Raw genomic sequence first — 56,385 nt, 5'->3', positions numbered from 1 at the left:
ACTTCTCCTTGATGCCGATTACCGATCAGCGCGTGATGGCTGTAATCTTCTCCCATCAGGACCGGATAATGATAGGGCATGAACTGGCTGACACCCCGCGACTGGCGGGCAAGTTTGCCGTTATAACCAACGCTGACCGAGCAACTGTTGAAGTCTCCCGCCGTGCTTGCGCCGCAGGAAGAATGGCTCGCAACCACACCATCATCATGGCCGGGCAAGAAGCCGGATGTCACACCCAAATAATCGCTGCTGTCCCCCGCAAAGCGCAGCCGTGGCACCCGGCTGTCCGGTAAAGCGGCCAACTGACGGGCATTGGCGACCCGCAAATCATTCAACGTACCCGTGTTATGACTGTCCGGCAGCTCACCCAGCCACAGCGAGACGGCATAGCGCAAGGTGGTATTCCAGACGCCGCCGCCTTCCGCGACGTTGACCGCGACATCGGCCAGTTCAGAACCGCCACCAGCGCCTGCAAAGTCGAAGGTTGCCACAATATTTAAGGGCGCGAGTCCAGCTTGACTCAACCAGTTCGCCTGATTCTCAATGATGTAGCGAGTGACCAGATCCCCGGTTGAGTGTGTGACAAAAACACATCCAGGCTGACAAGTTCCCTGTTCAGATAATGATTTCAATGCCGGCCAGACATAATCGGTGGAAATCTTTCCGGTAATTCTTTCATGGGATGGCCAGTCGATTCGGGCATCGGCATGAGCCAGCCAGAAATCCTGCCAGTACTCTTTGCCTTCAAGCGTCACCTGTTCAGCATTCGGCCTGGATTTTAGTTGGTCCGGCTGTAAACCATGAACCAGAACTACGGCATAATCATTCATTGCAGCTTGTGCTGTACCCGCACAAAACAGTGCAGCCCACGAAAGGCAGGTAGAAAATTTCTTCATCTTCATTCTTCTATTGTCGTCCAGTACTTGTCAGAAATGCGCAAATTTGTCTCCATACGCAGCACAAAGTATTTGCGATATCAGGCATATTGCTTGCCTAGTGCGTCGGAAAATAGATCAAAATCATAAAATTTTTATGACAAAAAATTAACAAACCATACAGGCTCAGCCCCTCTAACATGATCCCGAAATGGTTTTGTTTGAAAACTGGAGGTAAATAATTGTCTTATCGAATAATTAGAACATAAGCACTGCTTAAAACAAAAAATCAGACAAAAACAAAATATAAATTCAAAATTTGAGTGATTTCATACTCATTTCATAAAGCCAGAGGGGATTGATGCAGTGAAAATGACAGCGGTTTGGCGATCAATACATCAGGCACCTACAATCAAGCTGATGAATTACTCGCGAAACGAACCGAAGACAGGTAAATTGTCTGATTCTTCTCTACTTTTTACAGGAAGCTCGACATGATGCATTCATTCATCAAGCCATTCCTTCAGATCACTTTGATTACGGCTGCACTTGCCGCATGGATTCCAGCTCAGGCTAAAGTGGAAACATGTCCTGCTTTGCTTGATCATGAATTTGGCAAACTGAATTCCACCGACAAGATGAACCTTTGTGAGCAATTCAAAGGAAAAGTCTTATTGTTTGTGAACACCGCCAGCCAGTGCGGCTTTACACCACAGTACAAAGGTCTGGAAACACTCTATCAAACCTATAAAGATCAAGGGTTTGCTGTGATTGGATTCCCGTCGAATGATTTTTTCCAGGACCGCGGCAGCGAAGAGAATACGGCAAAGATCTGCTATCTGGACTATGGCGTGACTTTTCCGATGGTGAATCGCAGTGCCGTACGCGGCAGTGATGCCAACCCAGTCTTCCATCAATTAGCAGAAGACTCCGGCGTGACGCCCAAATGGAACTTTTATAAATATCTGGTCGACCGGGAAGGCAAAGTGATGACTGTCTTTGCCAGTACCACGAAACCCGATGACAGCCAGCTGACGCAAAGCATTGAGCAACTACTGAAAAAGACAAATTAATCTGTAAAACCGGGCCAGTAACTGAAATAATTCGGCTTTCACTCAAAGCTGGCCCGGTAAATTGCCTTTCACTCATTCAGATCTGAATGCAACTGATCTGCATCATTCTTCCCCTGAAAATTTACGTTCTCCCCTTGTTCTTTAGCGAACAACCTGCGATCTTATCGGCATTCATTGTGTTCCACCAAGTTCTCCACTATGTCAGGACTCAACATCATCGGCCCATTTGCCTCAGCACAGATTTCGGCTCTGTCTGTTCTTACTTACCTGGTTGCTTTTCCTGTGATTGCTGCTGAACCCGTCGCGGAAAAACATTACGCCGACCCCAATACAGCACAACGATGCTCGCAGGCTGGCCCCGTGATGACGACGCGACTAACTCTGTCTGATCAAACAGCCTATCAAGCGGCTCTGGCAGATAATTCGCTGTATCAAATCTGGGAAGTCGCTGAACAGGTTTCAAGAAACGTGGCTTATCCGCAACAAGACAGAACACAACTCACCCTGCAAATCGCCTGTCAGGGCGGGTTCGCGCCCGCAGAAGTAAAATATGCGGTGATGGATATCTATAATCACTGGCAGCATCAGCTCGCGTTTGAATTTGATTTGTGTCAGTACATCACGAGCGGTGTGGGTGCTGCATTCTGTACCAATCGATTTGCCGGAGAACAGCAAACAGCCCGAATTCAACGCCAAACAGCTGCAATACAGCATTTGTCTTCGGAACAAAAAGCAGCGGTCAAAGACGCTGTTCAGATGGCCAATGACTTTTTTGAACACAGAGCAACCTACGAAGAACTGCACAGCGGCTCCAGCCATGCTGCATTTCGGATCGAGTCGGTCTCCATTCAAAACGACCGGTATCTCTCACAGATCATTGATACCATTGCCGGGCATCAGCCGGATGAAATACCCATGCTCGATGAAGCCGACTATATGTTGCAACAAACCTACAGCAACTTGACACAACGGCTCAAATTAGAACCCATTGAAGACTTTAATCTGGAAGTCACGGCAAAAGATGTTGAAAGTGTTCAGCGTGCCTGGAAAAAGTACCGCGAGCAAACAGCAAGCTTACTGGCATCCTTAAATCAGGACATCAGTAAAGAAGCCTGGATGGGAATCCTCACCGCCGAGCGCAGCAGGCAACTCGCTGAAATCATCGAATATATGGATCTGTCTGAGTCAGACTGACACTTTCATTCATCCAACATCGTCAGGCCCGTTCCAATGAGCCTGACGAATGGGTATCACTTCACAGCAATACAAATGCTGGTATCACAGATATCATTTTCTTCATCCACGCTGTGATACAACTCGAAGCAAGGACGCTCAACATCAAACTGATAATCTCCAGTTTCGGCGATTTCCTGCTGCAGTTGTTGCCAATACTGTGGATACTGACTGCTGTCCGTTATCATTTTTCGTAAGGTCGCGTAGTCACCACCGGGCAAGAACATCGTTTCGATGCTTCCTTCAACGTGAGTGCCTTCAGGCACACTCAGTCCCACCCGTGTTCTGCAATCCTGAGGCGGTGTAGTTTCAACATCGTCCATATACACGAAAATACATTGCCCGCCTGAAAGGCCGTGTTTACCGGCCCAGAGAAACAGCGTCTCAAGCGCAGGTTGATAATTATCGCCATACGGCCCTTTCACTTCAACATAGGCCAGCCAACATGAAGCGAGTTGTTCCTTTTGCATCATTCATCTCCATTGTGCACAGGGTCTACCCTATTAGTTCCATCGTTTTGTCAGGCGATCTATCCCAGAAGTGCATTCAGAATCATGGACACCGCCAGGCTACTGAGCAGAAGTTTCATGGCCGTCTTCCAAAGTTGCTCATGCGTCCGATAGCGGACATGCGTGCCTAACCAGGATCCCGCGATCGCAGACACGATTAAAGCCAGCAACAATGGCCATTGATCGAGATACGCAAAACCAATGACGCCAAACACCATCAATTTAAAAGCGTGGACAATCGTCATCATCAGGGCTGTTGTCGCAACCAGCTGATGCTTGCCATCGACTTTTTTCATCACCATCGGGTGAAACACCGGACCTGGCGCGCCCACCAGCAAGCCCAGCCCAGACAGCACAAACCCAGCCATCAGCATCGACTCAAACCGGCTGACCCATTGCATAAACCCTTGATGCCAGACGTTCAGTAAAATATAGCTGCCGATAAACAAAGGTAAATAGGCCATCGCAACTTGGACAACCGTCAGGCCAACCAGCAGCGTGCCCAATACCGCACCAGTGACAAAAGCAGGCATCAGGTGCCAGGCAATATCCCGCCTTGAGAAAAATGCCCGGCTGACATTGCTGACCATTTGTGTCACACCATGGACAGGAATCACTGCCGCAGCAGGCAGAAAGACTGGCATGGATGCAATCAGCAACATCCCCCCACCAAAACCCAGCACAGCCGCAACAACAGAAGCCAGCATCGCAATCCCGCTGAGCCCCAGAATCGTCCCTAGAGATACCGAAAAATCAACCAAGGGAGCACCTCAAGCAAATTTATGTATGCCACTAAACACTGTGTGAATATACAGACACTTGATATGCAGTCAAACTGATTTTTTAGCCATACGCTAATATCAGCATATTGTTTTAACCGTGTCACAGTATTAATCTGGACAAATTAAACAACTGATCAAAAAGGAAATCAGGATGGGTATTCTTGATAAGTTACTCGGCAATGCCGGAGAAATGGATATTCCGGAAGCGACGGAAGAGCTTCAGACGATCCTTGGCGCAAATGAACAGATTGAACTCGCATACAAGCTGATCCGGGATATGCTGGTGCTGACCAACTGCCGTCTGATTCTGATCGACAAACAAGGGGTCACCGGGCGAAAAGTGGAATACCGGTCGGTTCCCTATCAGTCGATCACCATGTTTTTGGTTGAATCAACCGGGAATTTTGATTTAGATGCCGAATTAAAAATCTGGATTTCCGGTCAGCATGACCCGTTAGGCATGGCGTTCAGCGGCAAGACCAATATTTACAAGCTTCAGGGATTACTCGCTGAAAAAGTCGCGGGAAAATAACCCGGCAAAGTAATTTGCCGGGCCTGAGAAACAATCAGCCAAGCTTCAGAATGTGTTTCAGCCAGGCAGCAATCTCTTTCACCTGCTGCATGCAAACCTGATGTTCCATCGGATAAACGCGCCACTGCGGCGCATATCCCAGATCTTCTAAATCCTCGACCGCAGCTTTACCCAATGAGGGCAGAACCACAGGATCATAGCTACCATGCATCACTTCAATGGGAATCTGTCGGTTTGCAGCAGCAGTTTTGATCCCCTTTGCCGTTGGGAAATAGGTCGATAAAGCGAGCAACCCCGCTAAGGAATGCGGGTAAGTCAACGCCGTCTGATAAGCCACGGCACCACCCTGTGAGAATCCCGCCAGTACAATGCGATCACTGGCTATCCCCCGGGCACGCTCCCTGTCAATCAAACCTGCAATTTTCTCTGACGATTCAAGTAACTGCGCTTTGTCGAGTTTTCTGCCAATTCCCATTTCCAGAATGTCGTACCAGGCTGGCATCACCATGCCACCATTGACGGTCACCGGCATGGACGGCGCATGAGGAAATATAAAGCGAACAGGTGCATTTGCAGGTAAATTTAACTCAGGCAGTATGGCTTCAAAATCGTGTCCGTTCGAGCCCAACCCATGCAGCCAGATCACGGTTGCTGTTGGTTTTACTTTCGGGTTGACCTCAACAGATTCTAAAATCGGCATGAGAATTTCCTTATGGATCAAAGAAGCCGTCACTGTACCGCAATCTGGGAATCGATGACCAGCACTGTTTATTGATATACAATGACATGCATTTTATTCTGCGTCAGGACGACGCAGAATTTCATCTCCGCAACGCCACAGGGGCCTCATCATGAAGCATGATTTACTCATTTTCGATCTGGACGGCACGATCAGCGATCCCAGGGAAGGCATCGTTCGTTCTTTTAACTTTGCCTTATCCCATCATCGCCTGCCTGAACTTGCAGAAACCGAGATTGCTGCGCATATTGGTCCTCCTCTGGATCAGACATTCATTGCACTGACTCAAAATCAGGATCCAGCTTTCATCGCCAGTCTCGTCAAAAAATACCGGGAACGGTATGCCGAGGTGGGTTACTCAGAAAACACCCTTTACGCGGGTATCAAAGACACGCTGGCAGAGCTGCATTCGCGACAAGTCCGAATGGGCATCTGTACCTCCAAGCCAGTCGACTTTGCCCGGCAAATTCTGGGGTTATTCGGTTTGGAAGCCATGTTTGAATTTGTCAGTGGCGGCGATATTGGCATTGAAAAGTGGCAGCAACTCGAAACGCTGAAAAAACAGTTCACCATCAGCCAGCATGCCATCATGATCGGCGACCGTGCTGTCGATTTAACCGCAGCTCACAAAAACGGCCTGCAAGCTGCCGGAGTACTCTGGGGTTACGGCTCCTACGAAGAATTGGATAACGAGCAACCAGCTTACCTCTTTGAGCAACCCTCACAACTCTTGCGCTTGATTCCGGATTAACTTTTGAATATTGCGCCGACTTCGGGCTGAGCTGATTTTTTCCTCTGGCCTGAAGGAACTATGCTTTACCTAAAGTCAGCCCAACATAGTGAGCAGAAATGACAGAAGCTTTAGCCCCGGACAAACGCAGCGGACTCCATGTCCTGATGCTGCTGTACCCTGATTTTAACCTGCTGGATATCAGTGGACCGGCCACACTGCTCGCAGCGCTGGACGATGAAGTCAGTCTCAGCCTGATTTCGGCACAGGGAACACCGGTCACCAGCCAGCAAGGGGTAAAACTGATTGCGGATGCCAGCTTTGAAGATGATGTTTTTTGCGATGTCCTGCTGGTTCCGGGCGGTGAAGGGGTTCAGGCAGCATTAGAAAACTCAGCCCTGACGACCTGGCTCTGCCATCAAACGCGTAAAGCCAGAATTTGCTGTTCGGTGTGTACCGGGGCGGCACTGCTGGCACAGACTGAGATACTGAATGGGAAATCGGCCACAACCAATAAGCAGCATTATCATTGGGTAAGTGAACTGAACGACAAAGTTCAGTGGCAACCCGTGGCCCGCTGGGTTGAGGATGATCATCGTTTTACTGCGTCCGGCACGGCTGCCGGGCTGGATATGACACTGGGGTTGATCTGTTTTCTGATGGGCGAAGAAACCGCCCGGAAAGTGGCCATTGATACAGAGTATCTCTGGCGTAATGATCCGGACGATGATCCGTTCGCACCGCTTCATTTAGTCGAATGAAGCAAACACAGCAGCCTTAGCTGTCAGATTCCCACATCACAGTGCACTCTTCTGCGATGGCAGCTTCCAGCATTTCAAGCAAAGGTCGGGCACGGGTCAGCATGCTGATCCTTGGTTCTTCGTCTTCCCAAGGATCTGAAGTGTCCTCAGAAGATGCTTCCTGACTCGCTTCCTGTTGCTGGGTGACGGCAAGTGCTTTCTGCAAATTGTCCAGCGCTTGAGGGACATCATCCACGTCGATGATCCCAGGGATATTTTCGCAATATCCCATCATATGAATCAGTTGTTGTGCAACCTCACCAAACATCGTGATGTTCGCACTGGCTTTACTGTGAAATGTAATCAGCATGTCTGTTCCCCTTATTGTTCAACATTGGCCAGCGACCGGGATTTATCTCGCCGGGCAAAGATATATCCGGCAAACGCGCCGCCCAGTACCCCGAATAAGTGACTCTCATAACTGATCCAGCTGTGTGCCGGAATAATTCCAGCCAGCATAGAGCCATAGAAAATCATCACGAGCACTGCAATGACGATGGATTTGATACTGCGTCGCAACAAGGCATACACAAGCAGATAAGCCCAGAGCCCGTAAATAATACCGCTCAGACCAATATGATAATGCATCCGGCCAAAGAGCCAGACCCCTGCACCGCTAATCGCCCAGCTGATCAGAAAAACAGCCATGAGCCGGGACATCCCAGAGCGGGACACCAGATAACCCAGCACAGCAAATGACAGCATGTTACTGAACAAATGCCCCCAGGACCCGTGAATAAACGGATAAGCCACCAGACCGATCGAATGCGTCACATGCCGGGGTAACAAACCGTAATCCATCAGCATACCGCCCAGCAGCATATTCACAACGTGAATCACGAAACACAGAACAATCACAGTCCCAATAAACGGGAATGCATCTTTATCACTTTGATCCAACAGGCTTCCTCCTCGTCTTCAGTATAGAGAGTATATCCTTAAGTCGATGTCAGATGCATGGGACAACAATTCAGAAAAACGAATGAAATCACCAGAAAGATTGACGATTTTGGTACGCCTTATCACTTTTTTTCCGTTGCCTGTGGCTGGCAATCCGAAAGTTTTTCCCCAGAATTAAACGGATCTGGCTCAGGGTTTCTCTGGCGAGCAGATAACGCTCACTCCGGGTCCAGCATTGATTGGTGGTCGATTTGATGGCAGCAATGGCATCTGGCGATGCTTGGGTGATCTGACGTGCAAATGCCTCGGCCGCAGCCAAGGGAGCCTCATGGATTTCAGTGACTAAACCCATGTGTTTCGCCTGAGTTCCGGTGAAAATTTCTCCGGTCATGGTCAGCTTCATCGCAACATCTTTTGCCACCAGTTCCCGCAACGACAGTAAACCCGCCATATCCGGTACCAGACCCCAGCGTACTTCCATAATCGATAGTTCAGCATCCGGTGTGACCAGCCGAAAATCAGCGCCCAGTACAATCTGCATGCCACCGCCCAAACAGCGACCTTCAATCACTGCAATCACAGGGACAGGAATCTTGCGCCAGTTTCTGGAAACACGCTGAGCCAGATTAGCATTTCCCGGCAACCACTTTTTCAGAATTCCCAATACCTTCGCAGGCGATGTTGCCACGCTCTGCACATCCAGCCCGCTGCTGAAATTGCCGCCTTCACCGGTCAGGATCACGGCGCGGATATCTTTTCGCTGTCGTAAAGCACGGCTGACTTTATCCAGCTCCTGAAACATCAGCACATCAAGTGCGTTCAGTTTTTCAGGGCGGTTGAGGGAGACCGTGACGATTCCGTCATTTTCCGTCACTTTCAAACGTTGCCAGTGGGTCATAAAACATCCTTGTAAAGTATCTGGTCAGGCCAGTTTACCGTTCGCCGTATAAAAAGCAGCAACCATGACATGAAAACCTGCCCGACACCACAGATGTGATTCACCGACAGACAACATCAGCGTCAGGGCTGGTACGGAAGAAACCCCATCATGACGGCAAATTGCAGCCAGCCTTCCGGATTGGCAGGAGAGATGGGCTGAAATACATGAACGCCAGCCATCGTCCCCTGTTGCGCACATTGGCTGCCAATCCACTCGAATGTCACACTGAACAGCGGCTGTTGGTCCGTGCGGTGACTGCACCATTCGCCGCGCATCTCCCCTTGCTGTGCCTCGCAAAATCCTTGAACCCGAGCTGAAAGCGCCTGCACAGAATATTTTGCCGACAAACACCAGATTTGTTCAAACTCAGCATACCCGGCCATTGGATGGAACAATGCTCCATTCGATACATCGGATCGTCTGGTTGCTACTGAAATATCAGCCTGAGTGCGATGGATGAGATCCACCACCAGGCTGATAGGATCAGAAACGTCACTGGCTGGCAGCTGCTCATCAGCAATCAGAAACGAACCCGATGCAATGAAGCTGAATCCTATGAAACAGGCCAGATTCCTTCTCATCACTCACTCCTGTCACAGCTTGCTGATTCACCCGGATACAGGCAGTTCAGTTTGAGTCTAGATGATACAAGAGCCGAAAACGCTATACTCAATACAGACAGTTATATTCAGAGATTGAGGATGAATGGTATGCGGTTGTTGAAGATCATGATTCCCTGTGCCCTGCTTCTGTTAAGCGGATGCAGTGCCAAAGTTGCAACAGACTACAATGCTGGCGTGGATTTCAGCCAGTACCAGACTTATCAGTTTGCGGAGAAAGCCGAATCATCCATCGTCAGCCTGGACAAAGACCGCCTGGAAGAAACCATCAAGCGCGAGCTTCGCTTTAAAGGGCTTCAACCATCAGACCAGCAAGCCGATCTGACCGTGAATCCGTACATCCGGGAGATGACCGATTTCGATTCCTATGGCACTTCCGTTGGTTTTGGTGTGGGCTACAGATACAGCAGTATCGCTTATTCTACGCCGGTCCGGTTCCGGGAATATACTTACGGCAAACTCATCGTTGAGCTGATTGATAACAAAACGAATAAAGTTATCTGGCGTTCAGTTTCCCGTCGTCAACTGACTGAAAATATGACGCCTGCCGCCAGAGAAAGTTTTATTCAGGAGCAAGTGGGCGAAATGTTTGCCCAATACCCGCCTTCCAGAAGGTAATTGCCAGAAAAGAAAAAGCGAGGAGATGGTCAGTCTCCTCGCTTTTTCATGCCTCAGACAACATGCATCAGGAGCGCTGACGACGTTGTTCAACTTTTTCGGCTAATTGGCGAAGCACGGTTTCGGTATCGTCCCAGCCGATACAGGCGTCCGTAATACTCTGGCCATAGGTGGCAACCTTGCCATCCACGATATCCTGACGTCCTTCAACCAGATGACTTTCGATCATCACACCAAAAATCGCCTGATTGCCCTGCGCAATTTGCTCACCCACATCGTCCGCGACATTCATCTGACGTTTGAATTGCTTCAGACTGTTGGCATGGCTGAAATCAATCATCACTTTCTGACGCTGACCGGCCTTGGCCAGTTGCTCAACGACTGCATTGACATGGTCGGCACTGTAGTTTGGCTCTTTACCGCCGCGCAGAATAATATGGCAGTCTTCATTACCCGCCGTAGAAACAATCGCAGAATGACCAAACTTAGTCACTGACAGGAAATGGTGCGGCGCACTGGATGAACCAATGGCATCCGTCGCAATTTTAATGTTGCCATCTGTCCCGTTCTTAAAGCCAACCGGACAAGATAAACCGGAGGCCAGTTCACGATGCACCTGAGATTCAGTGGTTCGCGCGCCAATCGCACCCCAGCTGATCAAATCCCCCATGTATTGCGGGGTGATCATATCGAGAAATTCACCCGCAGTCGGCATGCCCATATCGGTCAGGTCAAGCAAGAGTTTACGGCCTAAACGCAAACCATCATTGAGCTGGAAACTGTCATCCATATAGGGGTCATTGATCAGCCCTTTCCAGCCGACCGTGGTGCGTGGCTTTTCGAAATAAACCCGCATGACAATTTCGAGCTGACCTTTCAGTTCATCCCGCAGAGTTTTCAGCTTCGCACCGTATTCCAGTGCAGCGTTTGGGTCATGAATTGAACAGGGACCCACAACCACCAGCAGGCGATCATCTTCATCGTTCAGAATATGATGGATGGCATCACGGGCCTGAAAAACGGTTTCCGACGCATTTTCGGTTGCCGGGTATTTTTCCAGCACGGCCACTGGCGGTAACAATTCTTTAATTTCTTTAATTCTTACGTCGTCTGTTTTATGCATACTGCTTGCTTCCAATTAACATGTCATGGCCTGGTATGGTCAGTATCAGGCCGATCATCTACTCCAACAGCCAATTAACTTATCGCCTTCAACCAGCATGTGCAAACGCTAATTGAAATTGAATTACAGGCAGCGTGACTCACTTTCAGCACGCTGCATCAGTAAATTTGGATGCAAAACACAAAATGACGACAGATTAAATCAAATAAGCACTGATTTGACTCACAAAATACTGTTCGCCTTCAAGTATGCAGTTAAACACACAATCCATTCATTCATGAACGCTGAAAATAAGAGGCCCATTCCGGCCAGAGGGCAGCCAGATCCAGATGGGTTTCTATCGCATCCGCCAGCCGTTCAAGGTGCGCTACTTTGAGTTTTTCCATATCCGGCGTCTGGCAGGCCGTCAGTCCAGCCCAGCGCAAAATGGCATCACATGCAGCCGGTTCATCGAAAACACCGTGCAAATAAGTCCCAAAGACCTGCCCCGACAATCCGATGGCACCATCAGCAACCGGCCCTTCCGGCGTTTCAAGTGTCACAGGCGATGTTACCCCATCGACACCAGACGTCACCCCCGCATGAATCTCATAACCACGGACCGGCACTGCGGCCTCGCCGGTTAAAGTCAAAAGCCCATGAGAGCGTTTGAGTTGCTTCTCCGGCGCCAGAACCGTCTGAACCGGCAAATAACCCAACCCCTGACTTTCTCCGGCATCACCTTCCAGACCAGTCGGGTCTGAAATCATGTCTCCGAGCATCTGGTATCCGCCACAAATGCCGACAACTTTTCCGCCCAGCCGCAAATGCCGTTCAATTTGTTTGTCCCAGCCCTGCTCGCGCAGATAAGCCAGATCGCTGCGCACACTTTTAGAGCCAGGCAACACAATCAGATCGGCCGGTGGTAACGGCTGTCCTTTTCCAATGAAGTGGACATTCACTTGCGGGTGCATTCTCAGCACATCAAAGTCGGTATGGTTACTGATACGGGTGAGTACCGGGACCACCACCTGAAGCGGATTGTCCGCTTTGTCGACCTGTGCATCGGTGATGGCATCTTCTGCTTCCAGCATCAAACCATGGAGATAAGGCAACACACCCAGCACAGGCTTCCCGGTTTTTGCTTCCAGCCAGTCCAGACCTGATTGCAACAGAGATAAGTCGCCCCGGAACCGGTTGATCACAAAGCCCTGTACGCGGGCCTGCTCCGATTCCGACAACAAGGCCAGTGTGCCATACAGATGTGCAAAGACGCCGCCCCGATCGATATCAGCCACGATGATGACGGGTACGTCAGCAGGTTCTGCGAAGCCCATATTGGCAACATCATTTTCACGCAGATTAATTTCAGCCGGACTGCCCGCCCCCTCAATCAGCACCGTGCCGAACTGCCGCTGTAAGCGGCTGAAAGATTCCAGAATGGGTGGCAAAACAAAGCGTTTGTAACCCTGATAGCCAATTGCATCCATATCTTGTACAGCCTTCCCCTGCACAATTACCTGCGCCCCGGTATCCGTATTGGGCTTCAGCAGCACCGGATTCATATCTACCGTCGGCTCGATACCACAGGCGAACGCCTGGACAGCCTGTGCCCGGCCAATCTCTCCCCCGTCTTGGGTCACAGCACTGTTCAAGGCCATGTTTTGCGGCTTAAACGGTGCGACCGATATTCCTTTCCGGGCCAGAACACGGCACAAGCCGGCGACCAGCACACTTTTGCCTGCGTCTGAAGTGGTTCCCTGAACCATGAGGGCCTGATGCGTGGGTAGCAAAATTACCTTCCTTACTCAAATAGTGACAACGTCACTAGAATCAATTCAATCTGTCTCATAAAAACGGCCAGCAAGAGGCTGGCCGTTTCCAATCGGACCCATCTGTTCAGAGCGGGTCATCCACAAAACTGTGGGACATCACCCTTTTGAGAAATCTGCAGACGGTTTTGTCTGGCACTTCTCCTGAGGCGTTTTCGACCAATATGCAGCCAGGAGCGACCCGGAAATATTATGCCAGATCGAAAAGAGCGTCCCCGGAATCGCTGCCACCGGGGTAAAAAACTTCATGGCCAGCGCCGTTGCTAATCCTGAGTTCTGTAACCCGACTTCGATTGCAATGGTACGGCAGACAATTTCAGGCATTCCCAGCAAGCGACAGGCATAATAGCCCGCAGCCAATCCCAAACCATTATGCAGAATCACAGCCAGCGCGATGGCCGGACCAATCACCGCCAGACTTGCAGCATTCAAAGCCACCACGATCGCAATAATCACAACAATCGCACTCACGGAAATAAATGGCAACACGGGAAGCAGTCTTTGTGTCAGGCCTGATAGGAATGAATTAATCAGTACCCCGCCAATCACTGGCAGCAGGACAATTTTAATCAGACTCATCAGCATTGCCGCCATGGGAACTTCTACACTCAGCCCCGCCAGAGCTCCGGTCAGCACTGGGGTCAGAAAGACCCCGAGTAACGTCGAAATGGCTGTCATCGAAATGGATAAAGCTACATCACCTTTCGCCAGATAACAGATGACATTCGATGCCGTTCCCCCGGCAACACTGCCCACCAGCACCATTCCCACGGTTTGTTCCGGATTAAAACCCAGCGCAAGGCTGATCACTATCGCGACCATCGGCATCACGGTGAATTGAAGCAGAATGCCAATACTGACCGCACGCCGGTTTTTCACCACATCCAGGAAATCCTGAGGTTTCAGAGTTAACCCCATCGTCAACATGACAACGGTCAGCAATGGCACGATCGCTGATTTCATGTCAATGAAAAGCGCGGGTTGCTGGTACGCGAAGAGCGATAACAAAATGGCCCAGAGCGGAAAGAGCCGGATGACTGTCCCTAGCATATTGTTTCCTTGTAATGATTGCCGTCAGTCCATGACGCGCAGACAAAAGTTCAACAGATGTTCTGTAACCGGTTCTGGTTTTTCCAGCGGGCACAGATGCCCTGCACCTTCAATCAGGTGGAGCTGACTGCCGGTTATCCCATCCAGCATCAGATAAGATTCGAGCACAGAACGAAGCTTGTCCTCGGCACCGGCAATCAGCAAACAAGGCAAAGCCAGTTTTTCTGCATCCTCGAAACTGTCCCGGCGACCAAACCACATTCTTCCGGCCTGTGCCAGCGCTTGCGCTGATTCGCCCTGAATCGTCCCAATTCGCTGTCGAAAATCTTCAATCAGCTCAGGTGAATTTGCCAGCGTGTGCTGACCAAACTGAAGGGCCGTCAATGCCGCCACTGACGCCGGACAAAACGCCTGAGATTCATCCGCATCACGTAACATCGCCTGATACTTCAGATTGACAACTTCGGGTTCCAGACCCGCAAAGCTGTTCATGAGTACCAGTGCCTTCACCCGGCCCGGAGCCTGAACGCAACATTCAATCGCCCAACTGCTTCCCAGACCATGACCGATCAAGCCAAACTGCTGTATTTTAAGGTGATCAAGCAAAGCCAGTACCGACGCCGCATAATCTGCAAGCGTCGCAGTTGCCCCCGGTGCCGGCTCAGACTCACCGTGTCCCCAGAAATCCGGGACGATACAGCGAAAATGCTGGCTGAGTTCGGCCAGTTGATGACGCCACATTGCACTGTCCCACATCAGAGGATGACCAAGAACCAATGCTGGCCCCTGCCCGATATCCAGATAACTGATCCCTTCAAATTGTGCTTTGCTGGCCGGATAGATACTGCTCATTGATACTCCAGTCTTCATTTTTCTGTTCATTCGTTGGAACGCTGGACAGATTATCCGTTGGACTCTGCCATGACTTGCGGTGCGTACCTGGCAACGACTTTCTGCATCCCCTGCTGAAAGCACACCCAAGCCACAAAACCGGCGGCAAGATTACCAAACATCGCACCAATAAACAGGCCCTGAATCCCGCCCCAATAGGCGCCCAGCCAGATCAGCGGCAGAAAACAGGCGAAAAGACGCAGACAGGAAATCACCAGCGCACGCATTGGCATTCCCAGCGCGTTACTGACAGAAACCATGATCATACAAATTCCAAGCGGCCCTAAACTCACCGGCACCCAACGCAGGTGAAGCATCAGGATATTCCGGACAGAAGGATCACTGCTCAGCAACGCAGGGAGCCATAAGGATAAAACCAGCAGTAGTGCCGCAATGGCAAATTGCCAGGCCATGACAAATTTTACGGCAATCCGAATCAGCGATGAGATGGTCTCCATATCTCTTTTGCCGAAAGCACGACCCACCATGGGTGGCAACGACATGGTCAGTGCCAGAACCACAACAATCGAGAAAAACTCCAGCCGGGAGCCCAATGCCCAGGCAGCAACTGCCGCAGCACCAAACCCCGCAACCAGCTTAGTGGCGAGCATCGACGCCAATGGCGGCATGAGTTGACTCATCATTGCGGGAGCCATGATATTGAGCAATTCTTTGACCGAAGCGACCACATGCAAACCTTGCCAGTTCAGAGACATCCAGCGGCGTTTCACAACCGCCGGGAACATAATCAGCATCCCAATGACAAAGGCAACAATGGTCGCGACCGCGGCGCCAACCAGTCCCATATCCAGGGTAAAAATGAACAGCGGATCCAAGATCATATTTAATACGCTGGTCACAACCATCATGATCCCCGGCAGGAATGTGTTTCCGTGGGCGCGACAGAGGCTATAAGCGAAATAAACCATGGCACCCACCCAGGCACTGACCAGCCATGACGGCCAGTAAGCATCGATCAGCGGGCGGACATCATCCGGCGCACTGAGCAGCGTCAGAATCGGTTCCCGTAACCACCAGATCACCAGCCCAATCAGAGCGACAATCAGCGCCCCGGTCAGAACGACGAGCCCGCCTAACTGACGGGCACGGTTTTCATCACCACTGCCAAGCACTCGGGAGATCACGGCGGTTGTCGCGATCCCTAAACCAACCTGAACCCCAATGATGATCATCTGCATGGGCAGCGTAAAACCCTGCGCCGCGAGTGGCAGCACACCAAGCTGACCAATAAACGCACTATCAATCAGCTGAAAGCTCATCAGTGAAAGTACGCCAAACATCATTGGCCAGGTCATGGAAAAAAGCTGTCTGGGCAGTGAGTCTGCATGCTGTGAATCAGCTGCAATTCTTCGGAACATAAATCAATTTCGTCAGATAAATAGAAGACAGTGTAAAGCGTGATGTAGACAGTGCGAAGCCTGTCTTGCAGAAGTTTCGGAGGTAATCCCTGCCCATGAGGCAGGGATCAAAACGGGTGTCATCCGGTTAGGAATTCGTGACAAGTTTCACCAAATCAGCCGGGCGATAATAGACGGATTTCAACACCTTGCCCTGACGAATCACTTTATCTTCCAGGGTTACATCCTGGCCGCACTTGGCGATGATGTAATCTCCTTTCTGACTCCCCGTGATTGCTACACCCTGCTTGGCATAAAAAGCCTGCGTTTCTGCAAATTCCTGTTCGTTTCTGCACACTTTACTCATATTGCTGGCATGCACTTCGTCCCAGCAGGGTACAAAATCAATATTCAGTCGCTGGGCAATCTGCAGCAGCAGATCAATCAGGTAGCTGATGCCCAGATTATCCTCAACTTTGCTGTCGCCCAGATGAACCAACCGGCCCATCAGCACATAAACTGAGTCAACAATGGCATCTGCCTGCTCAACCAGAGAGTCAGCTTCTGCTAATTCTGTCATCTCTTCCACAGCCAGCGAGGTATGGAGCTGATCCATTTGATCATTCAGCGACGACGGATTTTCTATGTCCAGATCAAACGTCGTACGAAACTCTCGAATGTCACGATACAAGTGGTCAAACAATGCCTGATCAAGCACAGTCAGCTTCATACTGATTTTCCTCATCGATTCATCATTATTGTGTCGGCCCGGAATGATCCGCTTGTCTGTCATCCGGACTTGCGGAGGCCTTCACAGAAAAAAGTGGGAGGATGGTAACACACATCCGGTAAAGCTTTCATGGTTCTTCCGGTTAAAGCAGGCAAATGCTTGATGTTGCATAAGAAGTAGACAAATGCATCAATTCAAATATCACCCTGCTTTATATGCAACAATACTTTGCGACACGCATCACAGAAGTTATCAACTGGTGGCATAGAATGCATTTTCATTTCTAGCGTTTGGGAGTTCTTATGTGTCCGCACTGCCAGAGTAAAAGTGTACCGCAACGAATTCGCCGGTCCTTCATCGATAAAATTTTTCGCAAGCATTGTCATAAGTATCAGTGTAGCCAGTGCCATCGTCAGTATTTTGTGAAACTCGGCAGTTATATGGGTGCAGCAACAAACGAGCGTTGATGGGTGAAAAATCATCGCAAGGCCGTCATTGAATTGTTATATTTTTGGCTCATACTCAGCAACAAGAATCATTTGTCTCTTCAGTGAGTAACGGTAAATACTGATATGATTTCCGGACATCGTGGTGCCGCTGCGCTGGCACCTGAAAATACCCTGGCTGGCTTACAGGAAGCAGCACGACATCACCTGAAATGGGTTGAAATGGACACCCAGCTTTGCGCCGATTTCATCCCGGTCATGTTTCATGATGAAAAGGTGAACCGGTGTACGAATGGTCGCGGGAAAGTCCGCGAGTTAAACCTGGCTCAGTTAAAAGCGCTGGATGCCGGGAGCTGGTTTGATACACAGTTTGCGAACGAACGTATACTGACACTCGACGAAGCCCTCAATGCGTGCCAGTTGTACGGCCTGAACCTCAATCTCGAAATTAAAGTTCACGACGAAGCAGAAGCGGAACGCTTAGTGCGCGAAGTCGCTGAGACCATTGCTCACAATGGGATTTCTCCCGAGGCCCTCATTTTATCGAGCTTTTCAGAAGCCGCCGTCGGTTATTGCCAGCTGTACATGCCACAGATTCGTCGTGGTCTGATTTGCGACAAACTCCCCAACGATTTATTCGGACTGGCCCAATCCATGGCGCTGTTCAGCCTGCATTTGGATCATCGTTTGCTGACCGCGTCACTGGCCAGCCAAATCAAACAAGCAGGCCTGGACCTGCATATCTGGACCATGAATCAGCCCAAACTGGTCCCGCAGTTTTATCAATGGGGGGTTGATATTATTATTACCGACAATCCCCCGCTGCTTTTGCAGGAAATCAGCTAAAGTGGCCGGGGAAACCCCGGCCATTTCTCAGAATCCACGTTTAATTTTTCAGCCAATCAACAAATCTAGTGCCACAGATCACGATTAATGCTCTATAATGCCGGGTTTGGTCAGTCATACCAAACGGAATCCTCTGTCTGATCGTTTGTTTCGTTCGGTATACCGTCTTTAGGAATCTGAGATGTCTTTTGCTTCACAAAATTTTGCACCGGAAATTGTTCGCGCTCTGGATGAGTGTGGTTATGAAAAAATGACCCCGATTCAGCAGAAAGCGATGCCTGCTGCCCGCCGCGGCGAAGATATTCTGGCGAACGCCCAGACAGGGACAGGAAAAACAGCCGCATTTTCTCTGCCAATTATCCAGCGCATGGTGGATGAACCCAAACCGCGTAAAGGATTCAGTACCCGTGCGCTGATTCTGGCACCAACCCGCGAACTGGCCGAGCAGATTGCCCGGAATATTTCCGATTATAGCCAGTATCTGGATTTGAAAGTAACGGCTGTTTTTGGCGGCAAGAAGATGTCCAGTCAGGAAAAGCAGTTGGAATCCGGTGTCGATATCCTGATTGCGACACCAGGCCGGCTGCTTGAGCATATTGAGCTGGGCAACCTGTCTTTAAGCAATCTTGAATTTCTGGTCTTCGATGAAGCCGACCGGATGCTGGATATGGGCTTTATCGGCGATATCCGCGTCATCATGAACGGGATTGAAGGTCATCCGCAAACCATGCTGTTTTCGGCGACGTTTTCCAGCCTGATGAATAAGCTGGCCGGAGAAATTCTGAACAAGCCGAAACGCATTTCAGTCACGCCAGAAAACTCGACGGCTGAAACCGTTGCCCATGTGGTTTATCCGGTTGACGAAAATCGCAAGCGTGAGTTGTTATCGGAACTGATTGGCAAAAAGAACTGGCAGCAGGTGCTGGTCTTCGTCAATTACAAAGAAACCGCCAACGAGCTGGTGAAAGAGCTGAAACTGGACGGCATTAAAGCTGTGCTGTGTCATGGCGATAAAGCACAAAGTGCACGCCGTCGTGCACTGGAAGAGTTCACCTCCGGCAAAGCCCGCGTGATGGTCGCAACAGAAGTCGCCGCCCGTGGACTGGATATTCAGGGGCTGCCACACGTGGTGAATTACGACATGCCGTTTCTGGCAGAAGACTATGTGCACCGGATTGGCCGGACAGGACGTGCAGGCAAGCAAGGCCATGCGGTTTCTTTTGTCAGCAGCGAAGAAGAACTGACGCTGTTGCAGGTTGAAAAGATCATCAAACAACGGATTCGCCGGGTACTGCTGGAAGGTTATGAACCTGCAAAACGGGATGCGTTGATTGAAAAACTGAATACCAAAGCTGCGTATCGGGACCGGAAGAGCCGGACCAATAACCCGGACCAATCCGCAGCGGAACGCCGCATGCGGTTACAGCGCGCGATTCGGGATAAAAACACTGCACCCAAGAAACTGAAAAAGTAAAACTGAAAACAGCCCCGGTAAAAAAGGGGCTGTTTTTCATTCAGGGTGCCATCTTATTGAGATACATTCTGGAATCTGCCTTCGCAAGAATCTCTTCCAGATCCATCTTCTGGCCAGCTGGTACGGTATACAGACCGGAACTGAATAAAAGCTGATAAGGTCGGTGCTGACCGCGGTTAAACTCACTGACATTCTGCTCAAAGCGGCGAATCGCCCGTCGGGTTTCCATCTCATCCATGCCCGTATATAGCACGACAAACTCATCTCCCCCAACCCGGGCAAATAAGTCTGAATACCGAAAACTCTGGCTGAGTAACATCGCAAAATCTTTCAGTGCCTGATCGCCAACCTGATGTCCGAGCTGATCATTGATCGCTTTGAATTTATTCAGATCGAAGAAAGCCAGTGAGAAAGGCGTGCCCCGCTGCTGACAGTGCTGCAAACTCTTTGTGGCCAGTTTAACAAAACCACGCCGGTTCGAAATCTGAGTCAATTCATCAATGGTTGCGTCATAAAGCGCACCTAATTCTTTTTCAGCCATTTTTGCCAGATCAACCAGATCTCTGATCTGTTCTTCATCTAATGTGTGAGGCTGCTGATCGATGATGCATAACGAACCCAGTTTGTACCGACTGTCATACAAGAGTGGCACACCTGCATAAAAGCGAATGTACGGCGGCCCCGTCACCAAGGGATTATCCTTGAAGCGGGCATCTTGCGCCGCATCCGGAATAATAAAGGGAGCATTTCCCAAAATAGTGTGCCCGCAGAAAGAAATATCTCTCGGAGTTTCGGTCACATCATCGCCGATACAGGATTTGAACCACTGTCTGTTTTCATCGATCAGCGATACTGTCGACATGGAGACCTGAAACATCCGCCGGGCTAACCGTGTCACCCGGTCAAACCGTTCTTCCCGATCCGTATCTAATAATGTCAGGGCATGAAGACTTTGGAGACGTTCCACTTCGTCTCTGGGCTTCTCTGGCACGAGCATTGCGACCATTCCTAATCCATGTTGCTTTACCTGCCCCCAAAATATACCAATGAAGCCTCAAGAAGAACCTTTTCAGACGGGTTAATTGTGAAATTTCGAGTCTCTCGGGTCTCATCAGGATGAAAAAATATCGCTAATATCCTGAAAATAAATGTAAAATCAACATTTATCACTATAAGTATAAATACAGAGGATACTTGCCCACATCGTTCGTCACCGACAGCCAGATCCGACCATGCACTAGCATCATCTGCTTTCGGTTGCTGCAAGACTCAGGATGCTTCAATCTGCTTGTAGAAATAAATCGTGGCAGCCAGAGTGCCGGAAGCGCTTCTGGCAAATTCAGGAATTCTGCCCGCTTCAACATAATCTAATTTTTTATACAATTCTGAAGCAACATCGCCTTCACGGGTATCCAGCACCAGTAAGGTTCGATTCAATGCTGCGCATTGTGCCTCTGCGGCCCCCATCAATGCACGGCCAGCACCTTGCCCCCGGGCTTGTGTGTGTACCATCAGCTTTTCCACTTCAGCCCGGTGGGATCCATTACGTTTCCCGCACAGCGATAGCTGCACGGTCCCAATGATCTGGCGCCCCTGTTTTGCCACCCAAAGCTTCCGGTTTTCACCCAGCTCTGCAGCAACCCCCAGCCAGTAGGCACTGGCCTCCTCCGTGCTGAGAGGCGGAAGAAACCCAATTGATGCGCCATCTGAAACACAATTTTGGAGCAGTTCCGTCAGTTGCCCGTGAATCAGCTCAGGTTGATGAATTTCAATCACTTCCATGTTCACCTCTCCATTTTCAAACAACAATTTCAGAAACGTATTCCAGCATTACGGTGATTGGATCACACAAATCGGATAATCACCGGGATTCTTGCCGCCGCCCATATCAAGACAAACATCTTCATAGCGGAGGCGCTCAACCTGCATGCCAGCCCAGAAGCTGGCAGCCATCAACAGCAAAACGACAACCATTTTCATCAAAGATTTCATGCTGACCTCACTTTCGAATCTGTGCGCGATTCAGCCATCGCTCACGCTGCACAGACAAAATCACAGCGTCCCATGGACGCCCCTTGAAGTGATAGTGCTCAGCAATCCTTTCCGAGACGTCAAGGCCCAGCCGACGACACAGTGCGATTGCTGCCCGGTTATCCGCCAGTGTTTCAGCATAAATACGGTTCAAGCCCAGCGTGCCAAAACCGTAATCGATCAGTGCTGACATGGCTTCATCTGCAATCGCCTGTCCATGGAAAGCCCGGGCAAGACCACACCCCACCGAAGCTTCTCCGGGACGCACAATTCTCAGGCCCGCTGTTCCTGCGAACTGCTCGCTTTCTCCCTCAGTGGCTGGCCAGCGAATCGCGAGCTGATACGCTTGCCGTGGCCGCTCTGTCGCCTGTTGGATAAACAAAGCGACCAAAGCGCGCATTTTTTCTTCCTCGCAGTCGGCTTCACTGTAGAAACGCTGGTATTTTGCATCTGTCGCCATGGCCACGTAATCATCTGTATCGGATGGCCGGAAATCAGTCAGAGAAAAACGAGGCGTCTGTAATAAAAACGGGGAATGACTCATGGTTGAAATCGTCCATGTTGCAGAAAATAAATCACCTGCGCGATCACGGTTTCATCACGCATGATGAAGGTATGCGTCGCAGGCAACACCAAATGGGCATGCATCCCTTCAACCCGAGTACTTGCGACACTGACTTTTCCATCATGCGGCTCAGGTAAAGGCCAGGAAGTCAGAAAATCCAGACTTCGGTTGCCAGCGATCACACCCAGATCAAAATGAACAGGGCCCAGTTGTTTGGGCACACTGGATGTCTCAGTGCTTAACTGTTGTCCCGCCGGACCGTAGATCCACTGAAAAAGCGCCACATCATGAAAACTGTCGACCACCTCACTGCCCTGATTCGGTGGCGCCAGCATCACGACCCGCCCTAAATTGTTCAAATCATGCTGTGATAAGTACTGTCTGACTAATATCCCGCCCATTGAGTGTGTCACGAAATGCACCGGTTGCGTGTGATTACACTGAGACAAAGCATCAGGAATGACGGTGGCAGCAAGGGTTTCAATCGGATATTGAGTCGACGGGTAATCCACATTGACTATCTGATAACCAGCATCTGACAGTGCATCAGCTAACTTATCCATCGAATGCGCCGTTCTTGCCAGACCATGCAACAAGATCACGCACCCCGGCTGCGTGTTTTCAGCCTGTGCTGCCATGGTTGAAGGTGCCGCGAACAACGACATCAGAAAAAGTAAAATGAAAGCGTACATCAACGTCCCGGTGAACAGAAATCCTTCTTACAACAGGGAATTATGCATCAAGTCGTCCATTTCGAATATCACAATCGCAAAAAAAGCCCGCAAACTGAGTTGCGGGCTGTGTGCTTAGAGACGAAGCGATTACACGCCCACTTCACCGCCGTCATTGCGACGAATCACAACCGTTGCCGCACGGGGCCGCACTGTGGTTCCGCCAGGTGTCTGCTCGGCAGCATTCTCTGAATAGGGCCAGTTGCCGGGATGCTGAATATTGATAAAGACCGACTTGTAATCCGGGCTGATGGCAAACCCAGTAACTTCGCAACCATTCGGACCGACAAAAAAACGTTTCAGCTGCATCTGATTCTCACCTGTAACGACCTGCTGCTTTCCTTGTGCGTCAACCATCGCAGACGGCACAATCGCCAGCATCTGGTCGTTGGTGTAGCTGGTGACATCCGGTGCACCGTTGTCCGTCTGCACCCAGAGAATGCCACGGGGATCAAAGGCAAGACCATCCGGACTGGCAAACATATTCAGATCCGTCAGACCCGATCGGTTAGTTGCCGCATCAGCATCCGACGGCGCACCAAATAGGAAAATGTCCCAGATAAAGGAAGTGGCGTCATCCCCTTCATCCCAGCGAATGACATGGCCGAAATAGTTTTTCAGGCGTGGATTAGCCACATTCCCTTCCGTCCGGCTAGAATTATTGGTCAGCGTCAGATAAACCGTACCGGTAAAGGGATCGACAGTCGTCCACTCAGGACGATCCATCGGGGTCGCGCCCACCCGATCCGCAGCCCCTGCCGTGTTCAGTAAGATGGCCGCCAGCGATTCAAAATGATCCCCCAGCACACCTGCATCTAGTGTCGGGCTGTCCATGGTTAATGGCAGCCACTGGCCAACCCCTTCATCCGAGAATTTCGCAACATAAAGCGTCCCGTGATCCATATATTTATCACCAGTGACACGACGATTCACTGGATTGGCATCCGCCGGATCCCACAACGCATCTGATACGAACTTATAAATGTACTCGAACTTAGAGTCATGGCCTGAATAGAAAACAACCGGCTTACCTTCTTCAAGCTTACCGAAAGCACAGCCTTCGTGGCGGAAGCGGCCCAATGCCGTGCGTTTAACCGCCCTTGCTCTCGCATCGTATGGATCAATTTCCACAATATAACCAAAGCCGTTTGCTTCATTGCGGTAATCTCCTGCGGCACTGGCCGCCGAAGGCGTGACATTAAAACGACTGAACTCGTCCAGACGTTCATCCGCATCACCTGCCAGATCATCCCAGCCATAGCGTGTGCCGGACGAAGAAACGCCAATGCGGCTCTGGTCTTCTGTCAGCGTGCCCTGATTGACAAAGTAACCCGGCCAGTTTTCTTCGCATGTCAGATAAGTGCCCCAAGGCGTGTAGCCGTTGCCACAGTTATTCAGGGTGCCGCGCGTCTGGCTGCCATCCGGTGAAAACCGGGTTTCCAGATAACCGGTATAAGCCAGTGGGCCCCCCATATCCATCACCGTTGCGGCCGTAAAACGGCGGTTCAACGGATCATTGTCCACGATCTGCCAGGTATTGCCGGTCAGCCTGACCCGAACCACACTCACGCCATGAGCGTTGATTTCCTTGCGGATTTCTTCAACGCTTGTTCTCAGCCCCCCGACTTCCGTTGGCCCCGCGGGGTGCAGTGCATCCTGATCAATATATTCATGGTTAATGCAGAGCAAACCATCATCTGCGGCATCGTTGAGCGGGAAAAAGTGCATGCCGTCGTGGTGCATCCCCATCGCATTGGCCTGATCGTCAGCCGAGTTTTGACCGCTGTTATCCCAGGCATTCGCTTTAGTATTCAGTGGTGTACCCCATGGCACCAGAACCTGAGCGCTGTACCCCGCCGGTACAGCAACGGCATCCAGGAGCGACCCGGGAATCGAATCAAAACTCAGTACCGCCGTGCTCCGGCTTGCTGCGTCCGGATTAGTGTCTGTCCCATCACCGGACTTCCCGGAATCATTGTCGCTCCCGCAACCTGTGAGACCAAAAGTACTTAAAGCGGTTAATGCCCCCAGACCGAGCGTGCTTTTCAATGCTGTTCTGCGGGATAAATGTTTATCGAGAACTTCCTGAAAGGTTTCATTACCACTCTTGTTATAACGGGTTGGATCGAATGTCGCCTTGCTCATTTGTCTTCCCTAGTTGTCTGTATTTTTATTCATCAGTGTCATGACGGGCATACATTCTGAAGGCGGGGTGTGACAGGCAGGCGCGAATTCAATGACGCTTTGGTTTCAATTGCTTGAAAAACCATGGGGTCAGTCCGACTGTCTGTTGTTAAAGTCGGGAAATGAGGAAAAAAGATAAGTTCCAGAAAGACAAACGCCACACAGTCAGTCCCTGTGTGGCGCGATATCAGCATAGCGGCAAAACACCTTCCGCTTCGAAGACTTGTTTTGCAGTCGTCATGCCATTGATGGCTGCCGGAAAGCCTGCATAGACAGCCATTTGTAAAATCACTTCCACAATCTGTTGCGGCTTGCAGCCAATCCGTAACGCGCCCTGAATATGGCTGGCCAATTGTGGCTGACAATTGCCCATCGCCGTCAACGCCGAAATGGTCGCCAGTTCGCGGGTCTGAAAATCAAGCCCTTCACGGGAAAGCACTTCGCCAAAAGGAAAGGCGATGATGAAATCAGCCAGCTCAGGGCAAACCGACTGAAAGCTGGCTTTCAGATGTTCTGCTGCATTCGGATCCAGCTCGCTGAGTTTCGCCAGTCCTTGTTGATATCGTTTTTCGTCTGCCATACTGCACTCAATTAATCGGCAACAAGCTCCCAGCCACGGTAATCGTCATTGGCCCGCAGCGCCTTGATCAGCGCATCCTGCTTCAGGGAGCCTGCATCTCTGAATTGAAAATAAACACGGCTTTCCTTATCCGTGAAATGACCGGTGACGAACGCCATGCCGCTCAGGGTAATTTTACCTTTATGAATCGTCACGGCTTCGAAAGTCGGCTGATCAATGTACCGCGCGTAATTTTCAAAGACAACGCGGGCGCCTGCGTAACAGCGAAACCCGTTGATGACATACGTGCCCGCCTGAATTCCGGGGATGATGGTTGCTTGCTTACTTTCATCATAGAAAGATTCTTCACTCCAGACCGCCGGTGAAGTATTGATGGCTTCTGTCACCTCATTCAGCCGAACCGAAATTGAGCGACAGGGCATCGGCTTGCCTGAATCCCGGTCGGTTTCCAGATACAGCGCCAGTGCGCCGGTACTTTTATCATCCGGTAATCCTTGCAGGACCGAACAGCCACTTAACGACAATCCCAATGCGACCGCAAGCAGCGTTTTTCCTTGATTCATGATACTTCCATGTTCTTCTATTTCAGGGAGGCGTATTAGACCGATCGTACAGCAGGCATTCAACCTGAACATCACGAAAAGTTGATAGGAATCAAGGTTATTGAAGCGTACGTATAAAAAAACCGCCACGTTCGGCGGTTTTTCTGGCGAATGACAGATTTACAGATATTGCTTCGCAACATCCTGAGGTTCCATCTCGACCCCTTCCAGACGATCATTCCAGTTCAGACCAACCAACACACCGTCTTCAGCCAGAGTGACCATCCAGTCTTGTGCAAAAACATCCAGCGGCAGCGCTGTCGCCTGGAACTCCGCCCACTCTTCGACACAATGGTACGTTGCATCGGCTTCATTCGACCAAAATGGCATCACTTCAGATTCTTCAAACTCGCTGGAATCAACCGACAACCAATCCCCTTCTTCATTACACAGGCCATACACGACTTGCGTCTCTTTCGATTCGGTGAAGAACAAATCAGCATTCTTCTGTACGTCTGCAGTTAATTTCGTCATGGCGATTTCTCTCTTTCATTAAGGGGCTCGCGGTTCAGCGGGCTGTTGGCGCAAATAGTAGCAAAGATTCCCGGACATGTAAGATCAAATTTTTATACCCGAGCCGCCCTGAACGTGGGATCCAGCGCCTTGAGCATCCGCCACTTTTTAGATGTTTGGGGTGCCGTCTAAGAATTGAACGATCGCCTGCGGGGGGCATGATTATACTTGTATTGACCACGAAGTGAGCATTATCGAGGTAATCATGGCCACCATTGACTGGCAATCTTATCTTCATCCATCTGCCTTGCAGCCCCCCCGCACGCATCTCGTTGAGGCGCATCAGCTACTCGGCGATCACCTCCGGGGCAAAGTGGCCATTGACTGTGGATGTGGTCAGGGCCGCGATACCTTCTTTTTATTGGAAAACCAGTATCGGGTCTATGCGTTCGACAGCCATCTGGAAAGCCTGAGGCAACTGTCAACACATCCGCTGGCTGCATCCAATCCGTTACTCGACCTTCAGCATTGCACATTCAGCGAGTATCGCTTCCCCAAAGCTCATCTGGTTAATGCCAGCGCTTCCATGTTCTTTTGTCCCCGGCAGGACTTTTACGCCGTCTGGCAGAAGGTGGTGCAATGTCTTTATCCGGGCGGGCTGTTCTGTGGCCACTTTCTGGGCATGAACCATGATGAAACCGACTATTCAGATAAAGTCATGACCCACAGCAAGCCAGAACTTGAACGGCTCTTCAGTCAGTTCTATGTGGTGTCCTGGCAGCAAAGGCACGAAATGTCGGCCCGGCTCACCGGTGAAAAACGCCAGTGGCACATCCACACCCTGATCGCGATGAAAAAGTAAGTCCAGCGATGAAACTGAAGTCGTCCCGGACACTGCCACGGTATTGCTCTGACCGTATCCGAGCGATTTTACTGATTGCTTCAGCCAGCCTGATTCTGTTGCTGGTTTTACTGCAATCCCCGGTGCTTCTGCCTCCGGATGTTGACACAGTCACATCTTCCCGCCAGATATCCGATATGCATCCTTTGCACGTGATTGTCACCAGCCTGCCTTTGGCGATTGTCGGTTTCATGGGGATCCGGATGCTCAGCCAGATCCCCAAAAAGCAAGCCGATCGGGTTGTCGAGCCTGAAATTGCGACAGCCTATTTCCTCTTCTTTCAGGCGTTGCTGGCAACCAGCCTTGGTGCTGCATATTACGATTTGCTGCCAACGCCGTTTGGACTGATGCTGGACAGAATTCCCGGTGCAATCGCGCTCGTCTCGCTTTACTGTATCGTTCTGAGCGAATATGTCCGGCCCGCGCTGGGCACAAAACTGCTGTTTCCACTCAATGTGTATGCTGTTTTCTCTGTGACCTATTGGTACTGGATGACCACAACCGCTTCGGGCACGGCCGCTCTGAGCGCATACATGCTGGTGCAATTGTTGCCCATCCTGCATTTACCCTTGATTTTACTTCTGTATGAAGGACGCGGGCCGGACAGGCGGTACTATCTGGCAACTTTCGTCTGTTACGGACTGGCCGCCGGGGCTGAATATCTGGATGCAGGGATTTGGGACATGACAGAGGGTGTCATCAGCGGCCATTGTGTAAAACATTTACTGGCCGCATGTGCTGGAGGATGGGTTTATCTGATGTTACGTCAGCGACTGAGCCGGACGTGACCTACTTTTCCCCGATTCCCCGGTGCTCTTTCGGCGCCAGAGCAATCTTGCCAAAGCCCAGTTTACGGAAATGACTGTCACGAAAATCCCGGACAGCTTTTTCACCACTGGAGACAGCTTCAACCTGCTGCTCCATCTTCAGATATTCTCTGAGATCAATGCCTTCCGCTGCGGCAACAGCTTCATGAATTGAACGGTACTGACTGTAAGAAAAGCTGATGCTTTTCTCCTGCATTTTATAGGTGTAATTCACGGTACGTGCCATGGTGAAACCTGATGTCTCTGTATGAATCCAAGGGCGAAGTGTAACGGATAATCCTGCCTAAGCCTAGTCGGGACGCGCCTGGACCGCTGCTCTTTATCCACTGCCCTCTGATTCATTCACTTGATTTTCCCACAGTTATGCACAGAAACAGTGGATAACTTCATGAGTTATCAATAAAAGCCATGCAGAAAGAGTGGGTTAGCCCGAGTTGTCCACGACTTCCATCCAGGCGCCCTGAGAACCGGCTTTACGAAGCACACGCTGATTCCTGCTGCCACGCCAGGGCAGTGAAGGATCAGATAAATGCTGAACAAACGGGCCGTCGATCAGCACATCAATCAACGCGGTAACTTCCTGCTGGGCACGGGTCAGGGTTTCCATCACGTACCCCGTCCACAGCCAGATATCTTTATCGGGACAGTCACGCCTGACCCGCGCTATCAGGTGTTTCACTGCCGACAGATTGGCCGGATGCAACGGATCCCCGCCAGACAAAGACAAGCCTCTGCGGCGGATACGTTGATCCTGTAAGTCCGCAATAATACGGTCTTCCATCTCGCGGCTGAAAGGCTTACCACTGTGCAGCGGCCAGGTCGACTGGTTATAACAACCACGGCACTGGTGCTCACACCCTGATACAAACAAGGTACAGCGGGTTCCCGGCCCGTTGACAACGTCACAAGGGTAATACTGGTGATAATGCATCCTGACCTCTGAACAACATGATGCGCGCCACCATCAAAGGTGTTTCACGCGGCGTTTCACTTCTTCCTGTTTCCCCGCATTAAAGGGTCTGGCATCCGGGCTGCCCAGATAGCCGCAAACCCGGCGAATGACGGAGACCCGCGACGGCTCATGATTCCCACATGCAGGACAGACAAAACCTTTGCTGGTGCAGTGAAATTCCCCCTGAAAACCACAGTCGTAGCACTCATCAATCGGCGTATTAGTGCCGTAGTAAGGCACACGGTCGTAGCTGTAATCCCACACATCTTCCAGTGCTTCCAGGTTGTGCTGCATATTCGGATATTCGCCATAGCAGATAAAACCACCATTGGAGATGGCCGGATACGCCATTTCAAAATCAATTTTGTCGTACGGGTTCGCCTGCTTCTCGACATCCAGATGGAAACTGTTGGTGTAGTACCCTTTGTCATTCACACCGGGGATGTCACCGAATGCTTGACGATCCAGCGCGCAAAACCGGCTGCACAGATTTTCACTTGGTGTCGCATATAAACTGAAACCATACCCGGTTTCGTCCTTCCAGCGGTCTACGGCAGCCCGCAAATGGCGCACAATCGCCTGTGCTTTGCGTTGCAAAGCGTCAGAGTCAAACACATGTGTCGCTTGCCCATACAAAGCTGTCAACGTTTCATGCAAGCCAATGTACCCCAGCGAAATAGAGGCGCGTCCATTTTTGAAGATCTCCGCGATGTCATCGTTCGCTTTCAGCCGGACCCCGCAAGCGCCTTCCATATAAAGGATCGGAGCCACGCTGGCTTTCACGCCATCCAGAGATTGAATACGATACATCAAAGCCTGACGTGCCAGCAGCAGTCGCCGGTCCAGCACACGGTAGAACACCGCTTCATCTCCTTTTGCTTCAATGGCAATCCGGGGCAAATTCAAACTGACCACCCCGAGATTGCACCGGCCTTCATGAATCGCTGTGCCATATTCTTCATACCGGCCCAGAAAACTCCGGCAGCCCATCGGAGTTTTGAATGAGCCGGTGACGGCTTCAACCTGCTCGACATTCAGAATATCCGGATACATGCGCTTGGCAGCACATTGCAGCGCAAGTTGCTTGATATCGTAATTGCCATCTTCGGGCTTGTGGTTGATCCCGTCCTTCACTGCAAAAACCAGTTTTGGAAACACCGCGGTTTTTCGGTTCTTCCCTAAACCAGCCAGCCGGTTTTTCAGAATTGATTGCTGAATCAGCCGGGATTCCCAGGATGTTCCCAGTCCAAAACCAAAGGTGACAAAAGGCGTCTGCCCGTTTGCGGTATGCAGCGTATTCACTTCATATTCCAGCGACTGAAATGCATCAAAACATTCCTTTTCCGTGCGCTGGCGGGCGAAGGCTCTGGCATCAGAAATTTCCCATTCGCGAGCAACCGTCAGGTGTTTCTGGTAACTGCGGGTGACATAAGGCGCCAGCACTTCATCAATCCGGTTCACCGTGGTGCCGCCATAAATATGGCTGGCGACCTGTGCGATGATCTGTGCCGTGACCGCCGTCGCAGTGGAGATGGAGCGCGGGGTATCAATATCCGCATTCCCCATTTTGAATCCCTGCGTCAGCATGCCTTCCAGATCAATCAGCATACAGTTAAACATCGGGAAAAATGGCGCGTAGTCGAGATCATGAAAATGAATTTCGCCGGATTCATGCGCCGCTGCAACATATGCAGGCAACATAAACTGCCGGGCATAATGCTTTGACACAATGCCCGCCAGCAGATCGCGTTGCGTCGGAATGACCCGGCTGTCTTTATTGGCATTTTCATTGAGCAAATCCGCTGCGGTCTGCGCCATCAGTCCGCGAATATCGTCCAGCATGCCATCCAGCAGCTGCCCGCTGTTCCTTTTCTCCGTCACCACACCCACCCCAAAATCACTAGATATGCAAAATGTTATTATCAAGAACACAAGATATTGTGTATTTAGCGACAAGTGCCGCAAGCTTACTTTGATCTGCATCAGGGATGCCTGCATGTCGGTTACACTTCAGACGAAATGACTTTTTTGCTTTGGAATGCAGGTGCTTTGGATATGCAAGGATGGCGATTACAAACAGGAGGGATGGCAGCGCTGCTGACTGCCGCTTTAGGATTATTCAGTCTGTCGCCGCTGGCGGCGCAATCACCGCGCTCTGGCATCCCAGCCCAGTCTTTTCTCACCATCATGACGTGGAATATGGCCTGGTTTGGCACAGCAAACCAGCCCAGAACCCCGATGGATAAAGCTTATATTGCCAAGCTTCTGACTGAAGCCTCACCGGATGTGCTCGCCTTTCAGGAAGTTGATCATGCCGGTGCTCTCCTTGAGGTTCTGCCCGAGGGTCAATACCAGATTTATCTGTCCGACCGGCATCACAGAAAACAGGAGACTTTCCGAGATGGCAATCAGTACACCGGGTTTGCCGTCAAAACTCATCTGCGGGTCGAAGACCCGAGCGATCTGGCCGGACTGAATGTTCGCAGAGCCCCCAAACCGGCTCAACAGCCAAAGCGTGGACGGCTGAGATATGGTGCCTATATTGTGGTTTACCCTGAAGCCGGCAAACCATTGCACCTGTTGAATATTCACCTGAAGTCCGGCTGTTACAGCACTCGCATCAGGTCTCAATCGGCATCCTGCCGGGTGTTGGCTTATCAGGGTGATATCCTCCGGACATGGATTGATCAACGCGTCAGCCAGCAAGAATCTTTTCTGATCGGCGGCGACTTCAATCACCGGATGGCCGACCCCGACAGCCGGTTCTCTCGCACACTCACTGGATCTTCCGTCCGTTTGTTAACAAAGACGCTTCAGGGCTCATGTTATGTTCGGCTCAATCGTCCGGGCAAAAAAGCCAGTTACCGACATTACACCCGACTGATTGACCACTTCCTGGCCTCGGCAGATCTCGCAGCAGGCGTCACGCCAGAGCATCTGCACCAGATAAAATTTTCTCAGGAAGCTGTCCGGCGTTTGACTTTGTCTGATCATTGTCCGATTGTCCTGAGGTTGCCGTTGCATACAACTGAGACCTAAACACCAATGTTCAGACATATCCCTGAAAATTTGTGGACAAAGATCAATGGCAGAGCCGTCAACACAAAAAAGGGGATCCACATCGATGCGTTGTCATGATAGTGTCATTGAATCGATTTAGGGTTTGAGCAACACAACAGTGAACCCTTTTCAGCAGTAAGGAACACAAATGGATTACAGCAACCTGGCCACACTGGTTGTGCCAACCATGGACGAACTCATGGTTGACCAGCCAGAATGTGTCTTCACCAATACCGAATCAGATGAGCACAACGAAGTCATTCTGTTGTCTCTGTAAAAACATTCCCGACAGGTCGAAAACCTGATTCGACAAAAAACACCCCGCCATGCGGGGTGTTTCAGTTTTGTCTGGCTATGTGGCCACACTACTCTCGCATAAAGTTTGAATTGTAGTGGCGGACATCCGGCACAATATTGTGTTTATTGAGCAGTCGGTACATCGTCGCTCTGGACACCCCAAGATCTTTCGCTGCAGAAGCAACCTGTCCCCGGTGGGTTTCCAGTACGGCAACCAGCACGTCTTTCTCGGCTTCATCTTTAATATTGCGCAAGCTTTGCTTCAAATTCGCTTTACTTGGCAAATCAAAGTGTTCAGCTCGGACTTCATTTCCCTCTGCAAGCAATGCCGCTCGTTTCACCTGATTGATCAGTTCACGAACATTCCCCGGCCAGCTGTAACGTAATAACAGCTGCTTCGAGTCTTCCGAGAAATTTGACGCCATGGTGCTGTACTCCTTGGCAAACTTCTGCAGAAACGTTTCCGCCAGCAGAAAAATATCCGAGCCCCGTTCACGCAATGTCGGCACTTTAATGTGAAAAACGTTCAGACGGTAATACAGCTCTTTACTGAAATCACCTTTTGCCACCAGCGCATCCAGATCCGCACTGGTTGCAGCAATAATCCGAACATCACAGGCCGAGTCGCCATCCAGAGAATCACTGCTTGGCGCCTGAATGAAGGACAGCAGTAATTCCTGAAACTCTCGGGTTAACTCTTCCACGTTGTCCAGCATGATGGTACCGTTGAATCCGCCTTCTTCGTCATCAGAAGCTGAGACATGTTTCAGGAAATTCAACTTTTCATCGTCTTTGCTGAGGGCCCCACAGTTAATGGCGACAAATGGCGCATGTTTGCGTTTCGAGAGGTTATGAATTGATTTCGCAATCAGCTCTTTCCCCGTGCCATTTTCCCCGGTCAAAAAGACGTTCACTTCCGTTAACGCCACACGACGCACCATATCCCGCAGTTGTTTAATTGATTTTGATTCTCCGTATAATCCCATTTCATGCTGTGTGGTAATTTCATGCCAGGATGAGGATTCAATATCCAACATCCCCAACTGATGCCCCACAGTATCTAATAAATGGCTTCCTGGTACGGGTACCGTAAAATAATCGACGCAAAAGTTATTAATAAACTGGCAAATTGCGTCAGTTTTTAATTGCTCTTTTTTGATCAAAGCAATCCATCTTACTTGTTTGGTTTTATTTGCCCTCAAAGAGATGCTGTTTAAGCTAAAATCATTATTGCTTAAATCAACGATGCAGATGCAGGGGCTGAACTCTTCCAAGATTGAATCAACCGTTCTTAAATCATAACAGCACTGGGTTTTCCAACCTGACTGTTCCAGAAGCGCTATCCAAGGCTCGTAGTTACATCCGATTGCCACCAGCCGTCCGTTTAGAGCTTTATTTTGACATTGAGCTACCATCAGAAGTCACCTTCAAATCAATGCACGTTTATTATTAATGTTCATTGAAAAATATAGGCAAGAAAGCGCAGGGCCGCGTGGTATCAGAAGTAAGAATTGTCTTGAGAAAGGCGGTGAGACATCAGAATAAACTAAGATTCAGCCAGTTATGCAAGGCGTTGCCATCAGATTTTTTTAAGCTCACATACCATTTTGGACGAAATTGCATACAAAAAAGGTACAGACCAATGCTGTACCTTATGCCTTTTATTGCAATGTTCTATAACAAATGAACTAATACCCTGTATGCAAGATTGCATTCTCAAGTCGGCTTTTCAGGACACTGTTCTGAATATAGCCATTCAGATCAGCATTAATATCTACACTGCGCTCGATACGGATACTGCTGCCGTCCAGACTGTTTTGAACGACCTGCATAATGCTGTTTGGCAACAGATTCGGACGTTCAAAGGTGTTATTATCACCGACTTGCCGCAAGGTAATCATATCTCCGCTTGCATAAGCCGAACCTGCGGTTGTACTGAGCACACCGTTACTGATGGTGAAATTCGCAATGTGAGAGCGCAGAATCTCTTCGCCGTTGAGCGCGGTGATGATACTCAGACCGATGCTGATCAAGGATCCCTCTGCCGAGAAACCGCCACGAATCGCGGACATTTCCGACTGAGTCATCGTGATCAGGCTGCTGTCATCTAACAACACACCATAATGCGGGGTGGTGTATGCATCCGCATAAGTACTTGCTATAAAAGCAGCGCCTCCGAGCGTCACGGCGACTGCGTATTGTGATAGCTTATTCATACTAGCCTCTGCCTTTAATAGTCGTTTGAACCTGGCAATGTAATACTGAACGTTGACAACGAATCCCTTGTCACAGCATCAGACACTGGGGATGGTGCATAAACACTGTAGTTTTCCTGAGTAATAAAGCTCTCGCGCCCTTCTTTCACCATATTTTTCACCAATAGCACAGAGCCGCGATAATAGGGTTTAAATTCACTGATCTTCATCACCATGGTGCCTCGGGACGGGTCACCTAAAATGACCTGATCACTGTTCATCCCTTTAATAACGACAAAATGCATATAGCCGTCGAAATTCACAATTGTAATTGCGGGGACACCTAAAGTTTGAAATTTATCGAGGGGTAACCGGTATCCATTAGCATCCAATCCGACAGATTGCATATACTCTTTCATGTCAAACATTGAAAAACCGCTTTTTTCAATTTTGGTTTTATCACCATTTTCAAACATATATTTAAAAACGGTATTTTCTGACGTCTCGATGCCATAGTGATATTTCATCAGGGAAGCGACGGCTGCTGAACCACAGCTAAAGTCATACTGCTGACGCATCACATCGCCAAACAACTGCTCCTGATAACTCTTCACTTTTACATTATATGCGCCTCGGCTGGGGAAATAATCCAGTGCGCTGACTGATGCACTCAGCATGATTCCGGTCAAGGCCAGGGTTACCAATTTCAATCTCATGATGACACCCTTTTCAATCGTACTGACAGGGTAATTCGTTCTCAATCCGTCAGGGGACATATTATTCCTATCTATCTGACTTTCAACTTAAAAGCCTGATAGATAACAATAATGAGGGCCGCCTTGCGACGGCCCGAATGGATTAGTAACTCGCTGAAGCAGACAAAGTTGCGTTGGTGCTGGTTGACTGCTGAACCATGGAGTTGTTACCGGCGTTTTGTGCCGCGACGTTGATACCAGAAGCATCACCGAAGGAGTTCGCCATGGTATTGAAGTGTTCAACTTCTACATCACCCGATTTACCCTGACAGCAAGCGCCGCCATAAGTGACTTCGTTTTTGATCACTTCGCCATCCAGTTCAGATTTCGCCAGAACCTTGTTGAGCTCAACATTCAGCTTAAAGGTCTTGTCGTACTTATGGTCAATGGATTTTTTCATTGTCCATGAGTTATCACTATTATCTTTCAGACGAATCGATTTATCGTTTCCGATATCTTTCATGTACAACTTGTCATTGTCTTCGTTGAAAGAATAATCGATTTCTTTGGACTTATTCACGTCCACAGTCAGTGTTTTATTGATGGTGTCATTAAAGCTTCCATCAATCGTGTCAGCATCTGGCACACCATTCGCCAAAGCAAGTGGTGATGCAACCATTGCTGCAAGTAACAATACGTTATATTTACGCATGATATTACTCCAATTATGTTCCCCAGAGTGCATGGACCTTTTTATCATCAGCCCATGCTGGGTAAAAAATATTATCGATGTTGAAGCAATGTTGTTAGCCCTGCGAAACCAAATATCAATTACTAGTAATTCAACATTTAGTTTTCCGGTTATCAAGATCCGGTTTAGATACACTAACAGGTTACTTCAATGTCAGGTTAACCACGGTCGCATTCTGTATTAACACATTATTACCGGTGTTTTGAACGACGTTGAAGACACCAGATGAACCATTGAAGGCACCGCCATCAATCACGTTGTCACCTGTGGTATTTCCATATGCGCCATTCCCTACGACATCACCGTACATGTCCGAATCTGCTTGCATGTAGTCAATGTTGAGCTCGTACTGCCCACCTCGAGTCTCATACATTGAACTATCACTCAACGTATCGGAACTTGTCAGAATATCCAACTCATCAGCAGCGGCACCCCAAGACAGCAATACAGCCACGGTCAGTGTTAAATATTTCATACGTCCTCCTGAGTGCTGCCAATTTTAATAGCAACCTCAGCTCATGTGTTATTGACCCAGAAGTACCGCGTTGGTGCTGGCACTTTGTTGGATCAGCGAGTTGTTACCTGCGTTCTGACCAGCAAGGTTAATACCAGATGCACCTGCAAAAGCACCCGTCATGTCGTTCACATGAGTGACTGTCAGCGAGCCAGCGTCACCATAGCTGCCACCGTTATTGTTGCCATAACCGCGTGAATAGCCTTTATCGTGACCATAGCCACCGTGGTCATCACAACATGCACCACCATAAGTGACATCGTTCCCGATCACTTCGCCTTTCAGGTCAGATTTCGCCATGTAGTGGTTTTCTTCGATGTTGATTTTCCAGGTTTCGCTGTGTTCTGTATTGCTCTTGAAGTAGAACTTCTTGCTGTTGTCGCTGTTGTCTGTCCATTTGAAGGACTTATCATTATTGATGTCCTTCATTTTCAGTGTATCGTTGTCTTCATTGAAGCTATCGGTAATTGTTTTGTCATTGGTATAATTCAGAGTCGCTTCTTTGGTGACGTCATCATTAAATGAGTCAACAATTGAAGGACCTTCGTCATCATAACCACCATTATACCCACCACCATGATGACCACCATAAGAGGGTGCCTGAGGTTGTTGTGGGTAGTCCGCCAGTGCAAGAGGAGAGGCTACCAGCACTGCCACTAACATTGCGAGATTAGATTTACGCATGATAAGACTCCAAATATGTTGAGTTTTTTATTTTTACACTCCCACGTCGCCGCGAGAGATAACTTAATACTAGTTTTTGCCACTTTTTGATTTGTATTATTTTTAATAAAAACCTACCCATAAAATACAAAAAAAGCTGACATTAATATGATGATTTTGATTTTAATTTCTAAGAATAGAGTTTCAATTCTCACAACCAATAATATGCTCATTAATAATACAAACTGAATTAACTATCATATTTGAGACAAAATTAACTTCTCACTTTCACTTTTTACACAAGTTTTGACTATTCTTATGACAAGCCAGTTCAACTGACTATTATTTTTTTGGGGTTACCTTTGCAAACAAAGTGAGGATATCGTGAAAAATTACAAGATACACAGCCTGTTAGCGCTGATAGCGATTTTTTCAACCACGGTTGCGGCAGAGGAATCTTCAACAGCCCAACAAAAATCTCGCCAGGTTCAGACCGTCACGGATATTCTGGAAAAACCTGGGGTACTGACACCCAAGGGATCTTTTGTTCTGGATTCGTCGTTAACTTACACTCAAAACTCATCCAATACGGTCTCTGTCGTCGGCTACACCGTACTGCCATCACTGATTGTCGGCCTGATCCGTGCCAGTGATATCGACAGAACAACACTCACCTTCGGCCTGACTGGCCGCTATGGGATTACCAACCGGCTGGAGGTAGAGGCACGCATTCCCTGGGTTTACCGGAACGACTCTATCTCAGAGCGGGACATCAATGGCCCATCCAACAGCCCGACCACCAAAACACTCGAAGGCAATGATATTGGTGACATTGAAGCCGCCTTTAAGTATCAGTTCAACCTACTGGAAGCCCCTTACTGGATTGGTAGCTTGCGCTTTAAGAGTACCACAGGGACATCTCCTTATGATGTGCCTCTGGATGACACCAATGACTTCAAAGAGTTACCTACTGGATCCGGTTTTCCGAGTATTGAACCTGGTGTGACGATGATCATGCCACTGGATCCGGCGGTCCTCTTCCTTAATGCCAGCTATATCTGGAATATAAAAGATGACGTCAGCGTGCAAATTCCTGCCACCGACGAAACGCCCAGCACCCAAATCAACACCATTGATCTAGGGGACACCATTTCGCTGGGCGCTGGGATGGGCTTCGCAGTGAACCCCAAGTTTTCCTTCAGTATTGGCCTGAACCATAAAACGATCCTGAAATCCAAAGTCAATGGTGGCTATCCGGCAGATGCCAAGTTGCTCCAGCTTGATACAATCTCGTTTGGCGCCAACTATGCAATCAACCGGGAAACCACACTCAATGTGGGCGCTGCGGCCGGTCTGACCGCCGATGCACCGGATTTCCAGCTCACCATTCGCATCCCTTACACCCTGAAATAAAACCTGTGCCCAAAGATGCCGGCCCTGCCGGCATCGGCACTTCCTTCCCCGGCTGCTTTCCACTATGCTTAGTGCTGCGAAACAAAGCGATACGCTTTCTAACCCCATCCGAGTACAGGATCCAACTATGTCCATCTCCCCTTTATCCCAAGAACAAATTGAAACCATCCTGCAGTACGATGCAGAAAAAAGGTTTCAGTACCTGCTGAAAGAAGTCACCACTCAGGGACAGATCTGGATTCTGACTGATGAGCATGGCTGCGTGATGCTCAACAGCGAAGACGAAGACTGTGTGCCAGTCTGGCCGAATCAGGAGTTTGCGCAATCCTGGGCAACCGGTGACTGGGAAGACTGCAAGCCTGAGTCCATTTCAGTCAATAAATGGCGCAGCCGCTGGACACCCGGTCTTGAGGATGATGAGCTGGCCATTGTTGTTTTCCCGAATCTGGAGCAGGAAGGATTAATCCTGTATCCGGATGAATTCGACGATGCACTCAAGCAGCAGGCACAGAAAGCAGGCCGTCGCTGATTCAGCCAGCCTGAAACTGATCTGAGAAAAACGGGCTGGCCCGTTTTTCTTTTCTCTTTGCAATCCAAGAAGGAAAACAGCATGGATACGCTGCTCAAAACCATCAAAGAAACCCCGGAAACGGTTGTCTTTGATCAGGTATTACGCGAAATTGACGCGCATTTCGATTACCAGCCCACGGCTTTCAGTAACGGCCTGAACAATGAAACACTGGCCAATGAAGCCGGCAGCAATGAAGGCTCCTGCCGCATTTTTGCTTTTGCACAGCTTCACCAGCTCACTGAACAGGAAACACTGGCGTGTTTTGGTCATCATTATTTTGAGGCGGTGCTGAAAAATCCTGAGGGCACAGACCACATGAATATCCGGAATTTCATGAAATTCGGTTGGCGGGGTATCCGCTTTGCAGGTCAGCCTTTAACCCGGAAAGCATCCGTAGAACAGCTTTAATACCAATCGCAGTCAATCACTTGTCATCCTAGCTTGTTCAAATGTTCGATCACTGTGTTAGATTTTTTGATCGTAGAAGAACGACTTATCTAAAAAAATCTGCCTTGGTCTCAACCATTTCCCTGCGCTATTTTTGATCACTGACTGACTTTGATTGGTATAAGATCCGACAGGACAAATCACCAGGGAGCGTTACCGCTCCTTTTTTCATCCCAATGAGAACACCACGCGAACTGGGGCTAACACCATCGGCGCACATGCTGGCAATACTCTTTATATTGCTGACCAAACGCATGTGTTAAAACGCGTTCTTCCGCAGCAATTTGTACCGAGTTCATATAGATAACAAAGACGGGGATCATGATCAGGCTACTCAAGGCTGATAAATTCAGAAATATAGCCACCAGCAACAACAGCAAACCGAGGTAAATGGGATTCCTGGAGTAGCGATAAACCCCGGAAGTGACAAGTCTGGACGCTTTTTTCGGATTGATCGCGGTTTTGGCGCGGGCAAATGCCATGATTCCTGCAAGCGCAAACCCAACGGCCATCAGACTGAACACCCATTCCAGCAGGACTTTCCCCGGAAAATCAAATCGCCAAAGGGGAACATAACGTGCCAGAAAGTACATCGCAGCTAAAGTAAGCAAAAAGACTAAAGGCGGAGTCACTCTGAATCTCATGTTGAATCCCTCAATCACAGTCAACCACTTGATCATTCAAAGTATAAGCCGAAATTTGTGCATCAGAACCCAATATATTCATAAATTGTTACATTCATCCCGTTCGCCACCTGACCTGAGCAATGTCGACGCAAACGCACGGCTCACCCACGCAATCGAGCGAATTTCACTAACAGTCTGACCTGAGTTGCCCTACAATAGCCGCCAAAGTCACTGCTCTGGAAAAACCATGAAAATTTTTGCTGTTGAACTGAAAGGGAATGAAGCCCATCTATGTCTGTTGTCTCTGGAACAAGGGATGTTTTCTATCCCTGACTGCCGTACTCAAAAACTAATGCTGCAAAGCAGTACAGATTTCGAATCAATGCGTCACTTCCAGAAAACTTTCAGCAAACTGGCTGAAGACTATCAAGTGAACCAGGTTGTTATCAAAAGCCGTGAGACACGCGGAAAACACGCGGGCAGCGCAGAAAGCTTTAAAATGGAAGCCGCGATTCAATTGATTGAAGGGCTGGAAGTCAGCTTTATGAGCAATACTGACGTGAAAGAGAAACTGAAGCGTAATCCACTGTCTGTTGATTTTCGCAGTACCGGACTACGTCAGTTCCAGGAAAATGCCTTTGTCACGGGCTATGCATTTTTGAGCAAATAAACATAGAACGGGAGCCTCACTGGCTCCCGTTTTGTATTCATCAGGGATGGTTAGCTGTCCGGAGCTTCTGAATACCCCTTCAAGGGCCGAATCACGGACTCCAGTCCTTCAATCTGCATTTCCAGAGACATCGCCATTAAACGGCCCAGTTCACCTTCCGGAAAACCTTGTTTGGCAAACCACAATAAATAAGGCTCTGGCAAATCAATCAACACACGCCCGCTGTATTTACCAAATGGCATTTTCATATTGGCCAGTTTGACCAGATCTCGTTTATCAAACATCGATATCGATCCATTTCATACGCGATTTGAGCCGTTAATCCGCAGCATGCCAGGTTGATTTCACCAGCATTTCACCTGCACAAATCAGTGCGCCCTGAAAGACCTGCCCGCTTTGAATCACCCCAACCCCATGCGGCGTGCCGGTCATCACTAAGTCGCCATCTTCCAGAGGAATGATCTGCTGGACTTCTTCAAGAATTACATCTGGCGGATAGAGCATCAGCGTCGTATCCCCTTGCTGTACCAGTTCATCGTCAATTGTTAAGGTCAGCCCTAAGGGGGCTGCTGTTTCCGGTAAAGTCACGAAGTCACTGAACAATGCAGCCCCTTCAAAAACCTTACACCGCTCCCACGGCAGGCCTTTACTTTTCAGTCGGGTTTGTAAGTCACGCTTGGTGAGGTCCAAACCAATAGCCGCAGCATTGAAACGACCATCCTGATAGTGATAGACAATTTCAGCTTCATAATGCAAGGCTTCGCCATGATGCGTTGCTGCCAGCTGTGTCCCGATGGCCGTATTGGGTTTCAAAAAAATCACCATATCTTCCGGCATTTCGTTCCCCAGCTCTTCAATATGAGCGACGTAATTGCGTCCGACACACACGATTTTTCCCGGCTTCACCTGATTTCCATTCACTGTGACGCTCTTCATGCCCCCTCCTGTTTGCTTCAGAAAACTGTCTTGAGCATAAAGAGCATCACCGCTTGGGTCAATGGATTCAGTTAGTTAAGACTCATCAGGCACAAAGGCAAGGTTCACGAACACGGGCACACTCGGCAAAATACCATTCAGGTTAGCGACCTCTTGCAGCGCCTTCAGCCCAGATTCCATCCCGAATGCTTTCGCGTCGATAATCACCGGGCTTTTGGTGCTGATCATCAGGGTGTCATCCACCAGACGTGTGATCATCAGATCGGCATTCACCGGGTTAATCGCACCATGAAGATTCAGCTTCAGTGACACTTGCTGACTCAGTGTTTCACCTGTTTTCAGATCGCCCAGGCCAGAGACATCGACTTCCCCTTCCAGCATCGCTTTTGGATAATCGGCAACCCGAAACAACATGGTTTTCATCCGCTCATCACGAATCGGAATTTGGGTATCGACACTGCTCAGATCCAGCATTAGCTGCACCTTGCCCTCATCCGTCAGGGAACCGTCCAGCTGTTTAATCGCGTGCTGTTCAATCACAGCGTTATTCTTGACTGATAAAAATTTCAGCTCTGACTGGTTGTTATCCAATTTCCAGGCTGCAAACGAGCACAGCGGAAACACAGCGAGCAGGGTAACGAACAAGTGACGGGTACGCATTGAGAAATCCTCTCCAACATTTTCAGGATGATTCATATTAGTCTTTTTCACGAGTTACCGTTGTATTCATCCGAAAGATTTCGTGTCACTTCACGTCAGAGAGTCATCGTTTCCATGATTAAGCACTGATAGTCATCAGCTCATCACGAATCGTTTTCAGCAAGAACAGCTCGCGCTCAACAGATAAACCTTTCTTCTCGCTCTTCGCCAGCGTTTCTTCATTATGCGCAATGGCCTGATGGATGTTGATCCAGACGGGCTTCATGCCATTCCGGACTTCATAGGCCTCCAGGCGGGTTTCGCCAAGCACCCGGTCAATGGTGCAGGTGAAACAGAAAGATTCCATATGCATGATGTCGAAATCAGGTTTGTACCAGGGCCGGAATTCTTCATAAATTCCAAACGGCTGAATGTCATGAATATTTCTTGCACCGGTTTCTTCTTCCAGCTCCCGGATCAAACCCGATTCAATGGACTCATGTTCATCCACACCACCGCCCGGTAATGAATAATCGTGGTAACGTGCGGTGTAGAGCATCAGAATATCTTCGCCATCCAGAATAATGGCGCGGGTCGCTTTCCGGTAAAACATCGATCCCTGTTGATCGGCGACATCTGGATGCACTGCTGTTTTTAAGAGCCGCATTCGGTTCAACCTCAGATAAAAAAACGGGTCGGCATTGTAACCGACCCGTTGATGATTGCCACGCTTGTCGCGTGTTACCAGTTAAAGATAGAGCGAATAATCGTTGAAACTTTATTCTCGCAATTCATGCTCTGGCGACCATTTTTATCCCAGACCGGTAATTCAACCTGCCCGATACACGCCTGCGTTAAGCCACCCTGCTGATTCATCTGATAAGCAACATCGGTAATCCCTTTGGGCTCTTTCAGGGTCAGCGGCTCGGGATCGCGTTTCTGAATGTACTCGCTGTAGAGTCTCAACGGTCCTGACGAACCCGTCAGCTTCACGTTTTTATTATCATCCCGTCCCATCCAGACCGTCACCACTTCACGTCCGTCCACACCAACATACCAACTATCGCGGCCTTCATCTGACGTGCCGGTTTTCCCCGCCAGTTTCAGTGACGGCAAAATGGCGTCCAGATAACGGGCTGTCCCTTCGGTCACCACTTTCTGCATTGCATACATCGTCAGCCATGCAGATTGCTTCGAAACCACCTGCTGGGTGGAAGGCAAGTGCTGGTAGATCATTTTTCCGTCCCGATCCGTCACCGCACTCAGTGCCGTCAGCGGGCTGCGGCGGCCTTCGTTCGCAATCGTCTGGTACATTTGCGTCACTTCATAAGGTGACAAGGTAAATGCCCCCAGCAAAATCGCTGGCACATGCGGGATTTGAGCCGGATCAACCCCCAGTTCTTCCATGGTACTGATGACATTGTCCAGGCCAACGGCCATTCCCAGATTCACCGTCGGAATATTGTAGGAACGGGCCAGCGCCTGAACCAGAGGCACTTCACCACGATACTGACGATCATAATTGCGAGGAGACCAGGTCTTTCCTTTCTCATCCGTTAACGTCAGCGGCTTGTCGTCCAGATTACTGCCCAGACTGAATCGCTCCGGGCGCGCCAGTGCAGACAGGTAAACCGCAGGTTTCACGACAGATCCGATCTGACGGCGAGCATCCAGCGCACGGTTGAAACCATCAAATTCAGGGCGGCTTCCGCCAACCAGAGCACGGACTTCACCCGTTTGGCGATCAGCAACCACAACTGCGGTTTCAAGCTGTTTCCCATGCTGCTTTTTCATGGCTGCCATTTTTGAACGAACGACATTTTCTGCATTGGCTTGAGAAATCGGATCCAGCGTGGTGTAAACCCGCAGCCCCATTCCTGGCTGATAGCCCTGACTCACTTTCTCATTCAGTTCTTGTTTCAGCAAGCTGAAGAACGCTGGCTGACGACCCGCCACATGTCCCTTCGGCTGTAAGTCCAGACCTTGCTTGATGGCTTCCTGATACGTGGCTTCGTCGATCTTTTTCTCATCATGCATCAGGCTCAGCACCAGATCGCGTCGCTCTTTGGCACGTTCCGGATAACGCCACGGATTATAATAAGACGGCCCTTTCACCATACCAACCAGCAGCGCCTGCTGATCGACACGCAGCTCAGACAACGGCAGCCCAAAGTAAAAACGGGCTCCCAGCGCAAAACCATGCACCGCATCAGATCCGCTCTGTGCCAGATAAACCTGATTCAGATAAGCATCCAGCACTTCGTCTTTGTTGTATCGATAATCAATGATCATCGCCATATAGGCTTCTTTAAACTTGCGCCAGAAACTGCGTTCACTGGAAAGAAAAAGGTTTTTCGCTAACTGCTGGGTCAGCGTACTGCCGCCCTGAACCGTTCGGCCCGCTTTCATATTTGCCAGAAAAGCACGACCAATCGCCACAACAGAGACACCGTCATGGGTGTAGTAATCCCGGTCTTCTGTCACCAGCAGCGCATCGATCAGTGTCGTCGGCATCTCTGCTTTTGGCTGATAAAGACGCAGCTCATCAGAATCCGTTTCCAGCATACCCAGCATTTGCGGCTCAACCGAAAAGATCCCGTATTCGCGGTTGGTATTCACATCGACCACACGCCGGACTGTGTTGTAGTCAAACGACACGCTGACATGGCGTGCTGGCTGCGGTCCGGTCCGAGACTGAAACGGGCGGCGAATGAATTCCACTTTCAGGCGGCTGGTGCTGTACTCACCCACACGGGTCGGCTTGCTGACTTTCCTGTAATTCAGGGCCTCCAGCTCTTTGACCAGTTCTTCATACCGAACCTGAGCGCCGGGCTCAAGCACCAGCTCCCGTGCATAAACCACAGAAGGCAGCTGCCATAACTGGCCGGAAAATTTTTCTTCGATTTGTTGATTCAAGGTCAGACCTAACATCGCTGTTATGCCCAGAATCACCATCAAAACCAGCACCACCAGCATTTTCCATTTGCTGCGGCGAGGCGGTTTCTCCCCACCTGGCGGCTGGTTTTTCAGGTAACGCTCTGAAGTATGGTCAGATTGTTGTACGGACTCAGTCATTCTCATCTTCTTTGCTTGCTGCCGGATGTATGCGCACCCTGCATAGTCTAAAGTCAATTACGGCCTGCAAGATAGCTAAATTCTGCTCATTTCTTGTCAAACCTGTGTCAACTCATTGACGGTCTGAAGCACTCCAAAGCGGCGCCAACAGCGGTTCATGGCTGGAATCGGTAGTATTTCACATTCCCTTCAAGCACAATACGCCCCCTTGATCATTTGCAGGGCAATCGGGAGTTAAAATAGCAATGCAACGGGATTACACACTGAGCTGTCTGCTCACCATGCCACGTCATGAACTGGAAGAATTCAGCCAGCGCATTCTAACCCGCATGGTGCCTGAAGACGTGATGGAAGAGCTGTTCACGTTTGAGCCGGAAGAAACCGAAACGGAAGACAGATTACGTTCGGCACAGTTTGATGCCATGCTGCGAATGTCTGCGATTGCTTTGGGAGAGGTTTCGTCTGCTTTTGCAGATTCCGATCAAGCCAATCAGAATACTGAACGGATGAGTCGTTTGCTGCTGTGGCATTTTTATGCTGTCGCATTCCAGCTTGAAGCCGCAGTGACACTGGAACAGCATTGTGAAGCCGTCGAAAAGATTCTGGTGACCCCACCGAAAGATGCCTTTGGCTGGATTAAAACGCTGACCGAGCTGCTGCACCACTATGCCAGTCTGAATGACAACGGTGACGCACAAGCGCACTGATTCACAGAGACACAAACGCCAGCAATGCTGGCGTTTATTTTCAGGCTTCCCGGTTCAGGAAGTTTGGGGCCGGATTAGTCTGCAGTCATACCGGTCAGGCTGTTCTGGTGACGGCGTATCAGTTCATCCATGCTGCTTTGCGCCCGCTGGAATCCATGGGCTAATGTATCGACCTGATCGATTACCTCAATCACCTCGTAATAACATTTAAGTTTCGGCTCTGTGCCCGAGGGACGGACGACCACTCTCGACTCATCTTCCAGAAAATAAATCAGCACATCGCTGCCCGGCAGATCAATCGCCTCTGTCGTGCCATCTGAAAAATGACGTGTGGATGTTTTCAGATCGTCAATCCGGACAATATTCCGGCCTGCAATCTCTTCTGGCGGTTGCTGACGTAAGCTGTCACCAATCGGTGGTGAATTCGGAGACAGTGCAATACTGACCTGAGCATTCAGATAAATCCCGTGCTCACGGTAAATGGCTTCCAACTGATCCCAGACAGTCCGGCCATGGGATGCCAGCTCTGCGGTCAATTGCGCGAACGCAAGTAATGCGGTCAAGCCATCTTTATCCCAGACCATATTTCCCACGGTGTAACCCAGCGCTTCTTCGTACGCAAACAGAAATTGCTTGCTGTCCGACTGCTTTTGCATGGCGACATTCGTCAGCCATTTAAAGCCGGTCAGTGTCTGGAAGTATTCAGCCCCTACCGCAGTTGCAATTTTCTGCAGCAGGCTGGAAGAAACAATCGTCGTGCCGACCAGGCTTTCTGCAGGATTGGTTCGGGTCAGTAAATAATGACCCAGCAAAACGCCAACCTGATCCCCGGTCAGCATTTTGTACTCGCCTTCTTCGGTACGAACAGCCACAGCAAAGCGATCCGCATCGGGGTCATTCGCACAGGCAAGGGTAGCCTGATGTTTTTTGGCTTCAGCGATCACCAAATCCATCGCTCCGGGTTCTTCCGGATTCGGGAAGTTCACCGTCGGGAAAGTGCCATCCGGCTCCCGTTGCGCCGCAACGCTGTAGACCTGAGTAAACCCGGCATCAGCCAGCACGGTTTCCGCCAACGCTGCACCGACACCATGCATCGCCGTGTAAGCAAGACTGACAGAGGCTGGCTGCGTGTGATTTTGCAACAGCGCACTCGCTTTCACCCGCTCGCGGTAATCCTGATAAAACGACTCATCCAGCCAAACCAGCAAACCTTTCTGCTGCGCTTCATCCAACGCCAGCAGTTTCAGAGGCTGCACCGCAGCCTGATCGATTGCTGCAGCAATCCCTTGATCATGCGGCGGTATAATCTGAGCCCCATTGCCCCAGTAGACTTTAAAGCCATTATAGGCAGGCGGGTTATGACTGGCCGTTACCACAATCCCTGCCGCTGCGTTCAGCGCGGTCACACCATAAGCGACCAGCGGGGTTGGCGCGACAGCATGTGTCAGATAAACCTTGATACCCAGTGCGGTCAGCACGGCCGCTGCATCATGGGCGAAAGCTTTGGAATCCGGCCGGCCATCATAGCCTATCACCACACCCTGCTCTGCTGCTGTGCTCACCGTTTTCATCAGATAGTGCCCGAGTCCGGTGGCCGTTTCCTGAATGACCAGCCGGTTCATCCGGTTCGGGCCTGCGCCGACAACCCCTCGCAGACCAGCCGTCCCGAACGCGAGTCGTCCTGAGAAACGCGCTGCAAGCTCCTGCGCGTTGCCCGCATCAATTAATTGTTGTAGTTCCTCGCGCGTGGCTGGATCCGGATCGCGTGCTAACCATTGTTTCATCTGTTCTTTCATTCTCTGTCTTCCTACTTACAGGACATTAAAAGAAAATACCACAAATGATATTCATTCGCAGTTGAAAAGCATCGTGCCTGGCTTAACTGCGCGAAAGTTATACCAATCAAAGTAGTCAGTGATCAGAAATAGCGCAGGAAAAATACTTGAGAACAAGGCAGATTTATGAGATCAGTCGTCATTCTACAATCAAAAAATCTAACGCAGTTATCGAACGTTTTAACAAGCGAGGATGACCAGTGATTGACTGCGATTGATATACACTGTCTGACAAGTATAGAGGGATTCAGATCAGATGTTGCGAGATTTAACCAGATGATAAAAAAGAAAAAAGCGGCTGCCACTCTGGCATACCGCTTTGGCTTGGAGAACCCGTTGTCAGGCCAGGTACAAAGCCCGGCACATCAAATTAACGCTGGAACGGGTACACAGAGCCCAGAGACAGGATCTGAGTCAGTTCGTCCAGTGCTGTCCGTGATTCATTCAGCAGCTGTGGATCCGCCAGATCGGCTTCAACCAGCTGATCACGATAATGGGTATCGACCCACTGACTCAGGCGGCCATACAGCGCATCATTCATCAGGGTAGACGGATTCACGGCACGTGCTTCCTGCTCATTCAGTACAACACGCAGACGCAGACACGCAGGACCACCGCCATTCGCCATACTTTGTTTCAGGTCGAATACTTTCACCTGATCTACGCCACGTTTTTCAGCCAGCAACTGCTCAACATATCGCCAGACATTGTCGTTCTTACGGCACTCTTCCGGCAGAACCAGCAGCGTCTCACCATTTGGCAGTTCAATCAGCTGAGAGTTAAACAGATAGCTGGTGACCGCATCGTCAACCGACACAGACGCCGTCGGCACTTCAATAATGTTGAATGCATCACCCATCTTGTCTTTCAGTGCACGGTAGGTGCCTTGCTGATCCAGGAAAGCTTCCTGATGGCAGAACAGAATGTCTTTGTTCCCCACAGCAATCACGTCGTTGTGGAACACACCCTGGTCGATCACATCCGGGTTTTGCTGTGCAATCACAACTTTTGACGGATCCAGCTGGTGCAGACGCGCCACCGCTTCACAGGCTTCATAGGTATGACGGGCCGGGAATACTTTCGGTGCCGGATGACGGGTATCAAAGGCATGACGGCCAAAGACAAAAAATTCAACACCCTGATCGCCATAGTTGTTGCAGAAACGCGTGTGGTTGGCTGCACCTTCATCACCAAAATGTTCAACTGCTGGCAGTGCCTGATGATGTGCAAAATATTCCGGATCTGCAAAAGTGCTGCGCAGAATGCGGCCGGTGACTTCATGCTCAATCGAGCGGTGGAATTTATTGGTCAGGTTCGCCGGCGTAAAATGCACCTTGCCATCAGCCGTATCTGCAGACGGTGAAACCGTTGCCGCATTGGCTGTCCACATGCTGGACGCAGAACAACAAGCCGCCAGCACTTTTGGTGCCTGTTTTGCAGCCTGTTCAATGATTGATTTGTCACTGCCAGTGAAACCCAAACGACGTAGCGTATGGACATCAGGACGTTCCTGCGGCGCCAGAACACCTTGCAGCATGCCCATATCGGCAAGAGCTTTCATTTTGTCCAGGCCCTGCTTCGCCGCTTGTTTCGGATTGGATGGCACTGCCTGATTCTTGGCAGACGCAACGTTTCCGTAAGAAAGACCACTGTAGTTATGCGTTGGCCCAACCAATCCGTCAAAATTCGCTTCACGTGCTTTCATAGACTTTCCATCTCAATTTATCTCGGACTAAAGATAACAAAGCTTTTACATTCGCAACAAGATCCAGATAAATGTCTAACCAAATGTTATAAATTAGATATTCACACCAAATAGAAGCATGGCTATTCATCGTGCCGCACTCCCCGGAGACATGTACGGGTCTGCATTTCGATCCGGCATCTTCAGGCAAAGCAACGACGGCCAGCCTCATGAAAAATTGACTGCGAATCAGCAGAATTACCCTGAACCAGCCTGGAATTGTCAGGCAATTCAGCGCCCTTGCACTGTTCTGCTGACACAAACGCTGTTTTCCTGACTTTTCAGGTTTTCACAGCCCGTGCAAGAGCTGCGAATACAGGTGTAGACAAAGCATAGTTGCTTTTGGTCAGACTGAAGAATTTCTGCGGGCTACCGACAAAAAGTTCAGCCGCTGAAGCACAGTGTCATCCACTGCATAACGAATACATAATTACGCACTTTAGACGCTGGAAAACAGCCCGTTTTGCATTCGTCTTTCTTCCGGTTTTGCGTGTCTGATCAGGTTTATTGACCCGGTAAACCGTGTGAATCCGGGTCTGGATGGCGTCAACACAGTGTGAAATGACAGGATTTTAGCGTGAGACCGCCTTCGAAAAGACATTAATGATGAGCGTCCCCGCCAGGATCAATGCAATTCCGAGCAAAGCAAACAGATCCAATTTCTGGCCATACCAAAGCCAGCTGATCAGTGCGACAAGCACGATCCCTGCCCCACACCAAATGGCGTATGCCACACCAATCGGAACGACTTTCACGGTCACCGACAGTAAGAAAAATGCGGCGCCATAACCCATCAGCACGATCAGGGTTGGGATCGGTTGGGTAAACTGTTGTGTTTTGGGCAGCAAAGAGGTTGCAATCACTTCACAAACGATCGCCATAAACAAAGCCAGCATGGGTGGCAATGCAGAGATAAGGTGCAGCATCATTCACTCGCATTCAAAAAAGCGGCTCATTCTACACCTGAATGCCTGTCGTTCCATGCTCTTTCACACTATTTTTCGGACTCTCGGCCACCAGCCCGAATGGAGTTTAACTTTCCCATTCCACCACATGGCCATCGTCGTATACGCCATCACTGTATGCGGGCGTGTAATTGATAAAGATATTGCTCTGCGCGACGGGTAAAGAACGGGAAAGGTTACCGGCAATTAACTCCAGCATCGCGGCAATCTGGGCTTCTGTATTAAAATTCGGCGCAACCATATCGACCAGAATCGGATGTGTGTTGGAGGGCTGCTGGTTCGCGAGCTGACCCCCATGGATAAAATGTCCTGCGGGTAAATATTCCCAGATAATCATAATGTGTTGCTGGGGTATCAATGTGGCATCTTCAATTGCCTGAGACAAATCACTCAGGGCGACATTCACTTCGACATCTCCGGCAAATGGCAATGATTTAATACGAATCAGCGGCATACATCCCCCTGAATGACGGGTAAAGGCCCCGTACTCTCTGTGAACCGACATTGAAAAACTTCAATCATTCAGCGTGTTACTGCTGTATTCATGAATCCAGACTTCACTATAAGCCTAGCGAGCGCGTCTGGATTCCAAAGAATCACAAGTGAGACTGAAGTTAAAAAAGTACCAAAGGGCCCGTGGTTAAGGCTTGTTCGCCCGCCGTTGATTTTGCTGCTTCAGATACTCTTCCAGTGTGCAGGGGTTTTCAATTCTTTCCTCACAGTTAAATGGCTCGATATGAATCACGACATCAATGACATCGTCCATTTCAGTCATGACCTGGCTTTTAAAACGTTCACTGATGGTGTGGGCTGCTTCGATGGATAAAGTTGGTTCAACCAATAAATGAAAATCGAGCAAAATGCTTCCGCCCGTCATCCGGCTTCGGATTGCGTGAATCTCGCAAATTTCTTTGTCTGCTTCGGCCATTCTTTTCAGGTGCTGCTCGACCTCTTCACTGCCTCTGGCATCAGTCAGCTCCTGTAAAGCCGGCCAGAGAATCTCATAAGCCGCTTTCAGGATCATGCCGGTCACCAGCAATGCTGCAATCTGATCCAAGTATTTCAGGGAGGGGAAAATAGCATTGGCGATGACGGCAACCGCGACCGGAATCGAACTGAGGGCATCGCTGCGATGATGCCACGCATTCGCTTTCAAGGCGCCACTTTGTACTTGCCGTGCTTTCACAAGTGTCCACCGAAACAGCAATTCCTTCGACACAATCGATGCGATTGCAGCATAAAATGCCATCATCCCGGGCGGTGGCGGTGCTGTTTCGCTGAGCGTTTCAATGGCGTCCCAGGCAATGCCAAGACCCACCCCGCCTAACATCACACCAATGAAGACATTGGTGAGTGTCTCGAACTTTCCGTGACCATAAGGGTGGGAACGGTCAGCAGGCGCCGTCCAGAATTTTGAACCCAGTAAAATCGCAGCATCCGTAATTAAGTCCGCGAAACTGTGTACACCGTCCGCAACCAGCGCCTGACTGCCCGCCAGTTTTCCAATCATGATCTTCAGGACTGCAAGGATGATATTCAGTGCCGCCCCAGCCAGGGTCACGGAGCGAATGACTTCACCTTTCGCTGCATCCGAAACATCCTGCGAATTCATCTCAGTGAAACCCTCATCTTATTTCCCTCAACACAATCAGCCATGGCCAGTACTACGGCCACCTGCTTCAAAGCATAACAGATCGTTTCACCGGCAAATCAAAGCCATGCTTTTCGACAACCGATTGACCACCAATCCATTGGTTCTGGGGATCGTCACAACGGATCTTTTGCCAACAAAGCGATTCAAAGCGATCGTCAAAAAAATGCCGAAACTATTCAATGAGCGACCTGTTGTCATTGCAAAAAAGATTCATCGGGGTCTGCCACCCCACACATTCAACTAAAACGCATCGCATGCTTTCAATGCTGCACCGATCAGCTTGATTCATTGATTCTGTCAATGCATTGCTCCGATACACCCATCCATCCTGCATTGCTCCTTCAATACATATGCAGGATGCCAGTCTATTCCTTTTTCAACATTGATGTGTGTAAAAAAGACAATAGAATGCCACTCAGAAATCTGACCGAAAAGACAAAACGTTCATTTTGATTACATCCATGATGCAATCAATTTCATCAAGAACATCGCATTTTTGTAACAAATAACAGCAACCTAGCAAGGGGATAAGAAACTCATCACCTATTGAAAATTGACGCTTTTTTCCAGAAAATAGAACGCATTTCACAAAAATATAGCCTCAGTCACATTCTCAAATAAATCCTATTAAAGAATTTGAATTTCATTTCAGGCATTACATAATAGCCGGGTCAATATTCCAATATTGATTCGACAATAAGGACTGTTAATGAAACACATCGTTGATTTCATCGAGCAACTTGAAAGAGACGAACACTCTTTCACCATTTGGGTTTATGCCCGACATGGAAAATTTAGTCCATTTGCCGAACCCGGAAAAACATCCACAACGTCAATGCTTCAGAAGGCGATTGATCAAAGCCTGCAGGTTGTTGTAGAACTGCTGACCCCTGCAGATAACAAGGCCTATTTGATCCTGACTGAAGTCCACATGGTTGTGCCGGTGCTGTTCCACCAGGGAGAAGTCCATTCTGTGGGTAAATCCCTAGCGGCATAAAAAGCGCAACGGAATTGTGGAATAAATAGAAGAAGAACTTGGGCTAGGTTTATTTCTTATCCACACATTCGATTGTGCAAGAAAAACAGACCAGAAATGGTCTGTTTTATTACCCTAATAACTAACCTAACAGTAAGTTATTATTTAAACCTTTCGATTCCCCAGTGACATCCGAATTCTTTCACATCTCCCGCTTCAGGATGAAATCACTCAAACCACAGCGTGTGCGATTCAACGTTGACCAGAAAGTCACAAAACCCTCATTAAATCACAGGGTAGAAGACCCATTTTCATCATCAGGATGCTTCCATCGTTCGGAAGGAAGCATCCTTGGTTCTTCGAAAATCAGCGATTCGGTTAAGCTGGAACCATAACTTTGACGATACTATCAATATCCTCCAGCATGTTTCTATGATGACAACGATGCATCGTAATTGTGGTTAATGACTTCCTGGTGTACTGAGCCACATTGTTATCCGGCGTGTTCAGAATCAATTGCTGAAACGCCAGATTGTTATCACTCAGAAGATCTGGATCAAACAGCATCGCTTTGAACAAAGTCACTTGCGTGTATTGGAGTTGACCACTGAGTGGTGTTTGATTGATCCGTGACTCAACAGGAACCGATTGCAGCACTTTATTCACGTACTCTGGCTCCAGAGCGCTGCTTTGATAGTTCTCCGCCATCAATGCAACTTTTTCTGATATTGACGGCTGTAATGCTTGCAGCACTGGTGTCTGAATCACCGTATCAAGCAAGTACAGCTTAATATCCTGCACACCGTACTGCTCTAACTGGTACGCGATTTCCATTGCCAGCAATCCCCCTAATGACCAGCCGAGAATACGTACTGGTTTCTCCAGCAATCTGTGCTTCATCATCTGGGATAAATAGATCTCTGCTAACGCTGATAATGAATCAACAGCAGATGGCATAACCAAATTGTAATTGTTTACTCCAATACAATAAAAATCCTCAGAAAGTGACTGTGCGAGCGCCGTATAGACTTCGCTGCTGGCTGTTCCGGGATGAATCATGAACAAACAGGATTCAGCCTGCGAATTTGGAGTCAGCATGGTGATTAACGCGTCATGCGAATCAAAAGCCTGATGATCAGACAACAGGGCAATACTAGGCTGACCGAAGAGCGTTGCCAGCGGAATATCCACATTCAGTTGCGTACGCATAGCAGCGGTCAGCTTAATCGCCTGAATCGAATCCCCGCCCAGACGGAAGAAGTTGTCGTCAATGCCGACCCGCTCAACCCCGAGGACCTGCTGCCACACCTGGCACAGCTGGGCTTCCAGTGCATTGCGCGGCGCCCGGTAGCTGTCTTCACTCACCCACACCGGCGCCGGCAGCGCCCGGCGGTCCAGCTTACCGTTAATCGTCAGCGGCACCTTATCAATCAACGTGATACTGCCCGGCACCATATATTCCGGCAATTGCGCCGACAGACTCTGACGCAGTGACTCAGTATCTACATCGCCATGGGCCGGGACCACATAGGCCGCCAGTACTTTGCTGCCTTCCCGCTCCAGGTCGACCACCACCGCCTGCTGTATACTTGGCTCAGCGCTGAGCACACTGGCAATTTCACCCAGCTCAATCCGGTAACCCCTGATTTTCACCTGCTGGTCGTTCCGACCCAGATATTCCAGGTTGCCGTCCGGCAGCCAGCGCACCAAGTCGCCGGTGCGGTACAGTCGGGTATACCCCTTCGCTTTGTCGGCGTCAGTGGCAAACGGGTTGTCAATGAAGCGCTCCGCCGTCAACTCAGGCCGGTTGAGGTAGCCCCGGGCCAGACCCGCCCCGCCGATGTACAGCTCACCCACCGCGCCCTGCGGCAGCAGCTGCTGATGATCATCCAGCACATACAGCTGGGTATTGCTGATAGGTTTACCAATACTCACATCATTCGGGAGCACCGTTTTCTGAGTCGCACAAACTGTTGCCTCGGTCGGACCATACTGATTAAAAAGGGTTTCGACCGGCAATTGGGCCAGCGGGTTGAGCGATTCTCC

At 49.6% G+C, this 56,385-nt stretch carries 61 protein-coding genes and 2 pseudogenes (1 of these 63 only partly in view); 18 read left to right on the top strand and 45 right to left on the bottom strand.

The genetic code is table 11. From position 1 onward, the window contains the following. Positions 1-896, bottom strand: the 5' portion of a protein-coding gene (locus Q4579_RS11565) for a hypothetical protein (RefSeq protein ID WP_303564292.1). The gene continues 154 nt to the left of window position 1, outside the view; 896 of the gene's 1,050 nt are visible here — the first part of the coding sequence; its start codon is at positions 894-896; the stop codon falls past the left edge of the window. A gap of 473 nt (positions 897-1,369) precedes the next feature. Here Q4579_RS11565 and Q4579_RS11560 point away from each other — a divergent pair, with 473 nt between their 5' ends. Continuing rightward, complete coding sequence (locus Q4579_RS11560; RefSeq protein ID WP_303564291.1) at positions 1,370-1,948, top strand: glutathione peroxidase; 579 nt, start codon at positions 1,370-1,372, stop codon at positions 1,946-1,948. A gap of 198 nt (positions 1,949-2,146) precedes the next feature. Next, complete coding sequence (locus Q4579_RS11555; RefSeq protein ID WP_303564289.1) at positions 2,147-3,142, top strand: hypothetical protein; 996 nt, start codon at positions 2,147-2,149, stop codon at positions 3,140-3,142. Positions 3,143-3,198: 56 nt separating this feature from the next. Here the strand turns inward: Q4579_RS11555 and Q4579_RS11550 are convergent, their stop codons facing one another. Then, positions 3,199-3,651: a GyrI-like domain-containing protein gene (locus tag Q4579_RS11550; RefSeq protein WP_303564288.1), complete on the bottom strand. Its 453-nt coding sequence runs from the start codon at positions 3,649-3,651 to the stop codon at positions 3,199-3,201. A 59-nt stretch (positions 3,652-3,710) separates the two neighbouring features. Further along, positions 3,711-4,451: a sulfite exporter TauE/SafE family protein gene (locus tag Q4579_RS11545; RefSeq protein WP_303564287.1), complete on the bottom strand. Its 741-nt coding sequence runs from the start codon at positions 4,449-4,451 to the stop codon at positions 3,711-3,713. Positions 4,452-4,623: 172 nt separating this feature from the next. On the opposite strand from Q4579_RS11545, the gene Q4579_RS11540 reads away from it, so the two are divergent. After that, positions 4,624-5,004 carry a PH domain-containing protein gene (locus tag Q4579_RS11540; protein WP_303564285.1) on the top strand — a complete coding sequence of 127 codons (381 nt, stop codon included), beginning with the start codon at positions 4,624-4,626 and terminating at the stop codon, positions 5,002-5,004. A 34-nt stretch (positions 5,005-5,038) separates the two neighbouring features. Here Q4579_RS11540 and Q4579_RS11535 read toward each other — a convergent pair whose 3' ends face one another. Beyond that, entirely contained in the window at positions 5,039-5,704 is a 666-nt protein-coding gene (locus tag Q4579_RS11535; RefSeq protein ID WP_303564283.1) for an alpha/beta hydrolase, read from the bottom strand. 151 nt (positions 5,705-5,855) lie between these two features. On the opposite strand from Q4579_RS11535, the gene Q4579_RS11530 reads away from it, so the two are divergent. After that, on the top strand, positions 5,856-6,494 hold the full coding sequence (locus Q4579_RS11530) for an HAD family hydrolase (RefSeq protein WP_303564280.1): 639 nt from the start codon (positions 5,856-5,858) through the stop codon (positions 6,492-6,494). A gap of 98 nt (positions 6,495-6,592) precedes the next feature. Beyond that, a complete protein-coding gene (locus Q4579_RS11525; RefSeq protein WP_211651420.1) occupies positions 6,593-7,234 on the top strand; it encodes a DJ-1/PfpI family protein in 642 nt (213 codons plus the stop codon). 16 nt (positions 7,235-7,250) lie between these two features. Here the strand turns inward: Q4579_RS11525 and Q4579_RS11520 are convergent, their stop codons facing one another. From Q4579_RS11520 to Q4579_RS11505, 4 genes are all read right to left on the bottom strand, one after another. Continuing rightward, the gene (locus tag Q4579_RS11520; protein WP_303564275.1) at positions 7,251-7,583 is read right to left on the bottom strand and encodes a DUF1840 domain-containing protein; all 333 of its coding nucleotides are present in this window, start codon (positions 7,581-7,583) and stop codon (positions 7,251-7,253) included. An 11-nt stretch (positions 7,584-7,594) separates the two neighbouring features. Then, on the bottom strand, positions 7,595-8,173 hold the full coding sequence (locus Q4579_RS11515; RefSeq protein ID WP_303564273.1) for a rhomboid family intramembrane serine protease: 579 nt from the start codon (positions 8,171-8,173) through the stop codon (positions 7,595-7,597). A gap of 88 nt (positions 8,174-8,261) precedes the next feature. Further along, positions 8,262-9,071 (bottom strand): crotonase/enoyl-CoA hydratase family protein, encoded by an 810-nt coding sequence (locus tag Q4579_RS11510; protein WP_303564268.1) that lies wholly within the window; start codon positions 9,069-9,071, stop codon positions 8,262-8,264. Positions 9,072-9,193: 122 nt separating this feature from the next. Further along, the gene (locus tag Q4579_RS11505; protein WP_303564266.1) at positions 9,194-9,694 is read right to left on the bottom strand and encodes a hypothetical protein; all 501 of its coding nucleotides are present in this window, start codon (positions 9,692-9,694) and stop codon (positions 9,194-9,196) included. Between the two features lie 129 nt (positions 9,695-9,823). On the opposite strand from Q4579_RS11505, the gene Q4579_RS11500 reads away from it, so the two are divergent. Next, the gene (locus Q4579_RS11500) at positions 9,824-10,351 is read left to right on the top strand and encodes a DUF4136 domain-containing protein (protein ID WP_303564263.1); all 528 of its coding nucleotides are present in this window, start codon (positions 9,824-9,826) and stop codon (positions 10,349-10,351) included. 67 nt (positions 10,352-10,418) lie between these two features. On the opposite strand, the gene aroG is transcribed toward Q4579_RS11500, so the two are convergent. The 6 genes from aroG to Q4579_RS11470 form a co-directional block, all read right to left on the bottom strand. Further along, positions 10,419-11,474 (bottom strand): 3-deoxy-7-phosphoheptulonate synthase AroG, encoded by a 1,056-nt coding sequence (gene aroG, locus Q4579_RS11495; RefSeq protein WP_303564260.1) that lies wholly within the window; start codon positions 11,472-11,474, stop codon positions 10,419-10,421. Between the two features lie 275 nt (positions 11,475-11,749). Beyond that, positions 11,750-13,222, bottom strand: a complete 1,473-nt coding sequence (locus Q4579_RS11490) for a cobyric acid synthase (RefSeq protein WP_303564468.1) — start codon at positions 13,220-13,222, stop codon at positions 11,750-11,752. Positions 13,223-13,384: 162 nt separating this feature from the next. Beyond that, positions 13,385-14,335 carry a bile acid:sodium symporter family protein gene (locus tag Q4579_RS11485; protein ID WP_303564259.1) on the bottom strand — a complete coding sequence of 317 codons (951 nt, stop codon included), beginning with the start codon at positions 14,333-14,335 and terminating at the stop codon, positions 13,385-13,387. Between the two features lie 24 nt (positions 14,336-14,359). Further along, on the bottom strand, positions 14,360-15,187 hold the full coding sequence (locus Q4579_RS11480) for an alpha/beta fold hydrolase (protein ID WP_303564257.1): 828 nt from the start codon (positions 15,185-15,187) through the stop codon (positions 14,360-14,362). Positions 15,188-15,237: 50 nt separating this feature from the next. Then, positions 15,238-16,542 (bottom strand): MATE family efflux transporter, encoded by a 1,305-nt coding sequence (locus tag Q4579_RS11475; protein ID WP_303564255.1) that lies wholly within the window; start codon positions 16,540-16,542, stop codon positions 15,238-15,240. A 190-nt stretch (positions 16,543-16,732) separates the two neighbouring features. Next, on the bottom strand, positions 16,733-17,314 hold the full coding sequence (locus Q4579_RS11470) for a nucleoside triphosphate pyrophosphohydrolase family protein (protein WP_303564253.1): 582 nt from the start codon (positions 17,312-17,314) through the stop codon (positions 16,733-16,735). A gap of 572 nt (positions 17,315-17,886) precedes the next feature. Between Q4579_RS11470 and Q4579_RS11465 the strand changes: the two genes are divergently transcribed. Both Q4579_RS11465 and Q4579_RS11460 read left to right on the top strand, forming a co-directional pair. After that, complete coding sequence (locus Q4579_RS11465; RefSeq protein ID WP_303564250.1) at positions 17,887-18,606, top strand: glycerophosphodiester phosphodiesterase family protein; 720 nt, start codon at positions 17,887-17,889, stop codon at positions 18,604-18,606. A 181-nt stretch (positions 18,607-18,787) separates the two neighbouring features. Further along, positions 18,788-20,080, top strand: a complete 1,293-nt coding sequence (locus Q4579_RS11460; protein WP_303564248.1) for a DEAD/DEAH box helicase — start codon at positions 18,788-18,790, stop codon at positions 20,078-20,080. 40 nt (positions 20,081-20,120) lie between these two features. Here the strand turns inward: Q4579_RS11460 and Q4579_RS11455 are convergent, their stop codons facing one another. The 9 genes from Q4579_RS11455 to Q4579_RS11415 form a co-directional block, all read right to left on the bottom strand. Further along, complete coding sequence (locus Q4579_RS11455; RefSeq protein WP_303564465.1) at positions 20,121-21,077, bottom strand: diguanylate cyclase; 957 nt, start codon at positions 21,075-21,077, stop codon at positions 20,121-20,123. Positions 21,078-21,349: 272 nt separating this feature from the next. Further along, a complete protein-coding gene (locus tag Q4579_RS11450) occupies positions 21,350-21,862 on the bottom strand; it encodes a GNAT family N-acetyltransferase (protein WP_303564245.1) in 513 nt (170 codons plus the stop codon). A gap of 48 nt (positions 21,863-21,910) precedes the next feature. Further along, positions 21,911-22,072, bottom strand: coding sequence for a hypothetical protein (locus tag Q4579_RS11445; RefSeq protein WP_303564242.1), 162 nt, complete (start codon positions 22,070-22,072; stop codon positions 21,911-21,913). A 7-nt stretch (positions 22,073-22,079) separates the two neighbouring features. After that, positions 22,080-22,655, bottom strand: coding sequence for a GNAT family N-acetyltransferase (locus Q4579_RS11440; protein ID WP_303564239.1), 576 nt, complete (start codon positions 22,653-22,655; stop codon positions 22,080-22,082). Next, positions 22,652-23,368 carry a triacylglycerol lipase gene (locus Q4579_RS11435; protein WP_303564235.1) on the bottom strand — a complete coding sequence of 239 codons (717 nt, stop codon included), beginning with the start codon at positions 23,366-23,368 and terminating at the stop codon, positions 22,652-22,654. The genes Q4579_RS11440 and Q4579_RS11435 overlap by 4 nt, the downstream gene beginning before the upstream one ends. A 129-nt stretch (positions 23,369-23,497) precedes the next feature. Further along, positions 23,498-25,552 carry a PhoX family phosphatase gene (locus tag Q4579_RS11430; protein ID WP_303564234.1) on the bottom strand — a complete coding sequence of 685 codons (2,055 nt, stop codon included), beginning with the start codon at positions 25,550-25,552 and terminating at the stop codon, positions 23,498-23,500. Positions 25,553-25,778: 226 nt separating this feature from the next. After that, complete coding sequence (locus tag Q4579_RS11425) at positions 25,779-26,171, bottom strand: carboxymuconolactone decarboxylase family protein (RefSeq protein ID WP_303564232.1); 393 nt, start codon at positions 26,169-26,171, stop codon at positions 25,779-25,781. Between the two features lie 11 nt (positions 26,172-26,182). Further along, on the bottom strand, positions 26,183-26,734 hold the full coding sequence (locus Q4579_RS11420) for a hypothetical protein (protein WP_303564231.1): 552 nt from the start codon (positions 26,732-26,734) through the stop codon (positions 26,183-26,185). A 159-nt stretch (positions 26,735-26,893) separates the two neighbouring features. Then, positions 26,894-27,247 carry a DUF2750 domain-containing protein gene (locus tag Q4579_RS11415; protein ID WP_303564229.1) on the bottom strand — a complete coding sequence of 118 codons (354 nt, stop codon included), beginning with the start codon at positions 27,245-27,247 and terminating at the stop codon, positions 26,894-26,896. A gap of 244 nt (positions 27,248-27,491) precedes the next feature. On the opposite strand from Q4579_RS11415, the gene Q4579_RS11410 reads away from it, so the two are divergent. Both Q4579_RS11410 and Q4579_RS11405 read left to right on the top strand, forming a co-directional pair. After that, complete coding sequence (locus Q4579_RS11410; RefSeq protein ID WP_303564227.1) at positions 27,492-28,088, top strand: class I SAM-dependent methyltransferase; 597 nt, start codon at positions 27,492-27,494, stop codon at positions 28,086-28,088. Positions 28,089-28,096: 8 nt separating this feature from the next. After that, positions 28,097-28,915 (top strand): hypothetical protein, encoded by an 819-nt coding sequence (locus Q4579_RS11405; RefSeq protein ID WP_303564225.1) that lies wholly within the window; start codon positions 28,097-28,099, stop codon positions 28,913-28,915. A 1-nt stretch (position 28,916) separates the two neighbouring features. On the opposite strand, the gene Q4579_RS11400 is transcribed toward Q4579_RS11405, so the two are convergent. The 3 genes and pseudogenes from Q4579_RS11400 to nrdD form a co-directional block, all read right to left on the bottom strand. Continuing rightward, positions 28,917-29,180, bottom strand: coding sequence for a DUF2960 domain-containing protein (locus Q4579_RS11400; RefSeq protein WP_211651398.1), 264 nt, complete (start codon positions 29,178-29,180; stop codon positions 28,917-28,919). A gap of 198 nt (positions 29,181-29,378) precedes the next feature. Next, a complete protein-coding gene (gene nrdG / locus Q4579_RS11395; RefSeq protein WP_303564222.1) occupies positions 29,379-29,885 on the bottom strand; it encodes an anaerobic ribonucleoside-triphosphate reductase-activating protein in 507 nt (168 codons plus the stop codon). Positions 29,886-29,918: 33 nt separating this feature from the next. Beyond that, positions 29,919-31,739 (bottom strand): annotated as a pseudogene (nrdD, locus tag Q4579_RS11390) (anaerobic ribonucleoside-triphosphate reductase); the annotation flags it as partial. A 222-nt stretch (positions 31,740-31,961) separates the two neighbouring features. Here nrdD and Q4579_RS11385 point away from each other — a divergent pair. Together Q4579_RS11385 and Q4579_RS11380 are read left to right on the top strand one after the other, a co-directional pair. Then, positions 31,962-32,945 carry an endonuclease/exonuclease/phosphatase family protein gene (locus Q4579_RS11385; protein WP_303564220.1) on the top strand — a complete coding sequence of 328 codons (984 nt, stop codon included), beginning with the start codon at positions 31,962-31,964 and terminating at the stop codon, positions 32,943-32,945. A 169-nt stretch (positions 32,946-33,114) separates the two neighbouring features. Next, a complete protein-coding gene (locus Q4579_RS11380) occupies positions 33,115-33,243 on the top strand; it encodes a hypothetical protein (RefSeq protein WP_256449244.1) in 129 nt (42 codons plus the stop codon). Positions 33,244-33,331: 88 nt separating this feature from the next. Here Q4579_RS11380 and Q4579_RS11375 read toward each other — a convergent pair whose 3' ends face one another. The 7 genes and pseudogenes from Q4579_RS11375 to Q4579_RS11345 all read right to left on the bottom strand — a co-directional run bounded on the left by Q4579_RS11375 (position 33,332) and on the right by Q4579_RS11345 (position 38,102). Then, positions 33,332-34,300, bottom strand: a complete 969-nt coding sequence (locus tag Q4579_RS11375; RefSeq protein WP_303564462.1) for a sigma 54-interacting transcriptional regulator — start codon at positions 34,298-34,300, stop codon at positions 33,332-33,334. A gap of 24 nt (positions 34,301-34,324) precedes the next feature. Next, positions 34,325-34,678, bottom strand: a pseudogene (locus tag Q4579_RS11370) (VpsR-related response regulator); the annotation flags it as partial. Between the two features lie 273 nt (positions 34,679-34,951). Then, complete coding sequence (locus tag Q4579_RS11365) at positions 34,952-35,479, bottom strand: hypothetical protein (RefSeq protein ID WP_303564215.1); 528 nt, start codon at positions 35,477-35,479, stop codon at positions 34,952-34,954. 14 nt (positions 35,480-35,493) lie between these two features. Then, positions 35,494-36,174, bottom strand: a complete 681-nt coding sequence (locus Q4579_RS11360) for a C39 family peptidase (protein ID WP_303564213.1) — start codon at positions 36,172-36,174, stop codon at positions 35,494-35,496. A gap of 142 nt (positions 36,175-36,316) precedes the next feature. Continuing rightward, positions 36,317-36,865, bottom strand: coding sequence for a hypothetical protein (locus tag Q4579_RS11355; protein ID WP_303564211.1), 549 nt, complete (start codon positions 36,863-36,865; stop codon positions 36,317-36,319). A 181-nt stretch (positions 36,866-37,046) separates the two neighbouring features. Further along, positions 37,047-37,379, bottom strand: a complete 333-nt coding sequence (locus Q4579_RS11350; RefSeq protein WP_211651391.1) for a carbon storage regulator — start codon at positions 37,377-37,379, stop codon at positions 37,047-37,049. 48 nt (positions 37,380-37,427) lie between these two features. Further along, the gene (locus Q4579_RS11345) at positions 37,428-38,102 is read right to left on the bottom strand and encodes a hypothetical protein (RefSeq protein ID WP_303564209.1); all 675 of its coding nucleotides are present in this window, start codon (positions 38,100-38,102) and stop codon (positions 37,428-37,430) included. Positions 38,103-38,465: 363 nt separating this feature from the next. On the opposite strand from Q4579_RS11345, the gene Q4579_RS11340 reads away from it, so the two are divergent. The 3 genes from Q4579_RS11340 (at position 38,466) to Q4579_RS11330 (ending at position 40,473) form a co-directional block, all read left to right on the top strand. After that, positions 38,466-39,494 carry a transporter gene (locus Q4579_RS11340; RefSeq protein WP_303564207.1) on the top strand — a complete coding sequence of 343 codons (1,029 nt, stop codon included), beginning with the start codon at positions 38,466-38,468 and terminating at the stop codon, positions 39,492-39,494. A gap of 127 nt (positions 39,495-39,621) precedes the next feature. Then, entirely contained in the window at positions 39,622-40,023 is a 402-nt protein-coding gene (locus Q4579_RS11335) for a DUF2750 domain-containing protein (protein WP_303564204.1), read from the top strand. Positions 40,024-40,104: 81 nt separating this feature from the next. Further along, positions 40,105-40,473, top strand: a complete 369-nt coding sequence (locus tag Q4579_RS11330) for a HopJ type III effector protein (protein WP_303564201.1) — start codon at positions 40,105-40,107, stop codon at positions 40,471-40,473. 239 nt (positions 40,474-40,712) lie between these two features. Here the strand turns inward: Q4579_RS11330 and Q4579_RS11325 are convergent, their stop codons facing one another. Beyond that, positions 40,713-41,156, bottom strand: a complete 444-nt coding sequence (locus tag Q4579_RS11325) for an isoprenylcysteine carboxylmethyltransferase family protein (RefSeq protein WP_303564198.1) — start codon at positions 41,154-41,156, stop codon at positions 40,713-40,715. Between the two features lie 229 nt (positions 41,157-41,385). Here Q4579_RS11325 and Q4579_RS11320 point away from each other — a divergent pair, with 229 nt between their 5' ends. After that, the gene (locus tag Q4579_RS11320; protein WP_303564197.1) at positions 41,386-41,808 is read left to right on the top strand and encodes a DUF3010 family protein; all 423 of its coding nucleotides are present in this window, start codon (positions 41,386-41,388) and stop codon (positions 41,806-41,808) included. Between the two features lie 50 nt (positions 41,809-41,858). Here the strand turns inward: Q4579_RS11320 and Q4579_RS11315 are convergent, their stop codons facing one another. From Q4579_RS11315 to mrcB, 5 genes are all read right to left on the bottom strand, one after another. After that, on the bottom strand, positions 41,859-42,092 hold the full coding sequence (locus Q4579_RS11315; protein WP_303564196.1) for a DUF3820 family protein: 234 nt from the start codon (positions 42,090-42,092) through the stop codon (positions 41,859-41,861). Positions 42,093-42,126: 34 nt separating this feature from the next. Beyond that, complete coding sequence (locus tag Q4579_RS11310) at positions 42,127-42,744, bottom strand: fumarylacetoacetate hydrolase family protein (protein ID WP_303564195.1); 618 nt, start codon at positions 42,742-42,744, stop codon at positions 42,127-42,129. Positions 42,745-42,819: 75 nt separating this feature from the next. Continuing rightward, positions 42,820-43,404 (bottom strand): YceI family protein, encoded by a 585-nt coding sequence (locus Q4579_RS11305; RefSeq protein WP_303564193.1) that lies wholly within the window; start codon positions 43,402-43,404, stop codon positions 42,820-42,822. 118 nt (positions 43,405-43,522) lie between these two features. After that, positions 43,523-44,050 (bottom strand): NUDIX hydrolase, encoded by a 528-nt coding sequence (locus tag Q4579_RS11300; RefSeq protein ID WP_303564191.1) that lies wholly within the window; start codon positions 44,048-44,050, stop codon positions 43,523-43,525. A 74-nt stretch (positions 44,051-44,124) separates the two neighbouring features. After that, complete coding sequence (gene mrcB, locus Q4579_RS11295) at positions 44,125-46,458, bottom strand: penicillin-binding protein 1B (RefSeq protein WP_303564188.1); 2,334 nt, start codon at positions 46,456-46,458, stop codon at positions 44,125-44,127. 245 nt (positions 46,459-46,703) lie between these two features. Here mrcB and Q4579_RS11290 point away from each other — a divergent pair, with 245 nt between their 5' ends. Then, positions 46,704-47,165, top strand: a complete 462-nt coding sequence (locus Q4579_RS11290) for an exoribonuclease R (RefSeq protein ID WP_303564186.1) — start codon at positions 46,704-46,706, stop codon at positions 47,163-47,165. 74 nt (positions 47,166-47,239) lie between these two features. Here Q4579_RS11290 and Q4579_RS11285 read toward each other — a convergent pair whose 3' ends face one another. From Q4579_RS11285 to Q4579_RS11265, 5 genes are all read right to left on the bottom strand, one after another. After that, complete coding sequence (locus Q4579_RS11285) at positions 47,240-48,961, bottom strand: phospho-sugar mutase (protein ID WP_303564183.1); 1,722 nt, start codon at positions 48,959-48,961, stop codon at positions 47,240-47,242. A gap of 409 nt (positions 48,962-49,370) precedes the next feature. Further along, positions 49,371-50,705, bottom strand: coding sequence for an N-succinylarginine dihydrolase (gene astB, locus Q4579_RS11280; RefSeq protein ID WP_211651377.1), 1,335 nt, complete (start codon positions 50,703-50,705; stop codon positions 49,371-49,373). A 611-nt stretch (positions 50,706-51,316) separates the two neighbouring features. Beyond that, a complete protein-coding gene (locus Q4579_RS11275) occupies positions 51,317-51,670 on the bottom strand; it encodes a multidrug efflux SMR transporter (protein WP_303564460.1) in 354 nt (117 codons plus the stop codon). Positions 51,671-51,776: 106 nt separating this feature from the next. Continuing rightward, positions 51,777-52,163, bottom strand: coding sequence for a hypothetical protein (locus Q4579_RS11270; protein ID WP_303564176.1), 387 nt, complete (start codon positions 52,161-52,163; stop codon positions 51,777-51,779). Positions 52,164-52,349: 186 nt separating this feature from the next. After that, on the bottom strand, positions 52,350-53,321 hold the full coding sequence (locus tag Q4579_RS11265; RefSeq protein WP_303564174.1) for a cation diffusion facilitator family transporter: 972 nt from the start codon (positions 53,319-53,321) through the stop codon (positions 52,350-52,352). Positions 53,322-54,072: 751 nt separating this feature from the next. On the opposite strand from Q4579_RS11265, the gene Q4579_RS11260 reads away from it, so the two are divergent. Continuing rightward, entirely contained in the window at positions 54,073-54,360 is a 288-nt protein-coding gene (locus tag Q4579_RS11260; RefSeq protein WP_303564172.1) for a hypothetical protein, read from the top strand. Between the two features lie 357 nt (positions 54,361-54,717). On the opposite strand, the gene Q4579_RS11255 is transcribed toward Q4579_RS11260, so the two are convergent. Beyond that, positions 54,718-56,385: phosphopantetheine-binding protein (locus Q4579_RS11255; RefSeq protein WP_303564171.1), on the bottom strand; the 1,668-nt coding region annotated here is incomplete at its 5' end.

The organism is Photobacterium sp. 1_MG-2023 (genome assembly GCF_030547945.1).
GTDB lineage: Bacteria > Pseudomonadota > Gammaproteobacteria > Enterobacterales > Vibrionaceae > Photobacterium.
The sequence above is the reverse complement of the archived record's forward strand: the minus strand, read 5'-3'. Positions and strand labels throughout refer to the sequence as shown.

Coding starts and splice junctions, on each gene's coding strand:
- Q4579_RS11350 (WP_211651391.1), bottom strand. CDS start 37,379: ATGAAATATTTAACACTGACCGTGGCTGTATTGCTGTCTTGGGGTGCC.
- Q4579_RS11260 (WP_303564172.1), top strand. CDS start 54,073: ATGAAACACATCGTTGATTTCATCGAGCAACTTGAAAGAGACGAACAC.
- Q4579_RS11310 (WP_303564195.1), bottom strand. CDS start 42,744: ATGAAGAGCGTCACAGTGAATGGAAATCAGGTGAAGCCGGGAAAAATC.
- mrcB (WP_303564188.1), bottom strand. CDS start 46,458: ATGACTGAGTCCGTACAACAATCTGACCATACTTCAGAGCGTTACCTG.
- astB (WP_211651377.1), bottom strand. CDS start 50,705: ATGAAAGCACGTGAAGCGAATTTTGACGGATTGGTTGGGCCAACGCAT.
- Q4579_RS11555 (WP_303564289.1), top strand. CDS start 2,147: ATGTCAGGACTCAACATCATCGGCCCATTTGCCTCAGCACAGATTTCG.
- Q4579_RS11430 (WP_303564234.1), bottom strand. CDS start 25,552: ATGAGCAAGGCGACATTCGATCCAACCCGTTATAACAAGAGTGGTAAT.
- aroG (WP_303564260.1), bottom strand. CDS start 11,474: ATGCATAAAACAGACGACGTAAGAATTAAAGAAATTAAAGAATTGTTA.
- Q4579_RS11400 (WP_211651398.1), bottom strand. CDS start 29,180: ATGGCACGTACCGTGAATTACACCTATAAAATGCAGGAGAAAAGCATC.
- nrdG (WP_303564222.1), bottom strand. CDS start 29,885: ATGCATTATCACCAGTATTACCCTTGTGACGTTGTCAACGGGCCGGGA.
- Q4579_RS11290 (WP_303564186.1), top strand. CDS start 46,704: ATGCAACGGGATTACACACTGAGCTGTCTGCTCACCATGCCACGTCAT.
- Q4579_RS11265 (WP_303564174.1), bottom strand. CDS start 53,321: ATGAATTCGCAGGATGTTTCGGATGCAGCGAAAGGTGAAGTCATTCGC.
- Q4579_RS11440 (WP_303564239.1), bottom strand. CDS start 22,655: ATGAGTCATTCCCCGTTTTTATTACAGACGCCTCGTTTTTCTCTGACT.
- Q4579_RS11410 (WP_303564227.1), top strand. CDS start 27,492: ATGGCCACCATTGACTGGCAATCTTATCTTCATCCATCTGCCTTGCAG.
- Q4579_RS11380 (WP_256449244.1), top strand. CDS start 33,115: ATGGATTACAGCAACCTGGCCACACTGGTTGTGCCAACCATGGACGAA.
- Q4579_RS11315 (WP_303564196.1), bottom strand. CDS start 42,092: ATGTTTGATAAACGAGATCTGGTCAAACTGGCCAATATGAAAATGCCA.
- Q4579_RS11480 (WP_303564257.1), bottom strand. CDS start 15,187: ATGAGCAGTATCTATCCGGCCAGCAAAGCACAATTTGAAGGGATCAGT.
- Q4579_RS11500 (WP_303564263.1), top strand. CDS start 9,824: ATGCGGTTGTTGAAGATCATGATTCCCTGTGCCCTGCTTCTGTTAAGC.
- Q4579_RS11550 (WP_303564288.1), bottom strand. CDS start 3,651: ATGCAAAAGGAACAACTCGCTTCATGTTGGCTGGCCTATGTTGAAGTG.
- Q4579_RS11335 (WP_303564204.1), top strand. CDS start 39,622: ATGTCCATCTCCCCTTTATCCCAAGAACAAATTGAAACCATCCTGCAG.
- Q4579_RS11485 (WP_303564259.1), bottom strand. CDS start 14,335: ATGCTAGGGACAGTCATCCGGCTCTTTCCGCTCTGGGCCATTTTGTTA.
- Q4579_RS11445 (WP_303564242.1), bottom strand. CDS start 22,072: ATGAAATCTTTGATGAAAATGGTTGTCGTTTTGCTGTTGATGGCTGCC.
- Q4579_RS11505 (WP_303564266.1), bottom strand. CDS start 9,694: ATGAGAAGGAATCTGGCCTGTTTCATAGGATTCAGCTTCATTGCATCG.
- Q4579_RS11305 (WP_303564193.1), bottom strand. CDS start 43,404: ATGCGTACCCGTCACTTGTTCGTTACCCTGCTCGCTGTGTTTCCGCTG.
- Q4579_RS11405 (WP_303564225.1), top strand. CDS start 28,097: ATGAAACTGAAGTCGTCCCGGACACTGCCACGGTATTGCTCTGACCGT.
- Q4579_RS11325 (WP_303564198.1), bottom strand. CDS start 41,156: ATGAGATTCAGAGTGACTCCGCCTTTAGTCTTTTTGCTTACTTTAGCT.
- Q4579_RS11415 (WP_303564229.1), bottom strand. CDS start 27,247: ATGACGAAATTAACTGCAGACGTACAGAAGAATGCTGATTTGTTCTTC.
- Q4579_RS11420 (WP_303564231.1), bottom strand. CDS start 26,734: ATGAATCAAGGAAAAACGCTGCTTGCGGTCGCATTGGGATTGTCGTTA.
- Q4579_RS11475 (WP_303564255.1), bottom strand. CDS start 16,542: ATGACCTGGCCAATGATGTTTGGCGTACTTTCACTGATGAGCTTTCAG.
- Q4579_RS11560 (WP_303564291.1), top strand. CDS start 1,370: ATGATGCATTCATTCATCAAGCCATTCCTTCAGATCACTTTGATTACG.
- Q4579_RS11300 (WP_303564191.1), bottom strand. CDS start 44,050: ATGCGGCTCTTAAAAACAGCAGTGCATCCAGATGTCGCCGATCAACAG.
- Q4579_RS11465 (WP_303564250.1), top strand. CDS start 17,887: ATGATTTCCGGACATCGTGGTGCCGCTGCGCTGGCACCTGAAAATACC.
- Q4579_RS11385 (WP_303564220.1), top strand. CDS start 31,962: ATGCAAGGATGGCGATTACAAACAGGAGGGATGGCAGCGCTGCTGACT.
- Q4579_RS11455 (WP_303564465.1), bottom strand. CDS start 21,077: ATGCTCGTGCCAGAGAAGCCCAGAGACGAAGTGGAACGTCTCCAAAGT.
- Q4579_RS11470 (WP_303564253.1), bottom strand. CDS start 17,314: ATGAAGCTGACTGTGCTTGATCAGGCATTGTTTGACCACTTGTATCGT.
- Q4579_RS11525 (WP_211651420.1), top strand. CDS start 6,593: ATGACAGAAGCTTTAGCCCCGGACAAACGCAGCGGACTCCATGTCCTG.
- Q4579_RS11270 (WP_303564176.1), bottom strand. CDS start 52,163: ATGCCGCTGATTCGTATTAAATCATTGCCATTTGCCGGAGATGTCGAA.
- Q4579_RS11320 (WP_303564197.1), top strand. CDS start 41,386: ATGAAAATTTTTGCTGTTGAACTGAAAGGGAATGAAGCCCATCTATGT.
- Q4579_RS11450 (WP_303564245.1), bottom strand. CDS start 21,862: ATGGAAGTGATTGAAATTCATCAACCTGAGCTGATTCACGGGCAACTG.
- Q4579_RS11520 (WP_303564275.1), bottom strand. CDS start 7,583: ATGCTGATTACATTTCACAGTAAAGCCAGTGCGAACATCACGATGTTT.
- Q4579_RS11535 (WP_303564283.1), bottom strand. CDS start 5,704: ATGCCGATTTTAGAATCTGTTGAGGTCAACCCGAAAGTAAAACCAACA.
- Q4579_RS11375 (WP_303564462.1), bottom strand. CDS start 34,300: ATGTTGGATATTGAATCCTCATCCTGGCATGAAATTACCACACAGCAT.
- Q4579_RS11490 (WP_303564468.1), bottom strand. CDS start 13,222: ATGGTTCAGGGAACCACTTCAGACGCAGGCAAAAGTGTGCTGGTCGCC.
- Q4579_RS11510 (WP_303564268.1), bottom strand. CDS start 9,071: ATGACCCACTGGCAACGTTTGAAAGTGACGGAAAATGACGGAATCGTC.
- Q4579_RS11345 (WP_303564209.1), bottom strand. CDS start 38,102: ATGCGTAAATCTAATCTCGCAATGTTAGTGGCAGTGCTGGTAGCCTCT.
- Q4579_RS11285 (WP_303564183.1), bottom strand. CDS start 48,961: ATGAAAGAACAGATGAAACAATGGTTAGCACGCGATCCGGATCCAGCC.
- Q4579_RS11425 (WP_303564232.1), bottom strand. CDS start 26,171: ATGGCAGACGAAAAACGATATCAACAAGGACTGGCGAAACTCAGCGAG.
- Q4579_RS11275 (WP_303564460.1), bottom strand. CDS start 51,670: ATGCTGCACCTTATCTCTGCATTGCCACCCATGCTGGCTTTGTTTATG.
- Q4579_RS11355 (WP_303564211.1), bottom strand. CDS start 36,865: ATGCGTAAATATAACGTATTGTTACTTGCAGCAATGGTTGCATCACCA.
- Q4579_RS11460 (WP_303564248.1), top strand. CDS start 18,788: ATGTCTTTTGCTTCACAAAATTTTGCACCGGAAATTGTTCGCGCTCTG.
- Q4579_RS11530 (WP_303564280.1), top strand. CDS start 5,856: ATGAAGCATGATTTACTCATTTTCGATCTGGACGGCACGATCAGCGAT.
- Q4579_RS11435 (WP_303564235.1), bottom strand. CDS start 23,368: ATGTACGCTTTCATTTTACTTTTTCTGATGTCGTTGTTCGCGGCACCT.
- Q4579_RS11330 (WP_303564201.1), top strand. CDS start 40,105: ATGGATACGCTGCTCAAAACCATCAAAGAAACCCCGGAAACGGTTGTC.
- Q4579_RS11360 (WP_303564213.1), bottom strand. CDS start 36,174: ATGAGATTGAAATTGGTAACCCTGGCCTTGACCGGAATCATGCTGAGT.
- Q4579_RS11540 (WP_303564285.1), top strand. CDS start 4,624: ATGGGTATTCTTGATAAGTTACTCGGCAATGCCGGAGAAATGGATATT.
- Q4579_RS11365 (WP_303564215.1), bottom strand. CDS start 35,479: ATGAATAAGCTATCACAATACGCAGTCGCCGTGACGCTCGGAGGCGCT.